36 protein-coding genes and 2 pseudogenes (1 of these 38 only partly in view) are annotated in these 43,303 nt (G+C 72.9%); 14 read left to right on the top strand and 24 right to left on the bottom strand.

Translation table 11 applies throughout. The annotated features are described in order from the left end of the window. From ACP4IX_RS28395 to ACP4IX_RS28385, 3 genes are all read left to right on the top strand, one after another. Positions 1 to 5,856, top strand: a 5,856-nt coding sequence (locus ACP4IX_RS28395) for an amino acid adenylation domain-containing protein (protein ID WP_426557318.1), incomplete at its 5' end; no start/stop codon positions are given. Between the two features lie 198 nt (positions 5,857 to 6,054). Further along, positions 6,055 to 7,137: a flavin-containing monooxygenase gene (locus ACP4IX_RS28390; protein WP_426522863.1), complete on the top strand. Its 1,083-nt coding sequence runs from the start codon at positions 6,055 to 6,057 to the stop codon at positions 7,135 to 7,137. Beyond that, the gene (locus tag ACP4IX_RS28385; protein WP_426557316.1) at positions 7,134 to 7,568 is read left to right on the top strand and encodes a hypothetical protein; all 435 of its coding nucleotides are present in this window, start codon (positions 7,134 to 7,136) and stop codon (positions 7,566 to 7,568) included. The genes ACP4IX_RS28390 and ACP4IX_RS28385 overlap by 4 nt, the downstream gene beginning before the upstream one ends. Positions 7,569 to 7,647: 79 nt before the next feature. Here ACP4IX_RS28385 and ACP4IX_RS28380 read toward each other — a convergent pair whose 3' ends face one another. The 10 genes from ACP4IX_RS28380 to ACP4IX_RS28335 all read right to left on the bottom strand — a co-directional run bounded on the left by ACP4IX_RS28380 (position 7,648) and on the right by ACP4IX_RS28335 (position 22,255). Further along, positions 7,648 to 9,324, bottom strand: a complete 1,677-nt coding sequence (locus tag ACP4IX_RS28380) for a long-chain fatty acid--CoA ligase (RefSeq protein WP_426522861.1) — start codon at positions 9,322 to 9,324, stop codon at positions 7,648 to 7,650. 213 nt (positions 9,325 to 9,537) lie between these two features. Further along, the gene (locus tag ACP4IX_RS28375; RefSeq protein WP_426557314.1) at positions 9,538 to 10,092 is read right to left on the bottom strand and encodes a hypothetical protein; all 555 of its coding nucleotides are present in this window, start codon (positions 10,090 to 10,092) and stop codon (positions 9,538 to 9,540) included. 779 nt (positions 10,093 to 10,871) lie between these two features. Continuing rightward, positions 10,872 to 12,854: an SWIM zinc finger family protein gene (locus tag ACP4IX_RS28370; protein WP_426557326.1), complete on the bottom strand. Its 1,983-nt coding sequence runs from the start codon at positions 12,852 to 12,854 to the stop codon at positions 10,872 to 10,874. A 629-nt stretch (positions 12,855 to 13,483) separates the two neighbouring features. After that, on the bottom strand, positions 13,484 to 16,399 hold the full coding sequence (locus tag ACP4IX_RS28365) for an SNF2-related protein (protein ID WP_426557312.1): 2,916 nt from the start codon (positions 16,397 to 16,399) through the stop codon (positions 13,484 to 13,486). A 110-nt stretch (positions 16,400 to 16,509) separates the two neighbouring features. After that, positions 16,510 to 17,091, bottom strand: a complete 582-nt coding sequence (locus ACP4IX_RS28360) for a sugar kinase (protein WP_426557310.1) — start codon at positions 17,089 to 17,091, stop codon at positions 16,510 to 16,512. Further along, positions 17,088 to 18,236 (bottom strand): ROK family glucokinase, encoded by a 1,149-nt coding sequence (locus ACP4IX_RS28355; RefSeq protein ID WP_100044432.1) that lies wholly within the window; start codon positions 18,234 to 18,236, stop codon positions 17,088 to 17,090. The genes ACP4IX_RS28360 and ACP4IX_RS28355 overlap by 4 nt, the downstream gene beginning before the upstream one ends. Positions 18,237 to 18,357: 121 nt before the next feature. Then, a complete protein-coding gene (locus tag ACP4IX_RS28350; protein ID WP_426522857.1) occupies positions 18,358 to 19,167 on the bottom strand; it encodes an ATP-binding cassette domain-containing protein in 810 nt (269 codons plus the stop codon). After that, complete coding sequence (locus ACP4IX_RS28345; RefSeq protein WP_426557308.1) at positions 19,164 to 20,204, bottom strand: ABC transporter permease; 1,041 nt, start codon at positions 20,202 to 20,204, stop codon at positions 19,164 to 19,166. Before ACP4IX_RS28345 ends, ACP4IX_RS28350 begins: the two co-directional genes overlap by 4 nt. Next, positions 20,201 to 21,205, bottom strand: coding sequence for a sugar ABC transporter substrate-binding protein (locus ACP4IX_RS28340; RefSeq protein WP_426522855.1), 1,005 nt, complete (start codon positions 21,203 to 21,205; stop codon positions 20,201 to 20,203). Before ACP4IX_RS28340 ends, ACP4IX_RS28345 begins: the two co-directional genes overlap by 4 nt. A gap of 312 nt (positions 21,206 to 21,517) precedes the next feature. Beyond that, positions 21,518 to 22,255, bottom strand: coding sequence for a myo-inositol degradation transcriptional regulator (locus ACP4IX_RS28335; protein ID WP_426522870.1), 738 nt, complete (start codon positions 22,253 to 22,255; stop codon positions 21,518 to 21,520). Between the two features lie 129 nt (positions 22,256 to 22,384). Between ACP4IX_RS28335 and ACP4IX_RS28330 the strand changes: the two genes are divergently transcribed. Next, positions 22,385 to 23,407, top strand: a complete 1,023-nt coding sequence (locus tag ACP4IX_RS28330; RefSeq protein ID WP_426522854.1) for a Gfo/Idh/MocA family protein — start codon at positions 22,385 to 22,387, stop codon at positions 23,405 to 23,407. Positions 23,408 to 23,512: 105 nt separating this feature from the next. On the opposite strand, the gene ACP4IX_RS28325 is transcribed toward ACP4IX_RS28330, so the two are convergent. Then, positions 23,513 to 24,013 (bottom strand): DinB family protein, encoded by a 501-nt coding sequence (locus ACP4IX_RS28325; protein WP_426557306.1) that lies wholly within the window; start codon positions 24,011 to 24,013, stop codon positions 23,513 to 23,515. Between the two features lie 39 nt (positions 24,014 to 24,052). Then, the gene (locus ACP4IX_RS28320; protein WP_426557304.1) at positions 24,053 to 24,679 is read right to left on the bottom strand and encodes an SAM-dependent methyltransferase; all 627 of its coding nucleotides are present in this window, start codon (positions 24,677 to 24,679) and stop codon (positions 24,053 to 24,055) included. 110 nt (positions 24,680 to 24,789) lie between these two features. Here ACP4IX_RS28320 and ACP4IX_RS28315 point away from each other — a divergent pair. Together ACP4IX_RS28315 and ACP4IX_RS28310 are read left to right on the top strand one after the other, a co-directional pair. Further along, positions 24,790 to 24,996, top strand: a pseudogene (locus ACP4IX_RS28315) (helix-turn-helix domain-containing protein); the annotation flags it as partial. Positions 24,997 to 25,248: 252 nt separating this feature from the next. Continuing rightward, a complete protein-coding gene (locus ACP4IX_RS28310) occupies positions 25,249 to 25,452 on the top strand; it encodes a hypothetical protein (protein WP_426557302.1) in 204 nt (67 codons plus the stop codon). Positions 25,453 to 25,482: 30 nt separating this feature from the next. Here ACP4IX_RS28310 and ACP4IX_RS28305 read toward each other — a convergent pair whose 3' ends face one another. Beyond that, positions 25,483 to 25,878, bottom strand: coding sequence for a ribonuclease domain-containing protein (locus tag ACP4IX_RS28305; protein ID WP_426522850.1), 396 nt, complete (start codon positions 25,876 to 25,878; stop codon positions 25,483 to 25,485). Between the two features lie 144 nt (positions 25,879 to 26,022). After that, positions 26,023 to 26,649, bottom strand: a complete 627-nt coding sequence (locus ACP4IX_RS28300) for a dihydrofolate reductase family protein (RefSeq protein WP_426522849.1) — start codon at positions 26,647 to 26,649, stop codon at positions 26,023 to 26,025. 134 nt (positions 26,650 to 26,783) lie between these two features. Between ACP4IX_RS28300 and ACP4IX_RS28295 the strand changes: the two genes are divergently transcribed. Then, on the top strand, positions 26,784 to 27,554 hold the full coding sequence (locus tag ACP4IX_RS28295) for an SDR family oxidoreductase (RefSeq protein ID WP_426557300.1): 771 nt from the start codon (positions 26,784 to 26,786) through the stop codon (positions 27,552 to 27,554). Positions 27,555 to 27,727: 173 nt separating this feature from the next. On the opposite strand, the gene alc is transcribed toward ACP4IX_RS28295, so the two are convergent. Continuing rightward, positions 27,728 to 28,858: an allantoicase gene (gene alc, locus ACP4IX_RS28290; protein WP_426522847.1), complete on the bottom strand. Its 1,131-nt coding sequence runs from the start codon at positions 28,856 to 28,858 to the stop codon at positions 27,728 to 27,730. A 61-nt stretch (positions 28,859 to 28,919) separates the two neighbouring features. After that, positions 28,920 to 30,257, bottom strand: a complete 1,338-nt coding sequence (gene allB / locus ACP4IX_RS28285; RefSeq protein WP_426522846.1) for an allantoinase AllB — start codon at positions 30,255 to 30,257, stop codon at positions 28,920 to 28,922. A gap of 234 nt (positions 30,258 to 30,491) precedes the next feature. Between allB and allR the strand changes: the two genes are divergently transcribed. Continuing rightward, positions 30,492 to 31,295, top strand: coding sequence for an allantoin degradation transcriptional regulator AllR (allR, locus tag ACP4IX_RS28280; protein ID WP_426522845.1), 804 nt, complete (start codon positions 30,492 to 30,494; stop codon positions 31,293 to 31,295). An 89-nt stretch (positions 31,296 to 31,384) separates the two neighbouring features. Here allR and ACP4IX_RS28275 read toward each other — a convergent pair whose 3' ends face one another. Next, entirely contained in the window at positions 31,385 to 31,699 is a 315-nt protein-coding gene (locus ACP4IX_RS28275; protein WP_426522844.1) for a DUF5955 family protein, read from the bottom strand. Between the two features lie 197 nt (positions 31,700 to 31,896). Between ACP4IX_RS28275 and ACP4IX_RS28270 the strand changes: the two genes are divergently transcribed. Both ACP4IX_RS28270 and aceB read left to right on the top strand, forming a co-directional pair. Continuing rightward, on the top strand, positions 31,897 to 32,496 hold the full coding sequence (locus ACP4IX_RS28270; RefSeq protein WP_426557298.1) for a nucleotidyltransferase family protein: 600 nt from the start codon (positions 31,897 to 31,899) through the stop codon (positions 32,494 to 32,496). Positions 32,497 to 32,680: 184 nt separating this feature from the next. Further along, positions 32,681 to 34,303 (top strand): malate synthase A, encoded by a 1,623-nt coding sequence (gene aceB, locus ACP4IX_RS28265; RefSeq protein WP_426522842.1) that lies wholly within the window; start codon positions 32,681 to 32,683, stop codon positions 34,301 to 34,303. Between the two features lie 86 nt (positions 34,304 to 34,389). On the opposite strand, the gene ACP4IX_RS28260 is transcribed toward aceB, so the two are convergent. Then, a complete protein-coding gene (locus ACP4IX_RS28260) occupies positions 34,390 to 35,304 on the bottom strand; it encodes a HipA family kinase (RefSeq protein WP_426557324.1) in 915 nt (304 codons plus the stop codon). 309 nt (positions 35,305 to 35,613) lie between these two features. Between ACP4IX_RS28260 and ACP4IX_RS28255 the strand changes: the two genes are divergently transcribed. Then, a complete protein-coding gene (locus ACP4IX_RS28255) occupies positions 35,614 to 35,949 on the top strand; it encodes a hypothetical protein (RefSeq protein WP_426557296.1) in 336 nt (111 codons plus the stop codon). An 81-nt stretch (positions 35,950 to 36,030) separates the two neighbouring features. Here the strand turns inward: ACP4IX_RS28255 and ACP4IX_RS28250 are convergent, their stop codons facing one another. Continuing rightward, a complete protein-coding gene (locus ACP4IX_RS28250; protein ID WP_426557294.1) occupies positions 36,031 to 36,798 on the bottom strand; it encodes an IclR family transcriptional regulator in 768 nt (255 codons plus the stop codon). Positions 36,799 to 36,954: 156 nt separating this feature from the next. Here ACP4IX_RS28250 and ACP4IX_RS28245 point away from each other — a divergent pair, with 156 nt between their 5' ends. Beyond that, positions 36,955 to 37,884 carry an alpha/beta fold hydrolase gene (locus ACP4IX_RS28245; protein ID WP_398136212.1) on the top strand — a complete coding sequence of 310 codons (930 nt, stop codon included), beginning with the start codon at positions 36,955 to 36,957 and terminating at the stop codon, positions 37,882 to 37,884. 133 nt (positions 37,885 to 38,017) lie between these two features. Here the strand turns inward: ACP4IX_RS28245 and ACP4IX_RS28240 are convergent, their stop codons facing one another. The 5 genes and pseudogenes from ACP4IX_RS28240 to ACP4IX_RS28220 all read right to left on the bottom strand — a co-directional run bounded on the left by ACP4IX_RS28240 (position 38,018) and on the right by ACP4IX_RS28220 (position 40,701). Next, a complete protein-coding gene (locus ACP4IX_RS28240) occupies positions 38,018 to 38,101 on the bottom strand; it encodes a DUF6461 domain-containing protein (protein WP_426522869.1) in 84 nt (27 codons plus the stop codon). Beyond that, the gene (locus ACP4IX_RS28235) at positions 38,071 to 38,334 is read right to left on the bottom strand and encodes a hypothetical protein (protein ID WP_426522872.1); all 264 of its coding nucleotides are present in this window, start codon (positions 38,332 to 38,334) and stop codon (positions 38,071 to 38,073) included. Before ACP4IX_RS28235 ends, ACP4IX_RS28240 begins: the two co-directional genes overlap by 31 nt. Continuing rightward, a pseudogene (locus ACP4IX_RS28230) lies at positions 38,323 to 38,424 on the bottom strand (viomycin phosphotransferase); the annotation flags it as partial. The pseudogene ACP4IX_RS28230 and the gene ACP4IX_RS28235, both read right to left, overlap by 12 nt. Before the next feature lie 106 nt (positions 38,425 to 38,530). Next, complete coding sequence (locus ACP4IX_RS28225) at positions 38,531 to 39,019, bottom strand: hypothetical protein (RefSeq protein WP_426557292.1); 489 nt, start codon at positions 39,017 to 39,019, stop codon at positions 38,531 to 38,533. Between the two features lie 146 nt (positions 39,020 to 39,165). Beyond that, positions 39,166 to 40,701 carry an IucA/IucC family protein gene (locus tag ACP4IX_RS28220; RefSeq protein ID WP_426557290.1) on the bottom strand — a complete coding sequence of 512 codons (1,536 nt, stop codon included), beginning with the start codon at positions 40,699 to 40,701 and terminating at the stop codon, positions 39,166 to 39,168. 121 nt (positions 40,702 to 40,822) lie between these two features. Here ACP4IX_RS28220 and ACP4IX_RS28215 point away from each other — a divergent pair, with 121 nt between their 5' ends. Beyond that, entirely contained in the window at positions 40,823 to 42,322 is a 1,500-nt protein-coding gene (locus ACP4IX_RS28215) for an IucA/IucC family protein (protein ID WP_426557288.1), read from the top strand. A gap of 62 nt (positions 42,323 to 42,384) precedes the next feature. Next, a protein-coding gene (locus ACP4IX_RS28210; protein ID WP_426557286.1) for a VWA domain-containing protein crosses the window boundary here: on the top strand, positions 42,385 to 43,303 show its 5' portion. It continues 347 nt past the right edge of the window; 919 of the gene's 1,266 nt are visible here — the first part of the coding sequence; the start codon lies at positions 42,385 to 42,387; its stop codon lies off the right edge, out of view.

Here is a 43,303-nt window from a genome sequence, read left to right as displayed (position 1 = left end):
GCACTGGAGGAGCTGCTGGCCCAGTGCGAGGCCACCGACGTGTGGGCCCGCCGCATCCCCGTCGACTACGCCTCCCATTCCCCCCACGTCGACGAGATCCACGACACCCTCGTGGAGGACCTCAAGGACGTCAGCCCGCGGTCGGGTCCCGTCGCGTTCCACTCCACCGTCACCGGCGGCGTCCTGGACACCAGCGAGCTCGACGGTGCCTATTGGTTCCGCAACCTGCGCAGCCGGGTCCGGCTGGCAGAGGTCGTCGAGCAGCTCGCCGCGCCCGGCGTCGTCTTCATCGAGGTCAGCGCCCACCCCGTGCTCGTCTCGGGCATCACGGAGACACTCGGGGACACCGGCGCGGCCGTCGGGACGCTGCACCGCCACACCGGCGGGCTCGACCGCTTCGCGGAATCCGCCGCCGAGGCCTGGTCCCACGGCGTCGCCGTCGACTGGCCGGCGGTCCTCGAGCCCTACCGGACCCGCACCGTCGAACTCCCCTCCTATCCCTTCCAGCGGCGGCATTTCTGGCTCACACCGGACCCCGCCGCCTCGCAGAGCGCGCCGCGGCCGGAGGAACAACCTGCTGAGCCGGGAGGCCTGTTGGGCGCACGGCTGCCGTCGTCGCCGCTCGCGCAGGCGCAGTTCGCCCCGCGGCTCGACCCCGTGGCCCATCCCGTCCTCGGCGACTTCGTGGTGGGCGGGCGGCCGCTGGTCAGCGCCGGGGTGTTCGTGGAGTCGCTGATCGAGGCCGTCGTCGAGCTCTCCGGGCCGGGACCGGTGTCCGTGGAGGAGCTGGAGCTGCCCCTCGAGCTGGTGCTCGACCCGGTCGGCGGGGACCCCTCGGCGGCGGATGCCGTACGCGCCACCCAGCTCGTCGCGGACAACGAGCAGTTCCGCTACTACGCGCAGGACCGGGCCGGTGGTTGGCAGCTGCACGCGCGGGGCCGGGCCCGGTCGGGCGCGTCGGCCGCCCCCACGGTGACGCTCGCACCGGTCGGGTCGGGCCGCGAGCTGACCGGCGACGGGCTGTACCGGCTGCTGTGGCAGCGTGCGCTGTATCTGGGCTCCGCCGCCCGCTGGGTGGAGCGGGTCAGGCTCGGCCGGGGCGAGGCCACCGCCGAGATCCGTCCCGCCGTGTCCGGCGAGGCGGAGCCCTACCTGGTACACCCCGGGCTGGTCGACGCGATGTTCCAGACCGCGCTGGCCTGCTTCCCCGCGGACGGCCCGGGCCTGGTGCCGGTCGGTCTCGACCGCTTCGTCCACTACGGCCGGGGTGTCCCCCGGGACGGGCTTCGATGTCACGCCGAACTGTTCGACGGCGGCACCCGGGCGCGCATCCGGCTCGTCGGCGCACACGGCCGGCTGGTCGCCGAGGCCGACGGTGTGCGCTTCGCCCCCGCCCTGACCCGGCTCGCGGCGGAACCCGCGGCCGTACGGGCGCCCTCGGCCGAGCACGTGCCCGCGGTCGGGCCGACACCCACGTCCGTACGCGCGTCCGCGGTGGTCCCCGCACAGCACCGGCCGGCCGCGGCCCCGACCGTCCCGGCTCCGACGGCCCCCGCCCCGGCCGACGTACCGGAGGCAGCCCCCGCCGTGACACCCGAGGCGACGCGGGCCGTCGTGACCCGGACCGTCGCCCAGGCGCTGGGCACCACGCCGACCCGGCTCGACGCCCGGCAGTCGCTGCAGGCGCTCGGCCTGGACTCACTGATCGCGATGAAGATCCGGACCGCGCTGAACCGGGAGTTCGACGTCCCGCTGCCGATGACGGCCTTCCTCAACGGCCGCAGCACCGACGACATCGCCGAGGACGTACTGGCCGCGCTCGGCGCGGGGACCGAGGCGGAGACCCCTCAGGCCGACGACGGGGCCACCGCGGCGCCCGGGGACGACGCGGAGCGCTACGAGCCGTTCGGACTGACCGACCTCCAGCAGGCGTACCTCGTGGGCCGCGGCGACGCGTTCGAACTCGGCAACACGTCCACCTACTTCCAGACCGAGATCGACCTGGAGAACGTGGACCTGGACCGGCTCGGCAGGTCCTTCCGGGCGATGATCGAACGCCACGACATGCTGCGGGCGGTCTTCACCGCCGAGGGCGAGCAGCGCGTACAGCGCGACGTCCCGGCCTACGTGATCCGTGAGACCGACGTCTCCGGCCTGGACCCGGCCGAGCGGGAAGCCGCGCTGACCGCCGTCCACGAGGAGATGCGGCACCAGGTCTTCGACACGACCCGCTGGCCGCTGTTCGACGTGCGGGTGACCCGGATCGACGACCGGTCGATACGGCTGCACGCCGGCTTCGACGCCCTGATCATCGACGGTTTCAGTACGTCGATCCTGTTCAGGGAGTGGGCCGCGCACTACCGCGGTGAGACGCTGCCCGAGCTGCGGCTGCGCTACCGGGACTACGTCCAACAGGCCCGCGCCCTGGAGGGCGGACCCGAGTACGACCGGGCGCTCGCCTACTGGCGCGGCCGCCTCGACACCCTGCCGCCCGCTCCCCAACTGCCGCTGGCGGTCAGTCCGTCGAGTCTGGACCGGCCGGTGTTCACCCACCGGGGCGCGACCCTGTCCCAGGAGGACTGGGCCCGGTTCAAGGAGCACGCGGCGACAGCCGGGGTCAGCGCCTCCGCGGCCCTGTGCACCGCGTACGCGCAGGTGATCGCGGAATGGAGCGCCACCGACGACTTCTCGCTGAACCTGCTGTACTTCAACCGGCTGCCGCTGCATCCGCAGGTCGGCGACGTCATCGGCAACTTCTCCACCACCCTGATGCTGGAGATCCACGACTCGGCCGACGACGCGTTCGCCGTCCGCGCCGCCGACGTCCAGCGCCAGTTGTGGAACGACCTGGAGCACAGCCAGGTCAGCGGTGTGCAGGTGCTCAGGGAGCTGAACCGGGCCCGCGGCGGGTCCGTGCGGGCCGCCGCGCCGGTCGTCTTCACCAGCCTGGTGAACTTCACGGGTCAGCAGGACACCGAGCAGCGCGGAGTCGTGCAGCACCTGGCCGGGATCGGTGAGAACGGCCGTCAGGTGAGCAGCTCGGTCCGCACCCCGCAGGTATGGCTGGACCACCAGGCGGTCGAGGAGGCCGGTGAACTCGTCCTGAACTGGGACGTGATCGAGGAACTCTTCCCGGCGGGCTGCGTGGACGCCATGTTCGCCGCCTATCTGCGGATGCTGCACGACCTGTCCCGCGACCCGGCGGTCTGGCAGCGGCCCAGGCCCGCTCTCACACCGGCCGCCGACCTGGCCGTGCGGGCCGCGGCCAACGCCACCGACGGGCCGGTGCCCGACGGGCTGCTGCACGACGCGGTCCTCGCCCGGGCCGCGGACACGCCCGACGCGCCCGCGGTCATCTCGCCGGCGCTGACCCTGACGTACGCGGACCTCGACCGCAGGTCCAGCCAGGTGGGGCACCGGCTGCTCGCGCAAGGGGCCGGCCCCGGCGACCTGGTGGCGATCGTCATGGACAAGGGCTGGGAGCAGGTCGTCGCGGCCCTCGGCATCCTGCGGGCCGGGGCGGCGTACGTCCCGGTCGACGCCCGGGTGCCCGCCGAGCGGCTGCACGTGCTGCTGGACAGTGCGGGGATCAGCCGCGTCGTCACCCAGCCGTGGGTGGACGACACGGCCGACTGGCCGCAGGGCGTGGTCAGGACCGTGGTGCGGGCGGACGACGAGGGCTCGGCGGGTGAGGAGCGCCCGCTCGGCCCGTCCGGCGCCAAGCCCACCGACCTCGCCTACGTGATCTTCACCTCCGGCTCCACCGGGCTGCCCAAGGGCGTGATGATCGAGCACGGGGCGGCCCTGAACACGGTGGTCGACGTCAACGAGCGCTACCACGTCACCGCTGCGGACCGGGCCCTCGGACTGTCCGCGATGCACTTCGACCTGTCGGTCTACGACGTCTTCGGACTGCTGTCGGCGGGCGGCGCCCTCGTCCTGCCCGAACCGGCGGCGCACCGCGAGCCCGCCCGCTGGGCGGAACTCGTCACCGAGCACGGGGTGACCATCTGGAACAGTGTGCCCGCGCTGATGGAGATGTTCACCGAACACGCCCTCGCGAACCGGCTCACCGGACTGCCGCTGCGGCTGGTCATGATGAGCGGGGACTGGATCCCGGTGACGCTGCCGGGCCGGATCCGGCTGCTGCTGCCGGACGCCGAGCTGTGGAGCCTCGGCGGCGCCACCGAGGCGTCGATCTGGTCGATCCTGCACCCCATCGGGGAGGTCCAGGACGACCTGGTGAGCATTCCCTACGGCAAGGCGATGCGGAACCAGCGCTTCTACGTGCTCGACAGCGCGCTGCGGCCCTGCCCCGTGTGGGTTCCGGGCAACCTCTACATCGCCGGGACGGGGCTGGCTCGCGGCTACCTGAACGACGAGGCCAAGACCCGCGCCGCCTTCCTGCACCACCCGGTCACCGGTGAACGCCTGTACCGCACCGGCGACCTGGGACGCTTCCTGCCGGACGGCACCATCGAGTTCCTCGGCCGGCAGGACTCGCAGGTCAAGATCCAGGGCTACCGCATCGAACTGGGCGAGGTGGAGGCCTCTCTCACCCAGTGCGAGGGGGTACGGGCCGCCGCGGTCGTCGCGGCGGGCGAGCAGCACGGCCCGAAGCGGCTGATCGCCTACGTCGTCCTCGACGACGGGCGCGACGACACCGAGCAGCAGATCACGGACGCGCTGCGCGAGGTGGTCCCGCAGCACCTGGTGCCGCAGCGCGTCCTCGTCCTGGACGAACTGCCGCTCAGCGACAACGGGAAGGTCGACCGGGCGGCACTGCCCGCGCCCGACGAGGTCGCCGTCGAAGGCGCCGGCCACGTCGCGCCCCGCGACGACGTGGAACGCCGGCTCGCGGAGATATGGGCGGAGTTCTTCGGCGTGACCGGGATCGGGGTGCGGGCGAGCTTCTTCGAACTCGGCGGGGACTCGCTGCTCGCGGTGCGGCTGATGGCCAGGATCGCCCGCGGTCTGGGCCGCAGCCTGCCGTTGTCCAGCCTCTTCTCCCGGCCGACCATCGAACTGCTCGCCCAGGCGGTCCGGGAGGCCGACGGCGGCGAGGAGCGCCGCAGGGCCCTGGTACCGATCCGCACCACCGGCTCGCGGACCCCGCTGGTGTTCGTGCATCCGGTCGGCGGCGATGTGCTCTGCTACGCCGAACTCGCCCAACTCCTCGGTGACGAGCAGCCGTTCTACGCGCTTCAGCTGCCGGACACGGAGCTGCTCAGCGTCGAGGACATGGCCGCCCACTACGCCGCGGCGGTCCGTGAGGCGCTGCCCGACGGCCCCTACCGGCTCGGCGGCTGGTCGATGGGCGGGGTCATCGCCCTGGAGATGGCGGCCCAGCTCACCGCGGCGGGCGCCGAGGTGGATCTGCTGGCCGTGATCGACCTGATGGAGCAGCCGGGGCCGGCCACGGGCGTGCCCGTCTCCGACGAGGTGCTGCTGTCCTGGTTCGCCCGGGACCTGGCGGGCCTGGCCGGAGTCGACTGGGAACTGCCGCCCGAGGCGTTCGACGGCCGTCCGCCGGTGCGGGTGCTGCACGCCGAGGCCCGTGCCGCGGGAGCGTTGTCCGACGACGTCGACCTCGACACGCTGACCCGTATCGTCGACCGGTTCCGCACCAACTACCGGGCCCTGCTGCGCTACGCGCCCAGCAGCTTCGCCGGGCGGGTGGTGTCGCTGCGGGCCGCGGACGGCGGCGCGACGGTCGAGACGGCGTCCCGCTGGATGGAGTACTTCCCCGGCGACGCCGCACTCGTCGACGTACCCGGCGACCACTACACGGTGATGCGCGGCGAGCGCCTGCGCGTCCTGGCCGGTGAGCTGCGCCGGGCCCTCGACGCCAACTGAACCGAACTTGCCGGGCCGCTTCTCCGGGCGGCCCGGCGGGCATCCGCCGGTCCCGTCCCGCGGGACCGGCGGAGTCCAGGACCGAGAAGTGAGGACATCCGGTATGCGAATTGATCCGGCCGACCAGGCCGACCCGAAACGACGGCCGGCCGGCGTCACGCCCGCCGGGGAGCCGGCCGCCGGCGGCGGAGCGGGCCGATGAGCGCGTTGCCGGCCACCGTGCCGGTCGCCGTCATCGGGGCGGGCCAGTCCGGGCTCGCCGTCGGGTACCACCTGCGGCAGGCCGGCATACGGTGCGTGCTGCTCGACGCGGGGAGCGAGGTCGGCGAGACCTGGCAGCGGCGCTGGGAATCGCTGACACTGTTCACGTCCGCGCGGTTCTCCGGTCTGCCGGGGCTGCCCTTCCCCGGTCACGGCGCGCGCTACCCCGGCAAGGACGAGGTCGCGGCGTATCTGCGCGACTACGCCGAGCGGTTCGACCTCCCGGTGCTGACCGACCACCGGGTGCTGTCGCTGCGCAGGGACGGTGACGGCTACCTGCTGACCACCGCGCACGGCGACTGCCGGGCCGGCCAGGTCGTGATCGCGACCGGCGCGTTCGGCGTCCCCCGGGTTCCGGAGTTCGCCGCCGGGCTGAGTCCGGACGTGACCGCCCTGCACACCAGCGACTACCGCAGTCCCACGCAGGTACCGCCGGGCACCGTGGTGATCGTCGGCGACGGCAACTCCGGCCGGCAGATAGCCGTGGAGCTGGCCGGGACCCACAGTGTGGTGCTCAGCCGCGGCGGCAGCGTCTCACCGCCCCTGCCGCAGACCGTCCTCGGACGGGACATGTTCTGGTGGATGAGCGTCCTCGGCGTGATGAGCCTGCCGGTGAACATGCAGGCACCCGACCCGATCGTCGGCGACCGGGTGCCCGAGCTCGTCGCGGAGGGCCGGATCCGGACGATGGGCCGGGTCGTCGCGGCCGAGGGCGCCGAACTGCTGGACGCGGACGGCGAGCGCGTCAAACCGTCCGCGGTGATCTGGGCGACCGGCTACCGCACCGACTGGAGCTGGCTCGACCCGGAGATGCTCGAGGACACCGGGCAGCCCCGGCAGACCGAGGGCATGGGGGCGCTGCCCGGCAGCTACTACCTGGGGCTGTACCGGATGCGTACCCGCGGCTCGGCGCTGATCGGCTTCGTCGGCCGGGACGCCGAACACGTCGCGGCGGCGATCACCACCGCGGTCCACGGCACCACCACCGTTTCTCCCACGGCAGAAGGCGAGCCGTCATGACCGGCATCGTGTCCAAGGAACTCGAGGTGCTGGGCGCGCTGCTGGCGTTCGACTTCATCGGGTTCGCGCAGAAGTCCGCCGCCCTCGACCCCGCCGACCCGCACTACGGGCGGGCGGTCGGCGCCGCCTTCGGACTCGCGGCCCGTCGCCGCTTCCCGCGGGGCGCGACCTCGCGGGAGATCAGCGAGTACGTCGCGGACGTCCTCGGCTCGCTGGACGCCGGCGCGGAGGACTTCGACCCGGCGTTCCTCGAGCACCTGGTCGCCGACGGCCTGCACGGGGGCGCTGAGCCCGACGGTGAGCACCTCGACCCCGAGACGACGATCCAGGCCCGGCTGGTGCTGACTCTCCGGCTCGTCCGGGAGCTGGGCCTCGACCCCGGCCAGCAGCGGGAGTTGCTGGCCGAGGCGGCGCTCCGGGTGGCCGCCTGAAGTGTGTGCGGTGCACCGGGTGACCGCCTGAGGTGTACGGACGCGGCGCTCCGGGTGATACGGGGCGCCGCACCGCCGTTCACTCCCGGGGTGTCCCGGGCTCCGCGGGTACCTGTGTGCCGGGGTCGCCCGGGAGCCGGACGTCCAGCGCCCCTTCCGCGTACAGCGTCCGCACCGACCGCTTGTCGTACTTCCCGACGCTGGTCTTGGGCACGGCGTCCACGAACGACCACCGTTCCGGTATCCACCAGCGTGCCACCCGCCCGGTCAGGAACTCCCGCAGCTCGTCCGCGCCGGTCCCGGCCCCCGGCACCAACGACACGCAGGCCAGCGGGCGTTCCTCCCAGCGCGGGTCGGGCACACCGATCACGACCGCCTCCAGCACCGCGGGGTGCTCGATGATCGCGTTCTCCAGCTCGATGGTGGAGATCCACTCACCGCCGCTCTTGATGCCGTCCTTGAGCCGGTCACTGACCACCACCCAGCCACCCGGCTCGATCACTCCCAGGTCGCCGGTGCGCAGCCAGCCGTCGTGGAACTTCTCCGGGGCGTCCTCGGTGTTGAAGTACGACCCGGTGACCCACGGCCCGCGCAGCTCCAGTTCGCCCACGGAGGTTCCGTCCCACGGCTGCTCGCTGCCGTCCTGTGCGATCAGCCGCACCTCCACGTAGGGCATGACCCGGCCGCTCTTGGCCAGCCAGCCGACCTCGTCCTCGTCCGGAGTTCCGTGCGGAGGGACCGCGAAGGTGGCCAGGGGGCTGGTCTCGGTCAGGCCCCAGCCCTGCTTCAGGCGGACCCCGTAGCGGTCCTTGAGCTGCTGGAGCAGGGCGCGCGGCGGGGTCGCGCCACCGCAGCCGGCGAGCCGTACGCCGCTCAGGTCCAGCGGGTGCTGCTCGCCGTGGTGCACCAGGCTGTTCCAGATCGTGCAGATCGCCGCCACCGCGGTGGGCCGCTCCTCGTTGATGACGCGGGCCAGGTCGGGGGTGTGCAGCAACCGCCCGTTCATGATCAGGTCGGAGCCCGCCAGCCAGGCGGCGTACGGCCAGCCCCAGGCGTTGGCGTGGAACATCGGCACGATCGGCAGGACCCGGTCGCCGTCGTGCATCGCGAAACCGGCGCCTGCCGAGACGCCGAGCGTGTGCAGGGAGATCGAGCGATGGCTGTAGGCCACGCCCTTGGGGTTGCCGGTGGTGCCGGTCGTGTAGCAGAGTGCCGCCGCTTCCCGCTCGTTCAGGTCGGGCCAGACGAAGCCGGGCTGCTCGGCCGCCAGCAACTCGTCCCAGCGGTGGACGGCGATGTGCCCGGGCAGGTCCACGTCCGGCGTGCCGCCGATGACGACCATGTGCCGTACGCTGCCCAGCCGGTCCCGCAGGGGTGCGAGCATGTGCAGCAGAGTGGCGTCGACCAGGAGGAAGGCGTCCTCGGCATGCTCGACGATGTAACCCAGCTGGTCGTGGTGGAGCCGCAGGTTGAGGGTGTGCAGTACCGCGCCCATGCTCGGTACGGCGAGGTATGCCACCAGGTGCTCGGGAGTGTTCCAGGCCAGCGTGGCGACCCGCTCACCGGGCTGCGCGCCCAGCCGGGTCAGCGCCGCGGCCAGTCGCTCGGCCTGGTCGGCGATGTCGGCGAAGGACTGGGAGGACCGTGCGGCCGGCCCGTCGGCGCACCGCACCACCCGACTGTCCCCGTAGACGCGTTGACCGTGCCTGAGGATGTCCCGGACCAGCAGGTCACGGTCCTGCATCGTGCTCTTCATGGTGCGGCCCCTTAGAGGTGCGCAGTCAGAAGGTGCCCTCGGCGTCGCACTCGCTCCCTCGTGTCGCGCCCGGTCCCAGGAGGGTGGGAGCGCCGGGCCGAGGAGGAGCGGGCGCGCGCCCACGCGCAGGGCCGGCCCCGATGACGGAGCCGGCCCCGATGACGGGTGACGGCACCACGCCGTCACCCGTCGCTGCCCGGCCGGTGGTCGGGGTCAGCCCAGGTACTCGATCTTTCCTACCAGCGAGCAAGTGACACTGGAGTGGTCCAGCAGGTTGACCCGCGCGTCCATCTTTCCGTTGCCGGTCGCGTACTGGTACTCACCGGTGCCGCCGGTGATCACGAACGAGCCGGACGGGTAGACGAGGTTGTCCTCCGTCAACGGAGCTTCGAGGCGGTAACTGAGGTTGAGCTTGTCACCGTCGCTTTCCGTGATCGTCGCCGTCCCGGTGATGTCGTACTTACCGGGGACAACTGCCGTGCATGCCACCTCGTCCTGCGTCCAGGTGCCGTTGGTGATCGGTTTGCCGGTGGCGGTCCCCGTCCCTATCACCTCGAAACCCGCGCAGCCCTCGGTGTCCGGGTGCGTGCTCGCGACCACCGCGTACTGCGCGGTCATCTCGAACGTCGGAAGCCATTGCTCCGCGCCGGCGACCGCACGGTCGGTCTCAACTGCGAATGTCGTCCCAGCCGTACCGCCGACGATCAGCACCGCTGCGGCCGCTGCGCCTACTGTGCGCGCCAGCCAGCGGTGTGCAATTCCTGCCATGTTCTCCCCCGTACTTGTGCAGGTGTTGTCCAACGAGGCCTGAGTAAAGGCCCGTTTAGAACAGTTTCCCCGACCGAGACCTCTCTCGTCCAGGCATTCAGCCTATTTTCATACTTTCAGTTGGGTACTACGACTTATCATTCGCTCACGCGAATGCTCTGCTGGTGTTCATGGCAGCGAACCTCTCCGGTCCGCGGACGACGGCCACTCCTGATCCGTGCTCAGGTGGGGTGAGGAGTGGGCGGCACGGGAAGCCGTTCTTCCACCTTTCGGCGGCGCGAGACGGTGTCGAGGAGTACGCGTTCACGTTCGCGGCCGGAGGGGTCCGGCCGAACGGGGAGACACCGTGGGCGGTGGACCCGAGCCGGTTCTTCGGTGACCTGGAGAGCAGCGCCGAAGCCGAACGGCCGCTTCCGGAGCGGTGGCCGAGGAGTTCCGTGCCTGTCTGCCCGGGTCACGCGATCGTGAACGGGCGGCTGCACACGTTCGCTCCTGTTCGTGTTCGTGTTCCTGGACGCGGCCGCCCGCGGGCGGCGAGACGTACGCGGTGATCCGTGCGCACCGGAGACGCGCGAAGGTTCCTGACGCGATGAAGGCGGTGGCACGGAACCCCGGGAGGTCGGAGGAGGGACTCCTGGGGCTGCGTCCTGTCGGCTGTCCTCGGGTCCTGGACCTGCCGGTCGCGGCGAACCGGTGCGCTCCTCTCGGGCCAATGCCGTGCGGGTCAGGAGCGAAGTGGGCCTCCGCGGTCCCGGGCTCTGCGGCGGTGGTCCCCTCGGTCAGACGTCGCCCGGCGTGCCCAGGCCCGTCAGGGCGCCGACCGGGTCGAGGTCGGGGGTCCCGCGCGGCCACCAGTCGTCGCGGCCGGGTTCCGACTCGTAGGCGTACCAGAGTCCCGCCCGGCCGAGCCTGAGCTGCACGTGGTCCCGGGGGTGGGTGAGGCGGTTGCGCCAGGGGCGGAAGGCGGGGAGGTCGGCGGCGAGCAGCAGGGGCCGGGCCCGGTCGAAACGGCCGGCCGGCGGGTCCCAGGGCTCCTCCAGGACGGCGAGCCCCTCCGGTCCGCCCTGACGCCAGGCGGCCACGGCGCGCGCCAGGTCCGCCGTGCTCCGGCCGGCGGCATCGGCGAGGGACGCGTAGAGCGCTCGGGTGCCGACGGTGAGGCCGGAACCGGGGCGGGCCGCGGCGAGGCGGACCGCGTCCTGCCACAACGTCAGCCCGCCGACCGGGTCACGGCCCGTGGTGAGCAGGGCGTGAGCGCGGGCGGCCGCGTCGGTGGCGAGCTGGTCCAGCGCGAAGGGGTCGGGGCCGCCCGGTGCCGCCGGGTAGGCCGGGGGCTGTTCGGGGTGCGGGGGCGGGGGCAGCGGCGCCGGGAGCGGCGGCAGGGTGCGCGCGGCCAGAACCTCGCCCGCCCGGATGCCGGGCAGGGGCGTCGGCCCGCGGTCCTGGGCGGCGCGCGCGGCGCGGGTCGCGTTGAGCCGGGAGAGGGCGTCGAGCAGCTCGCGTTCGCCCCGGCCGCGGAGCAGGAGCAGCACGAAGGGGTCCGCGTCGAGCAGTCGTGCCGTCTGGTAGCAGAGGGCGGCGGCGTGTTTGCAGGGGTGCCCGGAGTCCGGGCAGCTGCACTGCGGGGCGAGGTCGCCGGGACCGGGGAGCAGTGGGGCGCCACAGTCCGCCAGGGAGTGCGGCAGCTCCTTGTCGAGGAGGGCCGCGATGTGCCCGGGACGTTCGACGGCGGCGTCCAGGAACCGCTCCCAGTCGGCGTCGCCGAGCGTGCGCAACCGCACCTGCACCCGGTACGGCCGGGGCCGGCTGCCCTGCACATAGGCGAGGACCAGCCCCGGCGTCACGGTGATGGCGTCGACGTGCCCCCGCTCGGCATACCCGCGCCCGCGCGCCAGCCGCGCGGCGTCCAGGGCGCCTTCCTCCAGCGCGGACACCCATGCGTTCCCCCACCAGGTCGCGGCGAACCCCTCGTCCGCCGCCCTGGGCGGGAGGGCGGGGAAGGTACGACGGAGCTCGCCGTCGCGGCCCGGTGCCGCCATCGAGCGGGGAGCACGCGGCTTCGTCGGCGGTGCGGAGAGGGCATGGCCCTGGGTCACCGGGTACCGCGCCCGCGGCCGTGCCGACGGTGGTGACAGTGGAGGCGGTGGAGGCGGTGGCTCGTACGGCGATGCGGGGGAGAGCCCCGGCTCGTCGGCGGTGGATGCGGGAGGTGCGGGAGGTGCGGGGGCGGGGCTGTACGAGCCGGGCGACGGGTCCGGCTCCGGGTGCGGAGCCACCGGGCTCTCGGCGGAGCCGCCGCCGGCGGGCTCCGCCCGGGACGAGGCTCCCCCGGCGGGGTCCGCCTCCGGAGGCAGACGGAACGCGTCCGCGACGAAGTCCCGCACGGCGCGGGCCCGGGCGTCGGCGGTGCGCGAACCGCCGGCCCTCTGCGGTCGGCCGGCCGGGCGGGACGGTCGCCGTGTGGGCGCCGCACGGTTGGCCGCGGTGTCGGCCTTCGCCTGCCGACGAGCCGCCCGCAATGCCTCACGCGCCACGTCCGCCGGGCGTCCGTCGCCCCCGTCGACGGAGCCGGGGCGGGCCACGGGGGCCGCGTCGACGGGCGAGTGCGCCGGCCCAGGGGGGTTCGTCCCGCCGGGCAGGGACGGCGTCGGGCTGACGGAGGGGGCCGCCGCTTCGTCGGAGCGGTCGACAAGGCCGGCCCCGCCCGCCGGGGCGGCGGCTGGTGTGCCATCAGGGACGGCCGGCCCAGCGGGCCGGGTCACCTCTTCGGGCCGGTCCGCTTCGTCTCGTGGAGTACCGGGTGGCCCCGGTGGACCGCCCGTACCCGCGTCCGGCTGCGCGCGGTACCGAGGGACGCGGTCTTCCCCCGCCGCGCCGTCGGCGACAGCGCCGCCGTCCGCCCCCGCACGCCGTGCGGTCCGCGCGCCGCGCAGCGCCGCGCGTGCGATGTCCCCGGGGCGCGGCCCAGTGCGCTCCTCAGGCTTCCCGTCCTGGGCCTGGGTCCGGGTCAGGGCTTGGGCTTGGGCCTGGGTCTGGGCCTGGGTCCGGGTCTGGCCCAGGTCTGGGTCCTGGCCATGGTCACGATCCTGTTCCCGGCCCCGGTCCTGATCCTGGTCCTGGGCCTGGGCCTGGGCCCGTACCCGGTCCCAGCCTTGGTCCCGGTCCCGGTCGTTGTCCCGATCCCCGTCCTGGACCTGGTCCCCGTCCCCGTCCCCGTCCTGAACCTGGGCCTGGTTCCGGTCCCGGTTCCGGTCGCGTCCGTGTGCCCGCACCGGCTCACGCCCCGCCGTCCCCGCATCGACGTCTGCGTCTTCGGCGGGGCCCGGCGCCCGCTCACCTCGCTCGCGTGCCTCGCGCAGGGCGCGGCGGGCCTCGTCGGCGGGCCGGGGGGTCATGAAGGCCTCCGCAGGGACACCAGATCGGACAGTTCACGGACCGTCAGTTCGGTGAGGGCCGCCTCGCCGGAACCCAGGACGGCATCCGCCAGGGCGCGCTTCGACTGGAGCATCTCGGCGATGCGGTCCTCGACCGTGCCCTCGGTGATGAGCCGGTGGACCTGGACCGGCTGGGTCTGGCCGATGCGGTAGGCGCGGTCGGTCGCCTGCTCCTCCACGGCCGGGTTCCACCAGCGGTCGAAGTGCACGACGTGGCCCGCGCGGGTGAGGTTCAGGCCGGTGCCGGCCGCCTTCAGGGACAGGACGAGGACGGGGGTCGCCCCGCTCTGGAAGCGGTCCACCATGCGCTCGCGCTCCGGGACCGGCGTGCCCCCGTGGAGAAGGTCGACGGGCACCGCGCGGGCGGTCAGATGGGAGGTGATGAGGCGGGCCATTCCGACGTACTGCGTGAAGACGAGGGCCGAACCGTCCTCGGCGAGCAGTGTGTCCAGCAGCTCGTCCAAGAGGGCCAGCTTGCCGGAGCGGGCGGTCAGCCGGTCGGCTCCGCCCGGCGGGTGCTCCTCCTTCAAGAACAGCGCGGGGTGGTCGCAGATCTGCTTCAGCGAGGTCAGGAGCTTGAGCACCAGGCCTCGGCGACCGATGCCCTCGGCGGATTCGATGGCGAGCATCGACTCGCGGACCACCGCTTCGTACAGCGCGGCCTGTTCCCTGGTGAGCGGGACGGGGTGGTCCGTCTCGGTCTTCGGCGGCAGCTCGGGGACGATCCCCGGGTCGGACTTCTTGCGGCGCAGCAGGAACGGGCGGATCAGACCGGCGAGGCGCTCCACAGCCTGCTCGTCCTCGCCGTTCTCCACCGCGCGCGCGTGCCGGGCGCGGAAGGACTTGAGGGGGCCGAGGAGGCCGGGGGTGGTCCAGTCGAGCAGCGCCCACAGCTCGGAGAGGTTGTTCTCCACCGGCGTGCCGGTCAGGGCCACGCGCGCCGGGGACGGGATCGTGCGCAGGGCCTTCGCCGTCGCCGAGTACGGGTTCTTGACGTGCTGTGCCTCGTCCGCGACGACCATGTCCCAGCGCTGCTCGGCCAGTGTCGCCGCGGCGGACCTCATCGTGCCGTACGTGGTGAGGACGAAGCCGTCCGTCAGGCCGTCCAGGGTGCGGTCGGGGCCGTGGAAGCGGCGGACGGGGACGCCGGGCGCGAACCGGGTGATCTCCCGCTGCCAGTTGCCCAGCAGGGAGGCGGGGCAGACCACCAGGGTCGGTCCGGTGCGGGCCCGCTTGAGGTGCAGGGCGATGACGGTGATCGTCTTGCCGAGGCCCATGTCGTCGGCGAGGCAGCCACCGAGGCCGAGGGAGGTCATGAGGTCGAGCCAGGCCAGGCCGCGCAGCTGGTAGTCGCGGAGGGTGGCGTGCAGGCCCGGCGGTGGTTCGGCCGGGTGCACACCGGCTGTGAGGCGGTCGCGCAGGGCGGCCAGCGCGCCGACCGGCACCACGTCGACCGTCTCGCCGTCGGCCTCCGCACTGCCCGTGAGGGCGATGGACAGGGCGTCGACCGGGTCGAGCAGGCCCAGGTCGCGCTTGCGTGCCTTGCGGACGAGGCCCGGGTCGACCAGCACCCACCGGTCGCGCAGCCGGACCACCGGGCGGTGGGCCTCCGCGAGGGTGTCCATCTCGGCCTCGGTGAGCGGGTCGCCGCCGATCGCCAGCTGCCAGCGGAACTGGAGGAGAGCCTCGCTCTCGAAGAAGCCCGTGCCGTCGGTCGCCGAGCCGGGCGCGGGCCGGACCACCGCGGTCGCGGTGAGGTCCTGGGCCAGGTCGCGGGGCCAGTGCAGGGCGACACCGGCGGCGGAGAGCCGGCCGGCCGCCACGCCCAGCAGGTCGACGACCTCCTCCTCGGAGAGGCTGAGGACGTCGGGCACGTCCTGCTCGGTGAGCCGGTCGAGGGGCGGCCAGACCCGCGCCGCGCGCCGCACCGCGAGGGCGGCGTCCACCCGCGCGCGGGAACCGAACGCGGCGTCGGCCGTCCCCGACCACAGGTCCGCCGCGTCGGCCACGAGGGTGGGGTCGGCCAGGCTGTGCACCTGGACGACCGCCGCTCCCGCGCTGCGCGCGCCGCTGTTGCCGTCGCCGTCCCCGTCGAAGAGGTCGTACGCCGACAGATCCAGGCGGAGCGAGATCCGCACGCCCGCGTCCACGCCGGCGGCGACCTCGGCGGCCCAGTCGTGGGCGTCGGGCAGGCGCTGGGCCCCGCGAGCGGCGAAGGGCCGCCCCGAGGCGTGGGGCGCGGCCGGGGTGCGGGGCAGGGTGTCGGCGACCGCGTCCAGGAAGGCGCGTATGAGTGCTTCCGGTTGCGGCAGCAGGATCGGGCCGGGGCCGTCCGACGGAACCGCGTGGCCCTCCGGGGGCATCGCGGCGGCCAGCGCCCGCAGGTGCGCGATGTCGTCGGGGTCCAGCGGGCCGGCCCGCCAGGCGTCGTGGCCGGTCGCCGTCAGACCGGGCAGCAGCCGGCCGCGCGCGGTGAGCCGCAGGGCGTGCAGGGCCGCGGCGCCCCAGCACGCGGTGGCCGGGTGGGCTGCCGGGTCGTGCCGGGCGCGCACCAGCAGGGGCAGCGCCTCGCCGAGCGGGAGCGACAGGGCGGGCGTCGTCCGGCGCCGCGCCCCGGCGCCGTGCCGCCGTACGACGGTGAGCTCCGTGATCCCGGCGGGGCGGGCCGTGCCGTCGGGAGGCGGGACGGCGGCCACGGGCCCGCCCTCGGGGTCCCAGAAGGCGACCCGTGCGTCGCGCGGCAGCGCCGCGGGCAGGAAGACGGCCGCGAGCCGGACGGGGACGGAGGGGTCGGGCCTCTCCGGCCGCCTCACCTCTCCCCGCTGCCCCGCTCGTCCGGCAGCCGTCGTGCCCCTCACAGCCGTGTCGCTCATACGTCCTGTCACCTCCCGCCCGTGTGCCGGATCAGATGTCTTCGACTCTACGGGCGGGGTCTGACAATCGGCCCCGGTGGCCTCCGGGCCCGGCCGTCGCGCGTCCGCGGTCAGGGAACCGTGCGCGAGACGACGTACACCATCGGGTAGTCCGGGTTGTCCATGTTCACGACGACGTCCTGGGTGGGCGCCGGGTCCCGCTGCTCGTTGACGAGGCCCCACCAGGAGCCGGACCCGCCGAACTCCCAGCCGGTGATGCGCTGGGCACGGTCGCTGATGGCGATCTTGTCCCTCTCCAGTGAGTCCCGGTCGACGCCCAGTCCCGCCAGGAAGGCGTCCAGTCCCGCGCCGGTGGTCTCGAACTGGACGTAGAGGCGGCTGGTCTTCCAGTTGTTCGTCTCGTAGTACGCGACCTCTTCGGACGGGACCGGGACGGGCACCTCGTAGATGCGGCGCTGCAGTTTGGACGGCCAGCCCTCGGTCATACCGGTCGCCGCGTACTTCGCCTCCTTCTCCCTGCCGCTGTCGCGGCTCTGGTTGGCGGAGATGACGAGGTAGCCGGCCGGGACGCCGATGAGGAGCACGATGATGAGCAGGGTGAGCGACCGGCGGCGGACCATGTGCCGGTGGTCCTCCGCCGCGGTCCTGGGATCGTCCGGGGGCCCGACCTGGTGGGGCAGGGAATCCGTCACAGCGACTCCCGCGACGTGCGGCGGGCCTCCGCGTACCGCTCGTAGCGCTCGTACCGCTCCACCCGGCGCCGTTTGGCGCGGCGGAACCGGCGGGCGACCAGCCGGGCCAGGTCGGCGGCGCCCACCATGCCGGCCTCGGGGCCGAGCTGGGCGCGGACGATGCGCGCCTCGGGGCGGTAGCCGCGGCCGGTGAGCTGGCGCTTGAAGGCGTCGCGCGCGGGGCCGATCAGCAGGTCGTCGGCGGCGCTGACCCCGCCGCCGATCACGAAGCAGGACGGGTCGAGGGCCGCCGCGAGGTTCGCGATGCCGACGCCGAGCCACTGGCCGATGTCCTGGAGCAGCTCGACGCACATGGCGTCGCCGTCGCGGGCCAGCTCGGTGATCATCGGACCGGTGATGTCGCCGATGCTGCCCTTGACGTGCTCGATGATCCCGTAGGCCACCGGCGAGTCGGCGGCGGCCAGCTCGCGGGCCTCCCTGACCAGGGCGTTGCCGGAGCTGTACTGCTCCCAGCAGCCGCGGTTGCCGCACGGGCAGCGGTGGCCGCCGGGCACGACCTGCATGTGGCCGAACTCTCCGGCGACCCCGTACTTGCCGCGCTTGACCTGGCCGTCCTCCAGGATCGCGCCGCCGATGCCGGTGCCGAGCGTGATCATGACGAGGTGGTCCTCGCCGCGTCCGGCGCCGAAGCGCCACTCGGCCCAGGCGGCGGTGTTGGCGTCGTTGTCCACCAGGACGGGGACGGCGAGGCGTCCGGCGATCCGGTCGCGCAGCGGTTCGTTGCGCCAGGACAGGTGGGGGGCGAACAGGACGCGGTTGCGGTCGGCGTCGACCCAGCCGGCCGCGCCGATGCCGACGGCGTGCACGTCGTGCCGGTCGGAGAGGTCCAGGACCAGCTCGACGATGGTGTCCTCGACGACCTTGGGACTCTTGGACTTGTCCGGGGTCTCCGTGCGGAGCTTCTCCAGGATGTTGCCGTCGGCGTCGACGACGCCCGCCATGACTTTCGTACCGCCGATGTCGATGCCGACCGTCGGCACGCGGGGTGCCGTGAGGTGCGAGCGGCGTTCCCTCGTGCCCACGGTGCGCAGGACCGGGGCGCGGCGGGAGCCGATGGGGGCGGTGAAGTCACGGTAGGTGCTCATCGGGTGCGATTGTGCCGCACGACCCTGCCCAGCGCCGAATGGGACAGGGGGTGGGGTGCGTGGTGCGTCGCCGGGTGCGGGTGCCTCGTGGCCGTTCGCGCCCGTGCGGCGCAGCCGCACCTCACTCAGCCCCGCGCCCCGGAGTCCGCTGCAGCTCATGGCGTAGATCATCGAGCTCGTTCCCGCCTGCCATCTGCCTCGTCAACTCGTCGAGCGTGATCTCGTGCCGCTCGCTGTTGCCCACCATCGCGCCGCGCTTCAGCAGGACGAACCTGTCGCCCACCAGGTACGCGTGGTGCGGGTTGTGGGTGATCAGAACAACACCCAGGCCCCGGTCCCGTGCCGCCGCCACGTACTTCAGGACGACGCCGGACTGCTTCACGCCCAGTGCCGCGGTCGGCTCGTCCAGTACCAGGACCTTCGCGCCGAAGTGCACCGCGCGGGCGATCGCCACGCACTGGCGCTCACCGCCGGAGAGGGTGCCGATGGGCTGGTCGACGTCGCGCAGGTCGATGCCCATGCGGAGGAGTTCCTCGCGGGTGGTGCGGCGCATGTGGTCGACGTCCATGCGCTTGAACGGGGCGACGCCCTTGCGCGGCTCGGAGCCGAGGAAGAAGTTGCGCCAGACCGGCATGAGGGGGACGACGGCCAGGTCCTGGTAGACGGTGGCGATGCCGCGGTCCAGGGCCTCGCGCGGCGAGGCGAGGCGGGTCTCCTCGCCGTCGAGGCTCAGCGTGCCGCCGTCGTGCTGGTGCAGGCCGGCGATGATCTTGATGAGCGTCGACTTGCCGGCGCCGTTGTCGCCCAGCACGCAGGTGATCTCGCCCGCGTGGACCTCCAGGGACACGCCTTCGAGGGCGCGGACGTTGCCGTAGTTCTTGCTGACGCCGGACAGCTCGACGAGCGCCGTACGTGCTCGGGTCCCGGTCACTTGGTGGCCTCCGCGCGCTTGCGGACCCAGGCGTTGAGCAGGGTCGCCAGGAGCAGCATCGCTCCGAGGAAGAACTTGAACCAGTCGGGGTTCCACTCGGCGAAGACGATGCCCTTGCTGGTCATGCCGAAGATGAGGGCGCCGACCGCCGAGCCGACGGCGCTGCCGTAGCCGCCGGTGATCAGACAGCCGCCGATGACGGCCGCGATGATGTAGATCAGCTCGTTGCCGACGCCCTCGCCGGACTGGACGACGTCGTAGGAGAAGAGCAGGTGCTGGCCCGAGATCCAGGCGCCGAACGCCACGCCCATGTAGAGGCCGATCCTGGTCCTGGTGACCGGGACGCCGACCGCGCGGGCGGCGTCCTTGTTGCCGCCGACCGCGAAGACCCAGTTGCCGGCGCGGGTGCGCAGCAGGATCCAGCTGGCGACGGCGACCAGGGCGAGCCACCACAGGATGGTGACCTTGAAGCCGACGCCGCCGACGGTGATCGTGGAGGCGAAGACCTCGCGGGCGGAGTCGAAGCCCTCCATGTCGGCGATCGTCTTGGTGGAGACGGTGCCGTCGATCAGTTTGGTGAAGCCCAGGTTCAGGCCGGTCAGCATGAGGAAGGTGCCCAGCGTGATGATGAAGCTGGGCAGCCTGGTGCGGGTGAGCATGAAGCCGTTGAAGACGCCGATCGCCAGGGTGACCAGCAGGGACACGCCGACGCCGACCCAGACGTTGGCGGTCATCTGGTAGCTGAACATCGACGACACCAGGGCCGACGACGTGACCATGACCCCCGCGGACAGGTCGAACTCGCCGCCGATCATCAGCAGCGCCACCGGGACGGCCATGATGCCGATCGTGGAGGCGGCGTAGAGGACCGTGCTGAGGCTGGAGGCGCGCAGGAAGCTGTCGGCGAAGAACGCGAAGAAGACGAAGACGGCGATCGCGCCGACGACGGAGCCGAGTTCTGGGCGGCCCAGCAGTTTCCGCAGCGGGGAAGACTGCAGAATCCTTTCGTCAGACCGGGCTTCCGCGGCGGCGCTCATCGAGTGCCCCGCTTCGTGTAGTCGGCCAGCTCGGCGGCGTCGTCCTTGGTGACGATCTGCGGTCCGGTGAGCACCGGCCGGCCGCCGCCGAGGACGTCGGCGTTGTACTTGTACAGCCACAGCAGGTCGACCGCCTCGTAGCCCTGGAGGTAGGGCTGCTGGTCGACGGCGAAGCCTAGGGTGCCGTCCTCCAGGCCGGCGGCCACCTTGGCGTTGAGGTCGAAGGTGTCGATCTCGGCCTTGCTGCCCGCGCCCTGCTTGGCCTTCACGGCGGTGTCGGCGTAGGGGGCGCCGAGGGTGACCACGGCGTCGACGGCCTTGTCGGTCTGGAGCTTGGCCTCGATGGCGGACTGCACGTCCGGCATGCTGGTGCCGTTGACGTAGAGCCGCTCGACCGTGCCGTCGAAGGTCTTCTCCACACCCTCGCAGCGCTGCTCGTGACCGACGTTGCCCTGCTCGTGCAGCACGCAGACCGCCTGCTCGCGCCCGCGCTCGTTGAGTTCCTCGCCGACCGCCTCACCGGCGATGGTCTCGTCCTGGCCGACGTGGGTGAGGGCGCCGAACTCCTTGGACTCCCGCGAGCCGGAGTTCACGGTGATCACGGGGATGCCCGCCTTCTGCGCACGGGCCAGGGCGGACTTCATGGCGGCGGGCTTGGCGAGGGTGACGATGATCCCGTCGACCTTCTTGTCGATGGCCGTGTTCACGAGCTCCGCCTGCTGCTGGGCCTCGTCGTCCTGGGAGTACAGGAAGTTGATGTTGTCCTTCACCGCGGCCTGCTCGGCGCCGCTCTGGACGATGTCCCAGAACGAGTCGCCGTCACCCGAGTGAGTGATCATCGCGAAGGTCCAGCGGGGCGTGTTCACCGCCGCCTTCCCCTGGGCCGACGCGGCCTTGCGGGCGTCCTCGGCGCGCTTGCCGCCCGTACTGCTGCAGCCGGCCAGGGACACCGACAGTGCCCCTGCCAGCGCTATGCCTACCCAGGTCCGAAACCGTGCCACGAGGCCGTGCCCTTCTTGCTGTGCCGTGCTGTGCGTGCCGGAGTCCGCGGAACCCGGCCGGGTTCTCGAAACCCCAAACGCCCCATTGTCCGACATGGGAAACGATCACTCGGAGCCGGGGAGCAGGCGTCGGTCACATTGTCCGGACATGACCGCGGACTCGCACGACGAGCGGCAGACGGGCGGACTGCGGCGTACGGGCGGCGCGCGGTGCGGCGTACGGGCGGGCGGCGCGGCATACGGCGGTCGAACGGCGCGGCGTACCGGACGGCGCACCGCGCGCCGCTGCGCCACACCGCCGGTCGGCCCGGGTCAGGACCGTACGAGGAGCTGGAACTCGAAGGAGTAGCGGGACGGCCGGTAGGTGTGCGTGCCGAACTCGACCGCGCGTCCCGTGTCGTCGAACGTCGTGCGTTCCATGGTGAGCAGGGGGGCGCCCTCGTCCTCGCCGAGCCGCTCGGCCTCGCCGGCGGTGGCGGCCCGGGCGCCGATGGACTGGCGGGCACTGTGCAGGGTGATCCCGGCGGCGCGCATCAGCCGGTACAGGCCGGTGGCCTCCAGCTGCGCGGTGTCCAGGTCGAAGAGACCGGGCGGCAGGTAGTTGCACAGGTACGCCATCGGCTCCCCGTGCGTCAGCCGCAGCCGCTCCACCCGGTGCACGTCGCTCCCCTCCGCGACGCCGAGCGCGGCGGCGACCTCGGCGGTCGCGGGGACGACGGTGTTGACCAGGACCTTCGTGGCCGGGCGCTGCCCCGCCGCCTCCAGGTCGTCGTAGAGACTGCTGAGCTCGAGCGGGCGCTTGACCTTGCTGTGCACGACCTGGGTGCCGACGCCCCGGCGGCGCACGAGCAGGCCCTTGTCGACGAGCGACTGGATGGCCTGGCGGACGGTGGGCCGGGACAGACCGAGCCGCGCGGCGAGCTCGATCTCGTTGCCCAGCAGGCTGCCCGGGGTCAGCGCGCCGTGCTCGATCGCCGCCTCCAGCTGCTGCGACAGCTGGAAGTACAGCGGCACGGGGCTGCTGCGATCCACGCTGAGGTCCAGCGGCACGGTCGGATCCACTTCTGGTTTCGGCACGGGCCGAGCGTAGCTCCGTGCGGTGGTGACGGGAAGTTGTGTAGTTCGATTGTCCGGACATACACATTGACAGTGCGCGGGCCGTGCGCCCACTTTGATTCCATGCGCATCGGGGTCATCGGGACGGGCCGCATCGGCACCGTTCACGCCAACACGCTCAGCCGCCATCGCGATGTCGGGTCCCTGATCCTCACGGACGCCGACCTCGCGCGGGCGCAGGACCTGGCCCACCGGCTGGGCGAGACGGCGGCACCAGGAGTGGACGAGATCTTCCAGTGGGGCGTGGACGCCGTGGTCATCACCACGGCGACGCCGGCCCACGCCGAACTGATCGGCCGGGCGGCACGCTCGGGGCTGCCGGTGTTCTGCGAGAAGCCCATCGCGCTGGACCTGCCGCGCACGCTGCAGGCGATCGCCGAGGTGGAGGCCGCCGGGACGATTCTCCAGATGGGGTTCCAGCGCCGCTTCGACGCCGGCTACACGGGGGCCCGCGAGGCGGTACGGTCCGGGCGGCTCGGCCGGCTGCACACCGTCCGGGCCGTGACCAGTGACCAGGCGCCGCCGCCGGCCGCGTATCTGCCGCAGTCCGGCGGACTCTACCGGGACACACTCGTCCACGACTTCGACATCCTGCGCTGGGTGACCGGCCGGGAGGTCACCGACGTGTACGCCGCCGGCTCCGACGCCGGGCCGCCGGTGTTCCGCGCGGCGGACGACGTGGACACCGGCGCGGCGCTCCTCACGCTGGACGACGGCACGCTGGCCACGGTGACGGCGACGCGGCTGAACGGCGCGGGGTACGACGTGCGCATGGAGCTGGCCGGGGAGCTGGACCAGATCGTCGTCGGCCTGGACGACCGTACGCCGATCGCCTCGACGGAGCCGACCGGGCCGCCGGCCGCGGACAAACCGTGGACCGGCTTCGTGGAGCGGTTCGGGCCCGCCTACGCGGCGGAGCTGGCCGCGTTCGTCGAGGTCGTGCGCGGCGAGCGGGCCAACCCGTGCGACGGGCGCGAGGCGTTGCAGGCCCTGCGGATCGCCGAGGCCTGCGAGATCTCCCGGCGCGAGCGCAGACCGGTGCGGCCGGCGGAGGTTCCGGAGGCCGCCGCGTCCGTGGCGGGGTGAGGCCTCGCTCTGCTGGGCTGCGTCGATGTTCCAGGTCCGTTCCCCGGTCGGTCTGTTCTTCCCCGGGCGGCGGCCGGGCAGGTCGTGCCGCCGCCCGGGGAGGGATCAGCGGCCGGTCGAGCCGTCGATCAGTTCGCGGAGGATGTCCGCGTGGCCCGCGTGACGGCCGGTCTCCTCGATCATGTGGGTGAGTGCCCAGCGGACGCTGGGTGCGGGGCGGTCCAGCTGGGGTCGAGGGACCGGTGCGCCGAGATCGGTGCACCGGTCGAGCACGTGGTTCGCGCGCTCGACCGCGTCCCGGTAGCGGGCCACGACCTCGGCCGCGCTGTCCGTCGGCGCGGCCCGGAAGGTCGCCTTCCAGTCGGTGACCTCGTCCCCGAGGAACATCGAGCGCTCGACGAAGACCAGATGGTTGAGCAGGCCGAGCAGGTTCGTGCCCGACGGCACCGCGGCCGTACGCACCCGCGGTTCGGGAGCGCCGTCGACCTTCGCGGCGATCGAGGTCCGAAGGTAGTCGAGGAATCCGCGCAGGACCTCGGTCTCGCTGTTCGTGGTCCGGGGCGGTGGGGTGTCGCGGCGGCGTTCGCGGCGCGTGGTGCTGGTCACAGGGGGCTCCTTGCCTTCGGAGGGGCTGGTCTCGCCCGGTCAGGCAGTGCGGCGGATGAGGAGGACGTGGTCGGTGACCTCGGCGGTCTGCCCGTCCGGGCCGGTCGCGATCCGGTGGGGGGTGTCGGCGCGCTCGACCGTCCATGTGGCCGGGTCCAGATTGATGCCCGCGGCGACTTCCCGGGGGCTGGGGTACCGGATGTCGGGGTCCTGGTTCCACGACCACGGCGCGGCCGAGCCGTGGTCGACGACCAGGAGTCGCCCGCCTGCGCGCAGTGCGTGCGCGGCCGAGCGCAGGACGGTTGCCCGGTCCAGGTCGAAGGGGGTGTGCAGGTAGTGGGCGCAGATCAGGTCGAATCCGCCCGGGGGGAAGGACTCGTGCACGTCGTGCCGCACGGCGGTGACGCGGTCGCCGAGGCCGTGTGAGGAAGCGAGGGCGGCGAGCCGTTCCACCGCCACGGACGAGATGTCGACGGCGGTGACGTGCCACTTTTGGCCGGCGAGCCACAATGCGTCGCCGCCGTCGCCGCACCCGAGGTCCAGTGCGTCACCGGGCGGCAGGCCCGTCATCGTCTCGGTCAGGCGAGCGTTCGGCTGCGGCCGGTCGGCTTCCGGTCGCGCGGCGTAGACACCGTCCCAGAATTCGGTCGCATCGGTGGTGTTCATCAGGACTCCCTTGTGCCGGTGAGCGCTCAGTCTCGCCGGGCGCCCACCACGTGGCACGGAATCTTGCGGTTACGGCAAGGTGGCCCAGGGATCATCCTCATGACGACGACGTGCTCGCCGCGGTGGGGCCGCGGCTCCGCGCACTGCGTCGTGACCGCGGCATCCCCCTTGCCCACCTCGAGGCGACGACCGGCGCGTGGGAGAGCGCTCTGTCCCGGCTGGAGGGCGGGCAGCGCCGGCCCGGCCTGGAATTGCTGCTGCCGCTGTCCCGTGTCCATGACGTTCCGCCGGACGGGGCGAGCCGTGCGATCAGCCCCGGGGGCGGCAGTCGGCGACGCTCCGGGAACGCCGGGGTGATTTGCGCCGGCCCGCCTCTGTTCACGGTCGACAGATCCGTGCGGCGCCGGCCGCCGCGACCGCCGTACGCACGGCAGCGCCGACCGAAGGCGCGGCGCCGCGGACCCTCGGCCCGCGGAGCGACGGGGGACGGGGGACGGGGGCTTCGGTCGGAGGTGGGCTCGCCCCGCGGCTGATGCGCGTGGGGGGTCCGCGGGGCGAGCGTCGGGGGCGTGAAGGAACCACCGGGAGGCATCGGCTTCTTCACCCTGGTGCAGGGCGCGGCGGGTCCGGTGCACCAGTTCACCGACCGGGACCGGGGACTGGTGCACCGGGTCGGCTTCGCGGACGGCTGCGAGATCTACGCGGGTGTGGCCCTCGTCGGGCCGGCCCTCGCGCTGTTCGCCGCCGCCGCGAGCCGGGGACCCGGGTGGTGAGCCGGGGTACCGCCTCCGGTGCCGCGGCCCTCAGCAGCCGTGGTCGACGAGGTCGAACGAGGAGTAGTGGTCGGCCGTGTAGTAGTCCTCCCGGTAGTCCTCACCGGTGACGATGCGGCGGGCGCCACGCGTGTCGGAGCCGGGCGTGATCACCGTGTACTCGTGGTAGTAGCCGGTGGACCGGCTGGGCAGGATGCCCTCCCGGTTCTGGAAGACGGTCCCGTCCTGTTCGAACGGGTAGGGGCCGCCCTGCTCGATCAGGTCGAGCGTGTCGTGCGCCTGGGAGGGCAGGTCGCTGTAGCAGATGTCACCGACGGCCGTGGTGGCGGCGCCCGCCGTGGTGGCGGAGACGGTGCCGCCCACGAGGAGGGCGGACAGGACTGCGGCTGCCGCGCCGAGCCGGGCGGCGCGTGGGGGGAATCGCATGACCTCATGATGACGCGCGTAGATAGTGGCATGTCAATGACAAGTCGTGGAGTTTTCCGGGAAGTCCTATGTGTTTTCGGCGAGTTCACCCACCGCCGCCCGGGGTCCGTCCGCCCGGGCGGCGGGGCCGCCGCCCGGGTGCGGTCACGCGCTCTCCGGCAGCTCGTACGTCCCGTACTCGGGGCGTCCGGCCAGGTCGTACGACTGGATGGAGACACCCGCGGCCGTCACGCGCCCGTCCGTGTGCCGGAAGGCCGTCGGCAGGGCGCCCTCCGTGAAGAGGCGGCGCCCGGCGCCGAGCACCACGGGAAAGGTCAGCAGGTGCACCGTGTCGACGAGGTCGAGCGCCAGCAGCGACCTCGCGAGGGCTCCGCTGCCGTGCACCTGGAGTTCTCCGTCGGTGCGCTCCTTCAGCCCGGTGACCTCCTCGGCGAGGTCACCGCCGAGCACGGTCGTACCCGCCCAGCCGGGGTCGGTGAGGGTGGCGGAGGCGACGTACTTCGGCAGACCGTTCAGCTTGGCCGCGACGGGGTCGGCCGGGTCGGTGATCTTCGGCCAGTAGGAGGCGAAGATCTCGTACGTGCGACGGCCGAGGAGGAACGCGCCGACGCGGCCGAACACCTCGTTGACGAACCGGCCGAAGTCCTCGTCGCCGTACGGGACGCTCCAGCCGCCCTGGCCGAAGCCGTCGCGGGTGTCCTCCTGCGGTCCGCCGGGGGCCTGGTAGACGCCGTCGAGGGTGAGGAAGGTGGTGAGTACGAGCTTGCCCATGACGGGTGCCTGCTTTCCGGTGCCGTGGGTTGTGTGGTCACCGGTTCAGACTCCCCCGGCCTCGGCGAATCATCGGTCAGGTCGACGTCCGTTCGCCGCCAGCGTGTGCGGGGCGGGCCCGCTGGGATGGGCCCATGAACACGAACACGGGATCACTCACTCACTCCTGGGCGCCGCTGACCGGCCGGACGGCCCTGGTGACGGGCGGCAGCCGCGGCATCGGTGCGGCGACCGCGCTGCGGCTGGCGCGAGAGGGCGCTGACGTGGCCCTCACCTACGTCAACGGCAAGGACGCGGCCGAGGACGTCGTACGGGCCGTCGAGGCACTGGGGCGCCGGGCGGTGGCTCTGCGGGCGGACTCCGCCGACGCGGACGAGGCGGCGGGGGCGGTGGAGCGCGCGGCACGGGCGCTCGGCGGCGGCCTCGACGTGCTGGTCAACAACGTGGGCCTGGGCCTGCTCGGCCCGCTCGACGCCCTGTCGCTCGCCGATGTCGACCGGCTGCTGGCCGTGAACGTCCGCGGGGTCTTCCTCACCTCGCAGGCGGCCGCGTCCCGCATGGCCGAGGGCGGCCGGATCATCACCGTCGGCACCTGCATGACGCAGCGGGTGCCGGGTCCGGGCGGAACGCTGTACGCGATGAGCAAGTCGGCGCTGGTCGGGCTGACCAAGGCCCTGGCCAGGGAACTCGGTCCGCGGGGGATCACGGCGAACATCGTCCACCCGGGGCCGATCGACACCGACATGAACCCGGCGGGCGGTCCCTACGCGGACGCGCAGGCGGCCATGACCGCGCTGGGCCGCTTCGGCACCGCGGACGAGGTCGCGTCGGCGGTGGCGTACCTGGCGGGCGCCTCGTACGTCACCGGCGCGGAGTTCGCGGTGGACGGCGGACACGCGGCGTAGGCGGTACGCCTCAGTGGGCGGAACGCCTGACTGGGCGGAACGCCTGACTGGGCGCTACGCCTGACTGGGCGCTACGCCTGGTCAGGCGGCAGCCCCGCATCGAGGGGCGGCATGCGCGCGGGGCGCACCGGTGCTGTCCGGCCGGTGCGCCCCGCGGGTCGGTGAGCGGCGGGTCAGCCGCCGAACTCCTGGTGACGGGCGGCCAGGTGGCCGGCGCCGTCCTCGGTCAGGGAGCCGAACAGACGCAGGCGGGAGATGCCGCCGTCGGGGAAGATGTCCACGCGCGCGTGGGTACCGACGGCCGCCTCGGGCAGGACGAAGCGGTGGTTGGTGTCGGGCTGCATGCGGGTGCGCGGCAGGACCTCGCGCCACTCGCCGGACTCGCCGTCCTTCACGGACACCGAGGCCCAGCCCGCCGAGTTGCCCTTCAGGTAGGCCGTGTCGATCTCGATCGCGCGGACCTGGACGCGGTCCACCAGGCGGTAGCTGATCCAGTCGTTGCCCCGGTCGCGGCGGCGCCGGGTCTCCCAGCCGTCGTCCATCTTGCGGGAGCGGCCCGGCTGGATGGTGTTGGTGGCCGGCGAGTAGAAGAGGTTGGAGGCGTCCTCGACCTGGCCGCCGTTCTCCAGCGCCACCACGTCGAAGGTGCCGAGGGCCGCGAGCCACGCCGGGTCCGGGAGGACCTCGCCGTACACGCGCAGGCGGGCGATGCCCCCGTCGGGGTGCTGCTTGAGGCGGAGGTGGGTGAAGCGCTGCTCGGCCGAGACGGCGAAGCCGTTGGCCGCGTGGCCGCCGACCGCCGTGCGCGGGACGAGGGTCGTCCACTTCACGTCGTCGGCGAGCAGTTCCTCGGGCGACGGGGAACCCGCGACCGAGGTGCCCTCGACGGAGACCGCCTGCGGGTAGTTGCCGCGGAAGTGGGCGGTGTCGACGACGATGCCGCGTATCACGCCAGGGGCGCCGAGGCGGATCAGCGCCCAGTCGTGGTCGTCCTCGGTGGGCCAGGGCTGGTCGGCCGCGGCGCCGCGGCGCCGGCGGGTCTCCCAGCCGTCCATGACCTTGCCCTTGTGCCCGAAGTGCTCGGGGTCGAACTCGGCGGGCTCGGGCACCAGCAGGTTCTCTCGCTGGGCGAAGAACTCGTCGTTGGCGGCGACGACACCCGCGCCGAGCTGCCGGTCGGCAAGGTTGGCGTACTGGGTGAAGGGGAGGTCGGCGGTGCGGTAGTCGGCGTACGGGTCGCCGCCTCCGTAGGGGTTAGCGTCGCCGGTGAAGCTGGCCAACGAGGTGTTCTGCTGGGCCGTCACGGTGATCAGGTGTTCCTTCCGGGTCGTTCGGGATGATCTGGATTCAGGAGGTCCGGACGTGTCAGGGCCGGGTGAGGAGCTGTCCCTTCGGCTCGGTGAACGCGCCGTCCGCCACGACGCGCTGTCCGCGCAGCCAGGTGGACTTCACGACGCCGTACAGGGTCTTGCCCGCGTACGCGGTGACGCGGTTGCGGTGCTGGAGGGCGGCCGGGTCGACGGTGAACGTCTCGTCGGGGGCGAGGACCGCGAAGTCGGCGTCGTGTCCGGCCGCGATGGCGCCCTTGTGCCCGTCGAGGCCGACCTGGCGGGCCGTGTTCGCGGACATCCAGCGCACGATGTCCTCCAGGCCGAGGCCGCGCCCGCGGGCCGCGGTCCACATGGCCGGCAGGCTGAGCTGGAGGCCGGCGATGCCGCCCCAGGCGGTGGCGAAGTCGTCGGTCTTCAGGTCGGCGGTGGACGGCGAGTGGTCGGTGACCACGCAGTCGATGGTGCCGTCGACGAGCGCCTGCCACAGCAGGTCCTGGTTGGCGGCCTCCCGGATGGGCGGGCAGCACTTGAACTCGCTGGCGCCGTCCGGCACTTCCTCGGCGGTGAGGGTGAGGTAGTGCGGGCAGGTCTCGACCGTCACGTTCACGCCGTCGGCGCGGGCCTCGGCTATCAGCGGCAGGGCGTCGCTGGAGGAGAGGTGCAGGACGTGCACGCGGGCGTTGAACCGCTTGGCCTGCGCGAGGAGGCCCGCGATCGCGGTGTCCTCGGCGTCGCGCGGGCGGCTGGCGAGGAAGTGCGCGTACTTCGGGCCGCCCTGCTGCGGGGCGGCGGCCAGGTGGTGCGGGTCCTCGGCGTGCACGATCAGCAGGCCGTCGAAGGCGGCGATCTCCGCGAGCGACCGGGCGAGCTGCTCCTGGTCGAGGTGCGGGAACTCGTCCACGCCCGACGGCGACAGGAACGCCTTGAAGCCGAAGACCCCGGCCTCGTGCAGCGGGCGCAGGTCCTTGACGTTGTCGGGCAGGGCTCCGCCCCAGAAGCCGACGTCGATGTGCGCCTTGTCGGCGGCGACCTCGCGCTTGGTGCGCAGGTTGTCGACGGTGGTGGTCGGCGGGATGGAGTTGAGCGGCATGTCGACGAGGGTGGTGATGCCGCCGGCCGCCGCGGCGCGGGTGGCGGTCCAGAAGCCCTCCCACTCGGTGCGGCCGGGGTCGTTCACGTGCACGTGGGTGTCGACCAGGCCGGGCAGGACGACGTGGTCTCCGACGTCCTCCAGGCGGGCGCCGGCCGGTACGGGGGCGTCGTACGGCAGAACGGCCGCGATCTTGCCCCCGGTCACCGCGATCGACGCGGCGCGTGTCCCCTCGGGAGTGATGACGCGCGTCGAGCGCAGTACCAGTTCAGCCTCGGACACCCGAACCCCTCTCTCTGCCGCCGATTTCAACGTTCTGTTGAAGGAGTCTTCATTCCCCGTTCTGCGACGTCAAGGGGCGCCCTTTGCGCGGACATGCCCGACGGCACCCCTCTAGACGTTTCCACAAAGCGGAATTAGAATTCCAGCAAGCAGAACGTAGCTATGTACAAGCCGGTAGTCAACCGGCCGCCGGGTACGCTTCTTTCCTCCCGCCAGCCTCGAAAGGAACGTGCCGTGCCGACGTCCAGCGCCAGCACCACCGACTCCGCCAGGTCCGCCACAGGTGGCGTCCAGTCCCTGGAGCGCGCCTTCGACCTGCTCGAACGGATGGCGGACGCGGGCGGCGAGGTCGGCCTGAGCGAGCTCTCCGCGAGCAGCGGACTGCCGCTGCCGACCATCCACCGCCTGATGCGCACCCTCGTGGCCTGCGGATACGTACGCCAGCAGCCCAACCGGCGCTACGCGCTCGGCCCCCGTCTGATCCGGCTCGGGGAGTCCGCCTCCCGGCTGCTCGGCACCTGGGCCCGCCCGCACCTGGCCCGCCTGGTCGAGGAGACCGGCGAGACGGCGAACATGGCGCTGCTCGACGGGGACGAGATCGTGTACGTCGCGCAGGTGCCGTCCAAGCACTCGATGCGCATGTTCACCGAGGTGGGCCGGCGCGTCCTGCCGCACTCCACGGGCGTCGGCAAGGCACTGCTCGCGAACTTCCCGGCGGAGGAGGTGCGGGCCCTGCTGGGGCGGACCGGCATGCCGGCCGCGACCGAGAAGACGATCACCACGCCGGACGGCTTCATCGCGGCGCTGGAGGAGGTGCGGCGCCAGGGGTACGCGATCGACGACAACGAGCAGGAGATCGGCGTCCGCTGCCTGGCCGTCTCCGTGCCGGACTCCCCCACCGCGGCCGCCATCTCGATCTCCGGCCCGGCCGGCCGGGTCACGGAGGCCGCGACCGACCGGATGGTGCCGCTGCTCCAGCAGGTGGCGGCGGAACTGTCGGAGACCCTGCTCGCCTCGAACGGCAGTCCGGCCTCCTGACGCGCGCCGCGAACGGACCACCCCCGGCCTCCTGAGGCCGGGGGCTGCGGGCGTCGCGCGCCGACCCGCGCCGGCGGCGCGTCAGCGCCTCAGCGGCGCGGCGGGGCGCCGAAGAGTTCCACCGCGTGACGGACGTCCGTCAGCCCGGGCGACAGGGCGCTGACGGAGCCGATCGCGCCCGCTATCAGCAGCAGGGAGCGGTGCAGCCGCGGCACCTCGGGGACACCGTGGTCCGTCATCGCGGCGAGGCCGGCCAGTTCGTCCTCGGCGACGGCCCGGTCCGGGAAGTCGGTGGGCAGCAGGGCGAGTTGGCGGCGCAACCGGGACACCGCGGTCCGCAGTGCGGTCACCCTCACGTCCTCGTCGCCGACGGTCACGTGTCTCTGCCCCAAGCTCCGCAACACAGCCCCTCCCCCTCGCACCCCGTTGTGCGCCCCTCCGCGGTGAACGTGCCGCGCCCCTGCGGCGTCGGCCGACACCGGGGACGCGGGCCAGTAAACGCCACCCCGCACCGCACGCGCCACCGCGCGGGCCGAAATTCAGCCTCCGGAAACCCTGCGCACGCCTGAGCGTGCGGCGGGCGGTCGGGTATGCAGGACGCATGACGGACAACGAAGACCAGGTAGCGGGGCTGCTGCTGGCCGCCGGGGGCGGGCGGCGGCTCGGCGGACGCCCCAAGGCGCTGCTCGAACACCGGGGACATCCGCTCGTCGAACACGCGGTCGCCGCGTTGCGTGCGGCCGGTTGCGCCCATGTGCACGTCGTCCTGGGAGCACGGGCGGAGGACGTACGGGCGCGGGCGACGCTCGAAGGGTGCGTTCTCGTGGACAACCCGGACTGGGAGGACGGCATGGGGTCGTCGCTGCGCGCCGGGCTCGCCTCGCTGGCGGGTACGGGGGCGGGGGCGGCGCTGGTCTCACTGGTGGACCAGCCCGGCATCGGCGCGGAGGCGATGGCGAGGGTGCGCGCCGGGTACCGGGACGGGACGTCACTCGTCTCGGCGGCGTACGCGGGCGTGCGCGGGCATCCGGTCCTCCTCGGCGCCGCCCACTGGGCGGGTGTCGCCGCGACCGCGAGCGGGGACCGGGGGGCACGCGCCTACCTGAGGGCGCACGAGGCGGAGATCGCGCTCGTGGAGTGCGGGGACGTGGCGCGGCCCTACGACATCGACACCGAGGCCGACCTGGTCCACCTTGAGTGAGGGAGATGGCACCGAGCGCCACTGTCCCTCGACTCGGAGAATCTCGATATCAACAAACCATTGAAGTTCCACGATGAGGAAACTACTATCCACTGACCAGAAGCACCCGGCCGCACAACGGGTGCGCTTCGCCCCATACGCGCCCGTTGGCACCCGGTGCCACCGCTGAAGGAAGTGACAGCTCATGTCCGCACCAGCGCCGTCCCCGCTGGCCATCGTCGACGCCGAGCCCCTGCCCCGGCAGGAGGAGGTCCTCACCGATGCGGCGCTCGCCTTCGTGGCCGAGCTGCACCGGCGGTTCACGCCCCGGCGTGACGAGCTCCTCGCCCGCCGTGCGGAGCGCCGCGCCGAGATCGCCCGCACCTCCACGCTCGACTTCCTCCCGGAGACGGCCGCGATCCGCGCGGACGACTCCTGGAAGGTGGCCCCCGCTCCGGACGCGCTCCAGGACCGCCGGGTCGAGATCACCGGCCCCACCGACCGCAAGATGACCATCAACGCCCTCAACTCGGGCGCGAAGGTCTGGCTCGCGGACTTCGAGGACGCCTCCGCCCCGACCTGGGAGAACGTCGTCCTCGGCCAGCTCAACCTGGCCTCCGCCTACACCCGCACCATCGACTTCACGGACGAGCGCACCGGCAAGTCCTACGCCCTGCGCCCGGACGCCGAACTGGCGACGGTCGTCATGCGCCCCCGCGGCTGGCACCTCGACGAGCGCCACCTCCAGGTCGACGGCCGCCCGGTCCCCGGCGCCCTGGTCGACTTCGGCCTGTACTTCTTCCACAACGCCCAGCGCCTGCTGGACCTCGGCAAGGGCCCGTACTTCTACCTCCCGAAGACGGAGTCGCACCTGGAGGCCCGCCTCTGGAACGAGGTCTTCGTCTTCGCGCAGGACTACGTCGGCATCCCGCAGGGCACCGTCCGCGCCACCGTCCTGATCGAGACGATCACGGCCGCGTACGAGATGGAGGAGATCCTCTACGAGCTGCGCGACCACGCCTCCGGCCTGAACGCGGGCCGCTGGGACTACCTCTTCTCCATCGTCAAGAACTTCCGTGACGGCGGCGAGAAGTTCGTCCTCCCGGACCGCAACGCGGTGACGATGACCGCCCCGTTCATGCGCGCGTACACCGAACTCCTCGTCCGCACCTGCCACAAGCGCGGCGCGCACGCGATCGGCGGCATGGCGGCGTTCATCCCGTCCCGCCGGGACGCCGAGGTCAACAAGGTCGCCTTCGAGAAGGTCCGCGCCGACAAGGACCGCGAGGCCGGCGACGGCTTCGACGGCTCCTGGGTCGCCCACCCCGACCTGGTGCCGATCGCCATGGAGTCCTTCGACAAGGTGCTCGGCGACAAGCCGAACCAGAAGGACCGCCTCCGCGAGGACGTCGACGTCAAGGCGGCCGACCTGATCGCCATCGACTCCCTGGACGCCAAGCCGACGTACGCGGGCCTGGTCAACGCCGTGCAGGTCGGCATCCGCTACATCGAGGCCTGGCTGCGCGGCCTCGGCGCCGTCGCCATCTTCAACCTGATGGAGGACGCGGCCACCGCCGAGATCTCCCGCTCGCAGATCTGGCAGTGGATCAACGCGGAGGTCGTCCTCGACAACGGCGAGCAGGTCACCGCCGAGCTGGCCCGCAAGGTCGCCGCCGAGGAGCTGGCGAACATCCGCGCCGAGATCGGCGACGAGGCGTTCGCGGCCGGCAACTGGCAGCAGGCCCACGACCTGCTGCTGACCGTCTCCCTCGACGAGGACTACGCCGACTTCCTGACCCTGCCGGCGTACGAGCAGCTGAAGGGCTGACGCCCGGTTCGCTCCCGCGTCCGTCCGCGCCCCCGGTACCGCACGGCACCGGGGGCGCGGACGTGTGTCGGCCCGGCGGACGTGTGTCAGCCCAGGTGCACGGACCAGTCCTGCTCGGCGGGCGGCTTGCCGTGCAGGTCGGGGACCCGCTTGAGCCAGTCGGGACGGCCGCGCTCGGTACGTGCCGCCCGGGCGGCGTTCTCGGCGGCGAGTTCCTCACGGGTCGGGAAGTCGGTGGGCAGCCACTCCCGCGAGGCCCGCACGCGCGCGTCCAGATAGCCGACGTAGGCGGCGCGGACCGCGTCCGGCGTGTCGAAGCCGGCCTCGCAGGTCAGCCAGGCCTCCGGCACCCGCGCCACCACGTCGCACAGCAGCTTCCGAGTCACCTTCGGCGCCAGCTCGGCGTCGGCGGCCCGGACGTCGGGCGTGGAGTGGCCGAGGGCGTGGTGGCGGAAGTCGTACGACTTCTCGGGCGGTGACGCACCCCAGCGGTGGTGGAAGACGAGGGCCGCCCCGTGGTCGATCAGCCACAGGCGCGGCACCGCGACGCCGGAGGTGGGCCAGACCATCAGGTTGGAGCTGTGCACCGTCCGGTCGACGTTCACGGTGAGGGCGTCCAGCCAGACGACGCGCCCGGCCTCCTCGGAGCCGACGGGGAACATGTCCGCGACGTCGGGCGTGAAGTCGGCGCCGCGAGACAGGTAGTCCATACCGAGGTTGAGTCCCGCGCTGGCGTCCAGCAGGTCCCGCACCTCCTGGTGGGGTTCGTCGGCGGCGAGCGCCGGGTCGAAGTGGGCGAGCACCAGCTCCGGCACCCGCAGCCCCAGCTCACGCGCCAGCTCCCCGACGATCACCTCGGCGACCAGCGCCTTGCGGCCCTGCGCGGAGCCGGTGAACTTCACGACGTAGGTGCCGAGGTCGTCGGCCTCGACGACACCGGGGACGGAGCCGCCGGTGCGCAGGGGCTCGACGTAGCGGGTCACTACGACCTTTTTCAACACTTCCCAGGCCACCCATCTCTTCAACCTTATAATCCACGGATCACTTTTCCGGGGCGGGCAGGCAGGAACCATCGGTCCCCTCCGTTGCCCACGATCCCCGCAGGGTAGGCGACCAGTTTGGACGAATGAGGACTGCCCGTAAGCAAGCCTGCGACGAAGACCACCGGGGCCGGACGCTGTCCGCTGTGCTGCGTGTGCACCGGCCGAAGGACCGACGTTCCCTGCGGCGCCGTCCACGTCCGGTGCCCGCTGTGCCGCCTCCCCTACTGGCCGCGGCGCTCCGGGAGCGTCTATCACGTCCTGCCCGGCATGCTGGAGCGTGGCAGAGGAACGATCCTGGTCAGCAGCGGGGCGGGGTCGGGGCCGGTGATCGCCCCGCAGGTGGCGAACGTCCAGATCGCCACCGGTGGGATGCGCAACCGGGTCCTCAACCTGCACGCGGCGCTCTCCGGTACCGGCGTCTACGCCGCGCACGTGGCGATCGCCGCCTTCATCGGCCAGGGGGGCCACGACTCCCAGCCGCAGACGATCGCCGACGCCTACTGGCGGCTGCACACCGGGCGGACCGAACCCGAGCTGGTCATCCGGGATCTGCCGGACGACTACCTGGACCGGGGACTGGCCGACAAGTTCGTCGAGCCCTGAGGCGGCCGGAGCGGTGACAGGGGGCCGGGCCGTGGGCGTTCCCGCCGACAGGCGCCGGTCTGCTGTCCGGCGCAGACGTGTTCACGGCCCCGCGGCCCGGGAGATCGCCAGACTCGCCCTGCGCAGCGCCGTCACGGCCGCGGTACGGGGCCCGCCCTCATCGGGTGCGACCAACGACAACGCGCCCAGTGCGTCGCCGCGGCGGTTCAGGATCGGGGCGGCGACGGTCGACATGGCGGTGGGCCCGGAGCGCAGTGGGTTGGACACCGTCACGGCACAGACGCCGTCCGTGCGGACGGTGGCCAGGAGCCGGCGGACACAGGCCGCGTCGTCCGCGCCGGCCAGCGCTTCCTTCCGTATGCGCCCGGGGGCGTGCGCCAGCAGGGCGATGCCGATGCCGGTCCCGGTGAGGGGAAGGCGTCCGCCGACCCGGTACTTGACCGCCGCCGCGCCCCGTGCGGACAGCCGCTCCACCAGAACGGCCTCGTCACCGTCGCGCACGGCGAGGAGGATGTGCTGGCCGGTGACCCGGTGCAGGTCCTGCATGAACGGCAACGCGGCGGCGCGCAGTCCATGGCCGCGGGGTGCCAGCGAGGCGATCTCGAGCAGTTGCAGACCGACGACGAAGTCGCCGTTGTCGAGGCGTTCGAGGGCTCCCACCTCCATCAGCTGAGCCGCGATCCGGGACGTGGTGCTCTTCGGAAGGCCCGCCCGGGCCGCGAGTGTGTGGAGTGCCAGGCCCTCGCCCGCCTCGGTGAAGGCACCCAGGACCCGGAAGGCCCGCTCCAGGACCGGCTCGCCGCGCAACGGCCTGCCCGAGCGCGGGACTTGTACCGGTGTTCCACTCATCGGAATCGTCGGTGCGCGTCGTCTGCCACGGTTCGAATAATAGCTCTGTGACGTGCCCACCCGGTGAGGGCGGGCACCGGCTCTGATCACCGGCGCCGGGCCGCGGGAAGCGCCGTCCGCCCGTAACGACGGGCAGCACAGACCGAGGAGATTACAATGGTGAACAGCCCCGCGCTGCGCGACGTCCACGTCCCTCACGCCTACCCCGAACAGCAGGTCGATCTCGGCGAGATCACCATGAACTATGCCGAGGCCGGTGACCCGGACCGGCCCGCCGTGCTGCTGATCCCCGAGCAGACGGGATCCTGGTGGTCGTACGAGGAGGCGATGGGCCTCCTCTCGGAGCACTTCCACGTCTACGCCGTCGACCTGCGGGGCCAGGGGCGCAGCAGTTGGACCCCGAAGCGGTACAGCCTCGACAACTTCGGCAACGACCTGGTCCGGTTCATCACCCTGGTGGTGAAGCGGCCCGTCGTCGTCGCGGGCAATTCCTCCGGCGGCGTCCTCGCGGCGTGGCTGTCGGCGTACTCCATGCCCGGTCAGCTCCGCGGCGTCCTGTGCGAGGACCCGCCGTTCTTCGCGTCCGAGCTCGTCCCCGCACACGGTCACTCGGTCCGGCAGGGGGCAGGCCCGGTCTTCGAGCTGTTCCGCACGTATCTCGGCGACCAGTGGAGTGTGGGTGACTGGGAGGAGTTCTGCCGCGCGGCCGGCGCCTCGGCGTCGCCGATGGCGCGGTCCTTCGTGGCGGACGCGATCCCGCAGCACCTGAAGGAGTACGACCCGGAATGGGCCCGGGCCTTCTACGAGGGGACCGTCGGGCTGAACTGCCCGCACGAGCGCATGCTGGGCCGGGTCAACACGCCGGTGCTCCTCACGCACCACATGCGCGGCACCGACCAGGAGACCGGAAACCTGCTCGGGGCACTCTCCGACGAACAGGCCGCACAGGCCCGGCGGTTGATGGAAGCGGCAGGGGTGAAGGTCGACTACGAGTCGGTGCCGGACGCGTCACACATGATGCACCAGTCCGACCCGGCACGGTACGCCGAGATCTTCACACGGTGGGCGGCCGCACTGGCCCCGTGACCGGGCGCCGCGCGGGCACGCGCGGTCGGGCCTCGAGCGCCGGAGCTCCACGGCCGGCCGGTGGGCGGGTGCGTGTGACCGAGCGGCCCGCCGCTCTGCCGGGGTCTCAGGCCCGCAGCCAGGAGGTGGCGGGTCACTTCGTCACCAGCCCGCAGGTGAACTCCGCCGTCTCCAGGAGCCGGCGCGTCAGCCGGACTCCGGTGACGTGGTGCGCCAAGGCGAACTGGCCGGGGTGAGGCTCTTCACCTCGTCCTCGTCCGCGTCCGGGTCTTCCATCGGCCCGAATCCCACCTTGCGCATGACGTGGAGCAGGTCATCAGGGTGGCTGCCTCCACGGCAGTACTCGATCGTCCACTCGCGCAGCGCGCTCAGCCCGGTCACCGCCGGGCCGGCGGTGACCCGCAGAGCCTTCAGCTCCCCCAGGAGTTCCTCCGGGGGGACAGTCTGCACGTCTTCGGGGCTGTCGAGCGCGTCCTCCCCCAACGGTGCTCCGGTGATCCGGCTCAACACCAGGTACGGCGGTCCGGCCGTACCCTGGGCGCAGACCCGCTTCCTCACGTACGCGGCCAACGGCTGACGCCGCCGCACAGCGGAGTGCCCCGTCCCGGAGTCCCCTCTCCGGGGCGGGGCACTCCGCTTACGGCGTTCATGCGGCGTTCGACGGTGCCGGGCCGGCGGCAGAGGGCGTACCGCTGCCGTCCAGGCACATCAGGGACATGACCACCGGTGCCTGGATGCCTTGCGCCGACTTGACGGGAAGGCCGGCCGTGACCGTCCAGTTGCCCTTCGTGAGGGTGAGCGTCCGGCTGCCCATGTCCGGGCCGGTCTGCCAGCCGTACTCGGAACGGGCCCGCGCGAAGGCCGACTTCAGTGCGGCGTCCACCGTCTCCGGAGCATGCCGTCCCGAGAGCCGTTCGAGGCATCTCCCCAGGCCGCCCGAGGGCTCCCTCTCCACCACGACGCCCTCCGCCGCCAGTGCCGACCGCATCTCCGACACCGCCGTGTCCGCGGACAGGGGCGGGCCCGAGTAGCGCGGGGGCAGCGGGCCGAGGTCCGGGGGCGCGCAGGCCGTCGCCGTCAGCAGTGCCGCTGTGACGAGGCACGCCAGGGCCGTGCCCCTCTGTCGCCGTCGCATGTCGTTGTCCGCGTCCTCTCCCCCGCCGAGCCACTGACCATTGTGCCTTCGGCCGGTCCTGACGGGTCGTCGGCCCCCGGGCAGGCCGGCCGCCGGACCGTGACCGGCTGACCGGCTGACCGGCCGCTCTCCTCGACCCGCTCCGCTCAGGCCTCCAGCAGCGGGTTGGCCAGCGGCCGGTAGCGGGCGTCGGCGCCGTCCGCGCCCGTCCAGCGGAGCAGGAGGTTGGTCTTGCCGGGGAGCGTCGGAGAGGAGAGGAGGGCGGGGATCTCGGGGAGGTCGTGGCGGGCCAGGGCGCGGCGGGCGGCGGGCCAGGGGGCGAGGCCGGGATGGTGTTCGGTCAGGGCGGCGGCGATCTCGCGCAGGTGGTTGACGACGAGGCAGTAGACCAGGCGCTCCCAGCCGTCCTGCCGGGAGGTGTCCGGCAGGAGTTTGACGCCCTCGGCGTCCCGGAAGAGGGCCTGCACCGGTGTGCCGGAGGAGTCCACGGCGACCAGGGTGTTCTGCAGGTGCGCCTCCAGGACGACGCCGTCGTCGGCGAAGGCGGTCAGGACGGGCGGGACGACCGCGGCGAGGTACGCCTCCCACCAGGCCGCCGGGTCCGTGGCGTGCTCCAGCGGGTTGTCCGGGAAGCCCTCCACGAGCGCGGCGGCGAGGAGCGGGGTCGCGCCGGGCAGGACGCGGTCGCGCAGTCCGTCGCGGACGACGACGGCCAGTTCCTCGAAGGCGAAGTCCGCGGTGCGGTAGCCGCGGTCGCCGAGCCAGGCCGCCGGGGGGCCGACGGCGTCCAGGGCCTCGGTGGCCGCCGTGTCGGTGCGGCGCAGTCTCAGCAGGTCGTGGCGCCAGAGGCGGCGGATGTCGTTGGTGATGCGCACGTCGAGGCTGAATTTGAGGAACAGGTCGTGCCCGGGGAGGTACTCGGGGGCGTACACCGTGCGGACGGCAGCCGTCGGCCAGGTGGGGAAGTCCGTCGTGCCCAGCCGGAGGAGGCGGCCGTCGGCGAAGGCGGGGGCGAGGGCGGTCGCCGTCAGGTTCAGCTGCCAGGGGTGGGCGGGCAGCAGCCGGTAGCCGGGCGGGGCCTTGCCGAGGGCGTCCAGGGCGGCGGTGTCGCCCTCGTCGACGACCGTGTCCTCGCGCACGGCGAGCAGCGTCAGCGGGAAGCGGGCGTGCGCCTCGGGCGCGTACGGCAGCCAGCCGGCGTGCGGGCCGCCGCCGCGCGCCTTGGGGGCGGGGTGGTGGGTGTGGCCGGTGAGGAGGGACTGCTCGGAGCGGAGATACGGGTCGTCGGGCGGGGTGGCACGCGCGCGTGCCGTCAGCAGCGCGGCCACCGCGTCCCGGCTGTCGGTCATCTCGGTGGGCAGTTCGTGGTTGGGCAGGCCGGTGTGCCGGCGCAGCTCCTCCGCGACGAGTTTCACCAGCTCGGTGTGGCCGACGCGGTGCCAGCCGCCCGCCGCGCGCACCTCCGGCTCGGCGGGCCGCCGGCCCTCGCGCACCCGCAGCAGTCTGCCGCCGGGCAGCCGGTACACCGGCCGGGTGCCGGGGCCCGGCAGGGGTTCGGCCACCTCCCGCAGCAGGCAGTTCAGCAGGGGCACCGCCGCGTAGGCGTCGGCGCGTTCCGCGACGTCATCCTGGGAGGCGGAGTCGGCGCCGGTGGGCGGGGGCAGGAGATCCACGCGTTCCACTCGTTCCCTACGGTCTGTCCATGCTGTCCATGGCGGAGGTGGCGGAGTTGCCGGAGACGATCAGTATGTCCGTCGCCGTCCCTCCGCCGTGACGTCCTACTCGTACCCGAGGAGCCCGCCCGTGCATCGTCCCCCCAGCGCAGAGGCCGAGGTGGCCGACGAGTTGGCGGCCGTCCGCCCCGGTCTGGTCGCCCGGTACACGGCCTCGCTGGCCGGTGCCCGCGCGGCCGTGCTGACCCGGCTGTGGCGTGCGTTCGCCCACGAACCGCTGCCGTGGATCGCGGGCCGGGAGCCCGCCCGGGACGGGCTCGTCCTGCGGCTGCGGGACGGCCGGCGGCTCGCCGGTCCGGCGGCCGACCCGTACCGCACGGACGCGTACGTCTCCGCCGTACGGCTCGACGAGGCCGCGTACGACGATCCGGCGCGGCTGGTGACGGACCTCGGCGTGCCGCACTCCGCCGGGTTCGCCGCGGAACTCGGGCACAGTGCCGCGTCGTTGGCGCTCTCGCGGGCGGGTCAGGAGATTCACCCGGACGAGTGGCCCGGCAGCGACTGGGGCTGGGAGCGGCGGGTGGTCGACGGGCATCCGTACCATCCCGGCTGCCGTTCCCGGCCGGGCTTCTCGGTGGCGGAGCAGCTCGCGTACGGACCGGAGCACGGGCCCGTGGTGGGGCTGGGGCTGGTGCCGGTCCCCGCGGACGAGTGCCTGGTGACGGGGGTGTGGCCGGGGGAGTTCCGGGACGGGGCGACGGTGCTGGTCCCGGTGCATCCGTGGCAGGCGGCGCACGTGCTCAAACGGCCGTGCGAGGAGGGGCTCGCCGCGCATCCGCTGATGTCCCTGCGGACACTCGCCGTGCCCGGCGGGCCGCACGTCAAGACCGCGCTGAGCGCCCGGCTGACCTCGTCGGTGCGGGACATCTCGGTCGCCTCGATCGCCGCGTCGGCCCACGTGTCGGACTTCGGGCAGGAGCTGACGGCGCGCGCGGGCGGACTGCTGCACGTCACCCGCACCCTGGGCGCGGTGGCCGCCGGCTCCCCCGACCTGGCGGCCGTACTGCGCGAGCCGCCCCACGTGTACGCGGCTCCCGGCGAGCACGTCGTCCCGGTGGCCGCGCTGGCGAGCACCGGGCTGCCCGGCTCCCCCACGTGGCGGGCGGGATTCGCCCGCCTCGCCCTCACCGTGGGACTGCGCCTGCTGGAGCTGGGGGTGGCACTGGAGGCGCACGGCCAGAACCTCCTCGTGGTGCTGTCCCCGGGGGGCGATCCGCTGCGCCTGGTCTACCGCGACCTGGCCGACATCCGGGTCAGCCCGGCGCGCCTGGCCCGCCACGGCGTCGACGCCCCGGACCTGCCCGCCCGGATGGTCACCGACGACCCGGTGGTGCTGCGCCGCAAGCTGTTCGGCTCGCTGGTGGGAGGCGCGCTGGCGGCGACGACGGGCTCGGGCGCGGCGCTGCGGGACGCGCTGGAGGCGGCCGTACGCGAACTGCCGCGCACACCCGACGTCGTGGCGCTGCGCGAGGATCTGCTGCCGGTGAAGGCGCTGACGTTGATGCGTACGTCTCCCGGGAACGCCGGGGACCTGTGGGCGGAACTGCCCAATCCGCTGCACTGGCGGTGAAGTCGGGGCGTCGTCGCGGTCTCGTTTTGGAACCCGGCGCCACTGGTCAATAGGATCCGCCGATGATCACAAGAACACGGCTGGCGGCGGGTGCCTGTGCCCTGCTCGCCGCGCTCACGGCCGGGATCGCCTTCCCGGCCGGAGCGGCCGCCGGTGAACCCACGGGCGAGGACGCGCCGAAGGTCAACCTGGTGCTCGACGTCAGCGGTTCGATGCGGACGCGGGACATCGACGGCGGGACGCGGATGGCCGCGGCGAAGCAGGCGTTCAACGAGGTGCTCGACGCGACGCCCGAGGAGGTGCGCCTCGGGATCCGGACCCTGGGCGCCGACTACCCGGGCGACGACCGCAAGACCGGCTGCAAGGACACCGCGCAGCTCTACCCGGTCGGCCCGCTGGACCGCACCGAGGCCAAGACGGCGGTGGCGACGCTGGCGCCCACCGGCTGGACGCCGATCGGCCCCGCGCTCCTCGCGGCGGCCGACGACCTCGACGGCGGCGACGGCTCCAAGCGCATCGTGCTGATCAGCGACGGCGAGGACACCTGCGCCCCGCTCGACCCGTGCGAGGTGGCCCGCGAGATCGCCGCCAAGGGCATCGGGCTGACCATCGACACGCTGGGCCTCGTCCCCAACGCCAGGATGCGGCAGCAGCTCAGCTGCATCGCCGAGGCCACCGGCGGGACGTACACCTCGGTCGAGCACACCGACGAACTCACCGACAAGGTCAACCAGTTGGTGGACCGCGCGGCCGACCCGGTGGTGACGCCGGTCGCCACCCAGGGCGCGGACGCGTGCGCCGAGGCACCGACACTGAAGTCGGGGCTGTACACCGACCGCGAGGAGTTCGGGCAGCAGCGCTGGTACCGGGTGGACGTGCTGCCCGGTCAGGAACTGCGCGCCTCGGTGAGCGTGGGCGCGGACCGGGCCGTGAACCCGTCCTACGGGGTGCTGCTGCGGGCCGTGACGGTCCACGGCCGGG

Source organism: Streptomyces sp. WG5 (genome assembly GCF_049974565.1).
In the GTDB taxonomy this organism is placed as follows: domain Bacteria; phylum Actinomycetota; class Actinomycetes; order Streptomycetales; family Streptomycetaceae; genus Streptomyces.
Note: the sequence above shows the minus strand (reverse complement) of the source record. Positions and strands in the feature narration are given on the sequence as shown.

Bases quoted from the DNA above. Each gene is read 5' to 3' on its own strand.
- ACP4IX_RS28300 (WP_426522849.1), bottom strand. From the start codon at position 26,649: ATGGGCAAGCTCGTACTCACCACCTTCCTCACCCTCGACGGCGTCTAC.
- ACP4IX_RS28330 (WP_426522854.1), top strand. From the start codon at position 22,385: ATGCGCATCGGGGTCATCGGGACGGGCCGCATCGGCACCGTTCACGCC.
- ACP4IX_RS28295 (WP_426557300.1), top strand. From the start codon at position 26,784: ATGAACACGAACACGGGATCACTCACTCACTCCTGGGCGCCGCTGACC.
- ACP4IX_RS28255 (WP_426557296.1), top strand. From the start codon at position 35,614: ATGCTGGAGCGTGGCAGAGGAACGATCCTGGTCAGCAGCGGGGCGGGG.
- ACP4IX_RS28385 (WP_426557316.1), top strand. From the start codon at position 7,134: ATGACCGGCATCGTGTCCAAGGAACTCGAGGTGCTGGGCGCGCTGCTG.
- ACP4IX_RS28365 (WP_426557312.1), bottom strand. From the start codon at position 16,399: ATGAGCGACACGGCTGTGAGGGGCACGACGGCTGCCGGACGAGCGGGG.
- ACP4IX_RS28245 (WP_398136212.1), top strand. From the start codon at position 36,955: ATGGTGAACAGCCCCGCGCTGCGCGACGTCCACGTCCCTCACGCCTAC.
- ACP4IX_RS28345 (WP_426557308.1), bottom strand. From the start codon at position 20,204: ATGAGCGCCGCCGCGGAAGCCCGGTCTGACGAAAGGATTCTGCAGTCT.
- ACP4IX_RS28250 (WP_426557294.1), bottom strand. From the start codon at position 36,798: ATGAGTGGAACACCGGTACAAGTCCCGCGCTCGGGCAGGCCGTTGCGC.
- ACP4IX_RS28270 (WP_426557298.1), top strand. From the start codon at position 31,897: ATGACGGACAACGAAGACCAGGTAGCGGGGCTGCTGCTGGCCGCCGGG.
- ACP4IX_RS28355 (WP_100044432.1), bottom strand. From the start codon at position 18,236: ATGAGCACCTACCGTGACTTCACCGCCCCCATCGGCTCCCGCCGCGCC.
- ACP4IX_RS28225 (WP_426557292.1), bottom strand. From the start codon at position 39,019: ATGCGACGGCGACAGAGGGGCACGGCCCTGGCGTGCCTCGTCACAGCG.
- ACP4IX_RS28390 (WP_426522863.1), top strand. From the start codon at position 6,055: ATGAGCGCGTTGCCGGCCACCGTGCCGGTCGCCGTCATCGGGGCGGGC.
- ACP4IX_RS28380 (WP_426522861.1), bottom strand. From the start codon at position 9,324: ATGAAGAGCACGATGCAGGACCGTGACCTGCTGGTCCGGGACATCCTC.
- aceB (WP_426522842.1), top strand. From the start codon at position 32,681: ATGTCCGCACCAGCGCCGTCCCCGCTGGCCATCGTCGACGCCGAGCCC.
- ACP4IX_RS28375 (WP_426557314.1), bottom strand. From the start codon at position 10,092: ATGGCAGGAATTGCACACCGCTGGCTGGCGCGCACAGTAGGCGCAGCG.
- ACP4IX_RS28305 (WP_426522850.1), bottom strand. From the start codon at position 25,878: ATGCGATTCCCCCCACGCGCCGCCCGGCTCGGCGCGGCAGCCGCAGTC.
- ACP4IX_RS28320 (WP_426557304.1), bottom strand. From the start codon at position 24,679: ATGAACACCACCGATGCGACCGAATTCTGGGACGGTGTCTACGCCGCG.